This window comes from Leifsonia sp. HAY1-4F, from assembly GCF_056755275.1.
Map to the genome: position 1 here is coordinate 1 of NZ_JBNDHX010000013.1, position 54,570 is coordinate 54,570.

Here is a 54,570-nt window from a genome sequence, read left to right on the forward strand (position 1 = left end):
TCCGTCGTCGGCAGCGTCAGATGTGTATAAGAGACAGTCCCCGCACCCCACGCCCCACCGTCGAGTACGCAAAGACTGCACATTTTCGCGCCGTAAACGTGCAGTCTTCGTGTACTCGACGGTGGGTCAGAGGTTTCGGAGGCGGGCCGCCTTGGCCAGCAGCACGTCGCGCTCGCGGTCGTTGGCGGCGAGTCCGGCCGCGGCGGTGAGCTCCGAGACGGCCTCGTCCGTGCGCCCGAGGCGGGCCAGCAGCTCGCCCCGGACGCTCGGCAGCAGGTGCGAGCCCTGGAGTGCTCCCTGAGCCGCCAGCTCATCGGCGACCCGGAGAGCGTTGGCCGGTCCCGTGGCCATCGACACGGCCGCTGCCCGGTTCAGCTCGACGACCGGATTCGGTGCGATCCTGCCGAGCGCCTCATAGAGGAGGACGATCCGCTCCCAGTCGGTCTCGTCCGTGCTGGTTGCGATCGCGTGGCATTCCGCGATGGCAGCCTGCACGGCATACGGCCCGCGTCCCCGGCCGAGTTCGTCGGCGCGGGCGAGCGCTGCGCGACCGCGCACGATCTGCGCCCGGTCCCACCGCGTCCTGTCCTGGTCGGCGAGCAGTACCGGTGTTCCGTCGGGATGCGTTCGCGCGGCGAACCGGGCCGCCTGCAACTCCATCAGGGCGACGAGTGCATGGGCCTCCGGTTCGCGGGGGAGCAGTGCCGCAACCATCCGGCCGAGGCGAAGCGCTTCGTGTGCGAGCTCCGGCCGCATCCACTCGGGTCCCGTCGTCGCCGCGTATCCCTCGGTGAAGACCAGGTACACGACACCGAGCACACCCGCGAGCCGCTCTTTCCATTCCGGCGGCTCGGGCGTCTCGAATGGAACGCGCGCTGCCGAGATCGTCTTCTTCGCCCGGACGATGCGCTGCTGCACGGTGGCCACGGGCACGAAGTACATGCGGGCGATCTCCGCCGTGCTGAGTCCCGCGACTATGCGCAGGGTCAACGCGACCTGCGCCTCCCGCGACAGGACGGGATGACACGCCGTGAACACCAGCCGCAGCACGTCGTCGTCGATCGGCTCCCAGGCATTGTCCGTCCCCTCTTCCAGCGTGGATGCCAGCGTTCGGTAGCGGTCGTCGAGCCGCTCGCGGCGCCGCCAGTGGTCGATCGCCCGCCGCTTGGCCACGGCCGTCAGCCAGCCGCCCGGGTTGTCCGGGACGCCATCCCGTGGCCACTGCGCGAGCGCTTCGACGAGCGCTTCCTGGGCGAGATCCTCAGCAAGGCCGACGTCTCCAGTCAGCTTCGCGAGCGTCGCGACGACGCGCGCGCCATCGATCCGCCAGACGGCGTCGATCCGCGCCGGGATCCCGTTCATTCTGCCGCGTCCTCGGTGCCAGGGACGCTCAGGAGTTCTTGGCCGCTGCGCGCCACTCCGCTTCCTTCTGGATGTACTCGTTATCGGCGAACGCGGCGAAGTCGCTCTCGTCGGTGACCCGCCGCACCTCGAGCTTCGACCCCGGACCGAGTGGGCACCTGCTCGCCCACTCCGCCGCCTCCTCCTTGGAGCTGACCTCGATCATCCAGAATCCGTTGAACAGCTCATGCGTCTCCCCATATGGTCCGTCCGTGATGGCGGGAGGCGTGGTGGAGAAATCGACGACGAACCCAGTGCTCTCGGTGTCCTCGGCGAGGCCCTCGCCGGCAAGCAGCACGCCGGCCGAGATGAGCTGCTCGTTGTACTGGCCCATGCGCGTGATGACTTCGTTGAAGTCGATGTCCTTGTAGGCCTCCTTGGCTGCGTCCGTGCCGCGCATGATGAGCATGTACTTCATGGGTGTCTCCCTCAACGTTCCGGGTGCGCTGCTCGCACCCTCCTATCATCGTGTCGAACGGCGATGCGGAATGTCGACATGGCACCCGATGTGGGGTGGCGGTGGGTGGAAAAGGGAGCCTAAGGTGGCCCCCATGGGGAAAGCTGAGAAAATATCGACATTGGCGGACGTTCTCGACCTGCGTCTCAATGCCCTGAACGCCCTCCGGCTGGTGCTCGCTGTCAGTGTGATCGTGTGGCACACCTTCGCCGTTACCGGCGCGGTGCATCCGCCTTCTCCGGTGACGCAGTTGCTGGGCGACGGAGGCGTGGACGGATTCTTCGCGATCTCCGGCTTCCTCATCGTGTCGAGCTGGCTACGGCGGCCGCACTGGTGGCCGTATCTCCGGGCGCGCTTCCTGCGCATCCTCCCTGGGTTCTGGGTGTGTCTCATCGTGACCGTGCTGGTGCTCGCGCCGATCGGCGTGCTCCTCACCGGGCACGGCTTCCCCCACAGCTACATGACGGACTCGGTGCTGTACGTGGTGAAGAACGCGGCGCTCCGCATCAACGAGTTCGGGATCGCGGGAACACCCCAGGGTGTGCCGTACCCGGGCGTGTGGAACGGCTCCCTCTGGACGCTGTGGTGGGAGTTCCTGTGCTACCTCGTCGTGCTGGCGCTCGGGCTGACCCGAGTGCTCCGATTCCGCATGACCCTCCCTCTGGCGTTCGTGGCCTGTCTGGTCGTCATGGTCCTGTCCGACCTGGGTGCCGTGCACAACTTCTATCTCGTGAACGGCGCCCGTTTCGGCATCATGTTCGCTGCGGGTGCGCTCATCCAGCAGTTCCAGCGGCTGCTTCCGGCCCGCTGGTGGCTGGTGGGCGCGGCGGCCCTCGTCATCGCAGGGTCGGCCTTCCTGCCGGACTACCGGGTGATCGCCGCTCTGCCGCTCGCCTACGTGCTGATCACGGTCGGCGCCCTCGTGAAGGTGAGGAGGCTACGTCTGGAGAACGACGTCTCCTACGGCACGTACATCTACGCGTTCCCGGTGCAGCAAGTGCTGGCGTGCGCGGGGCTCTCCACGCTGGGCGTCCCGCTGTTCGCCGCGGTGGCTACCGCGGTGACCCTCGGCCTCGCGACCCTGAGCTGGTACGGGGTGGAGAAGCCCGCCATGCGGCTGAAGAACGTGCTGCGCCGACGCGTGGTCGTCGCCGCGCCTGCGGTGCCGCCTGGTGCGACGCGGCCGACTGCCGCGGTCGTCCTTCCGGCCGTCGATGCGAGGCCGTCGGTCCGCCCGTCGGTCGACAGCTGAGCCGATCGATGCCGCACCGTCGCTCGGTACCGTTGGGCCCTGCACCGCAACGTCGACGTCAGTCGTGGCCCTCGATCGCCCTGCCTTCCGTCGGCGGTCGGTGTCGCTGCTCACGGCGATCCAGCTCATCCTGGAGCGCGACGAAGAAGCGGTCGATCTCACCCAGCCGACGGGTGTACAGCAGCGCCTCGGCACCGGCGACCCGTCCGAGCGCGTCGAACTCCACGCGCGTGTGCGTCTCATCCACCCGGACGAACCGGAGTTGAGGCTTGAAGAGCGCGTAGCCGCCGAGGATCTGAGCGAACGGATCCCGGAGGCTCGTCCCCCGCAGCGCGTCGCGGACGAAGTCCTGCACCTCCTCGAACGCCACCGGGACGACCTCGCTCGGGATATGCCGCGGAACGACAGCTTTGCTCCGGGATCTATGCAGCCTCCCGCGCTTCCGCGGCTCGAGCTCGCTCACACCGGAAGCGTACGCCGGTGTTCTCGTGAACGCAGAAGGGCCTACCGGAAGACGATTCCGGTAGGCCCTGCTGCACTCGTGTGGCTTCTCAGACCCCGTAGTACAGCTCGTACTCGAAGGGGTGCGGACGCTGCGCGAGGGGCTTGATCTCCTTCTCGCGCTTGTACTCGATCCAGGTCTCGATGAGCTCCTGGGTGAACACGCCGCCTGCGAGGAGGAAGTCGTGGTCGGCCTCGAGCGCGTCGAGCGCCTCGCCGAGCGACGCCGGCACCTGCGGGATGTTGCGCGCCTCCTCCGGCGGGAGCTCGTAGAGGTCCTTGTCGACGGGCTCGTGCGGCTCGATGCGGTTCTTGATGCCGTCGAGGCCGGCCATGAGTTGGGCGGCGAACGCGAGGTACGGGTTGCCGGAGGCGTCGGGCGCGCGGAACTCGATGCGCTTCGCCTTCGGGTTGGAGCCCGTGATCGGGATGCGGATCGACGCCGAGCGGTTACCGGCCGAGTAGACCAGGTTCACCGGGGCCTCGAAGCCGGGGACCAGGCGGTGGAACGAGTTCACCGTCGGGTTCGTGAAGGCGAGGACCGCGGGAGCGTGCTTCAGCAGGCCTCCGATGTACCAGCGAGCGACGTCCGACAGGCCGCCGTAGCCGGCCTCGTCGTAGAACAGCGGCTTGCCGTCGTTCCACAGCGACTGGTGGGTGTGCATGCCTGAGCCGTTGTCGCCGAAGAGCGGCTTCGGCATGAACGTGGCGGTCTTGCCCCACTCGTTCGCCGTGTTCTTGACGATGTACTTGAACTTGAGGATGTCGTCGGCCGCGTGCACCATCGTGTCGAAGCGGTAGTTGATCTCGGCCTGGCCTCCGGTGCCCACCTCGTGGTGCGCGCGCTCGAGGATGAGTCCGGCGTCGATCAGCTTCAGCGAGATGTCGTCGCGCAGGTCGGCCTGCTTGTCGACGGGGCTCACGGGGAAGTAGCCGCCCTTGTACGGGGTCTTGTTGGCGAGGTTGCCGCCCTCTTCGGTGCGGCCGGAGTTCCAGGCGCCCTCTTCGGAGTCGACGGAGTAGAAGCTGGAGTTCTGCTTCACCTCGTAGCGGACGTCGTCGAAGATGTAGAACTCCGCCTCCGGGGCGAAGTACGCGGTGTCCGCGATGCCCGTCGAGACGAGGTACTTCTCCGCCTTCTTGGCGACCTGGCGCGGGTCCTTCGAGTAGATCTCACCGTTGCGCGGGTTGTAGATGTCGAACACCATGATCAGCGTCCGCTCGGCCCGGAAGGGGTCGACGTAGGCCGTCGAGACGTCCGGGATGAGCTGCATGTCCGACTCGTGGATCGACGCGAAACCGCGGATCGACGAGCCATCGAACAGCTGCCCGACCGAGAAGAACTCCTCGTCCACGGTCGAGGCGGGGATGTTGAAGTGCTGCTGCACACCCGGAAGGTCGGTGAAGCGGATATCAAGGAACTTCACGTCGGTGTCCTTGATGAACTTGAGCACCTCAGACGAATCACGGAACATACGGACAACTCCCAATGGCTTTGCGGGTGACCGGACTGCGCCTGCAGCCCAGAACAACGTTAGGGGGAGGCCGTTTCCCGGCGGTGACGCAAATGTTTCCGGCATGTTACGCGTACCCGGGTCGGGCATGGATGTACGGCTCCCGCTGTGCCCAGGATACGCAGGTCCGCCTCGCTAGACTCAGGCCGTGCCGCAGAACCCGACCGACCGCCCCGGCGACATCGCCCCCAGCCGCTACCCGGGGGAGCGCCTCGGCCTCCCGGAGGCGGGCCCGCGCTCGGTCGGCCGGATCGGACGCCGCATCGGCGCGATCGTCGTCGACTGGGCGATCGCGTCGTTCCTGTCGTTCGCGTTCTTCCGCTACGACGACTCCTGGGCGACGATCCTGATCTTCGCGCTGCTGCAGATCGTCTTCATCCCGACGATCGGCGGCAGCGTGGGGCACCGCATCTTCGGGATGCGCGTGGTGGCGGTCCGCGGCGGCTGGGTCGGCCTCTGGCGCCCCGTCGTCCGCACGCTGCTGCTGTGCCTCGCCGTTCCTGCCCTCGTCTGGGACTCGGACCAGCGCGGATTCCACGACAAGGTCGCCGGAACCGTCCTCATCCGGGCCTGACGCCCGTTGTCGCTTGATGCCCGGAGTCGCCTGACGCCCGGAGTCGCCTGACGCCCGGCGTCAGGGGTCAGCGCGAGCGCTGCGCGCGGACCTTCATGGGGTCGACGCCCTTGGGGATGGGCATCTGGCTCTCGATGGACTGCAGCCGGTTGCTGATCGCCAGCACCTCGGCCTTGGTGAGAGTCGGCTTGATCTTCGAGAGCCGGCGCGGGACCTTGTGCAGCGGCACGGAGTCCGCATCCGGCCCGACGCTGATGATGGTGACTGGGACGTTGGGGAGAATGCGATTGACCTTGCGGCGCTCTTCGTCGATCATCCGCTGAGTCCGCGTCTTCGGGCCTTCGCTGATGAGGACCACACCGCCACGACCCGTTGCGCGGTAGACCGCGTCCTGGGTCTTGCCGTTCACGGCGACCGGCATCTCAGAGCCGCGCCAGCTGCGCTTCAGCGACGATCGCAGGACAGCGCCGACCGCACCGGGCTGTCCCTCGATCTGGGAGTAGGCGGCACGTTCGGCGCGACGGCCGAGGATGATGAGCGCCAACAGGACGCCGGCGAGGACGCCGGCGAGGATCCACAGCACCATGGTGAAGACGTTGCCGCCGGAGAGGAGCACCGCCACCAGCACGCCGAGGACGATCGGCAAGGCAGCCCCGAGGGCGATGTAGAGCACCGCGCGGTCGTCATACCGGCGGGTCATCTGGAACACCTGCCACATCTGCTTCAGACGGCCGGGCTCCTTGGTGGACTTGTCCTTTGCCATAGGTCCAAGGATACCGGCTCCGCAGCGTTCCAGACGACCCACTCGGCGCTCGTCCACGCCTCGCCCACCGCCCGTTCGCGACGGGTGTGCGCTGTGTGCGCGCCGGGTCGGCACGGCGTGCGTCTACAGCCGGACGGCCCTCACGAGACCGCCTGCGCGAACCCGAGCGACGCGTCCGCGAGGTGACGCAGCTCGTCCGGAACAGGCCGTCCCTTCGCCTGCATCGACTGCGCCCACAGACGTCCGGCCCGGTACGACGAACGCACCAGCGGACCGGCGAGGACGCCCAGGAAGCCGATCTCCTCGGCCTCCTCCTTGAGCTCGACGAATTCGTCCGGATGCACCCAGCGCGCCACGGGAAGGTGGCGCGGGCTCGGCCGCAGGTACTGGGTGATCGTGATGATGTCCGTCCCCGCATCGTGCAGGTCGCGCAGCGCGGTGCTGACCTCGTGACGCTCTTCGCCCATCCCGAGGATCAGATTGGACTTGGTGATCAGGCCGGCTGCGCGGCCCTGGGTGAGCACGTCGAGCGACCGCTCGTACCGGAAGGCAGGCCGGATCCGCTTGAAGATCCGGGGGACCGTCTCGACGTTGTGCGCGAAGACCTCGGGCTTGGCCGAGAACACCTCGGCGAGATGCTGCGGGTTGCCCGAGAAGTCGGGCACCAGGATCTCGACGCCGGTGCCGGGCGACTGCCGGTGGATCTCACGGATCGTCTCCGCATAGAGCCAGGAGCCTTCGTCCTCCAGGTCGTCACGGGCGACCCCCGTGACGGTGGCGTACCGAAGGCCCATCCGCTCCACGGACTCGCCGACGCGTCGCGGCTCGTCGCGGTCGAACTCGGCCGGCTTCCCCGTGTCGATCTGGCAGAAGTCGCAGCGCCGGGTGCACTGCGAGCCGCCGATCAGGAACGTCGCCTCGCGGTCCTCCCAGCATTCGTAGATATTGGGACAGCCGGCCTCCTGGCAGACGGTGTGGAGGTCCTCGGACTTCACCAGGCTCTGCAGCTGCCGGTATTCCGGCCCCATCTTCGCCTTGGTCTTGATCCACGCGGGCTTGCGCTCGATCGGCGTCTCGGCGTTGCGGATCTCCAGGCGCAGCATGCGGCGTCCCTCGGGTGCGGCGCTCATGCGACGGCCTCCGCTGCGGTGAACTCCAGGTCGAAGGCCTCCATTACGAGGGGAGCCACGTCCTGAGGGGTCACCGTCCGGCCGAGGACGCGCGAGATCGTCGTGACCCCCGCGTCCCGGATGCCGCACGCCACGATGTGGTCGTAGGCGTCGAGGCTGTTGGAGCAGTTGAGCGCGAACCCGTGCATCGTCACGCCTTCTGCGACGCGGAGGCCGATGGCGGCGATCTTCTCGTCCTGCTCGGCTCCGGGGTTGTGCTCCGGGAGCATCCACACGCCGGACCGGCCTTCGACCTGCACTCCCGTCACGCCCAGCCGGGCGAGCACATCGATCAGGACGCGCTCGAGCGATCGGACGTAGCCGACGACGTCGATGGGTTCGTGGAGGCGGACGATCGGGTACCCCACGAGCTGCCCCGGCCCGTGCCAGGTGATCTTGCCGCCGCGGTCGGAGTCGACGACGGGCGTGCCGTCGGTCGGACGTTCGTCCGGGGAGGTCCGCTTGCCCGCGGTGTACACCGGCGGGTGCTCGAGGAGGATGACGGTATCGGGCGCCTGGCCTGCGACGACAGCGGCGTGCACGGCACGCTGCTGCTGAAGGGCCTCGAGATACGGCACGGAGTTGGCGCTTAGCCCCGTGACGTCATACGTGGTCACCGGGTCAGTCTATGCGCGCGATGCGGTCGCTGCTCACACGTCGGCCGGCGGGCGAGTTCTCCACCGGTTTTCCGGTCCGGTTCGGTGGCGAACGCTGGTCCGATGGAATGGATGGGTGATGCCGTCCCGCCTGTCCTCCCGTCCCTCGACCGCCACCTCAGCCGAACTCCTCCGTGCCGCGCGCGTGCTCGCCGATTCCGAAGGGTGGGAGGCGAGTGCGAGCTCCGGCAGTGCTCCGGAGGACCGGCCGGGCGAAGCGCGGATCGTCGTATCGGGAGGGGTGCTTCCCGGGCGGGGCGTGCTCCGGGTACGGGAGGCGGACCCCGTGGTGTGGCCGCCACGGGATGTGCTCGCCCGGCGAGCGGCAGGGAGCGAGCATGTCATCGGCGTCGTGTTCGAGGTCGGCACCAGGAGGATCCGCGGGCACGAGGTGGATGCCGTGGTCCTCGCTCATGCGGATGGGGGAGACCTCGCTCAGCTCCTCCAGCGGCGCAGAGGTGTCCGCGGAGGGGAGGCCGCGACGGTCCTCCTCGGGGTGGCCGCCGGACTGGCCGCATTGCATGCGGGCGGCTGGGCGAGTCCCGAGCTGTCGCCGGCCGGCATCGTCTTCGCCGGGGACGGCTGTCCGGCCCTCGATCTTCTGGATGGTGTGGTGAGGTCTGAACCGGCCCCTGTGGTCGCCGATGCCGAAGCGTTCTACGCGCTCGCCAGGACGCTCTCGCTGCGTGTGGTGGACGGTACCGGGATGGTGCTGCTGTCGGCCGTCGAGAAGGGCTTGCGCGTGGGGCGCTGGGAGGCGGTCGAAGCGTCCGTGCTTTCGGCCATCGCTCCCGAACCGGTCGGTCTTGCGGGCGACCACGCCGGTCTCGGAGGTGTCATGGCCCCAGGGCGCCAGGCAGCATCGGATCGCCGGAAGCCGAGCCGGAGCGCGAAACCTGTCGCCAGGCTGGTATTGGCAGTCGGGGTGGTCATGGACTTCCTGGACGGTCAGCCGATTCGGGAATCGGCGCGACGCCTCGGCGCCTGGGTCCGGCGCCGGCCGATGGTCGTCGTGGCGGGCGCGGTTCCGATCACGCTGGCGCTCGCCGCAGCGGTCCTGCTGCCCGGGTCGCCCTCCGATGGAGCGCATGCTGCGGGGGTCACGCCCGCGAATTCCCCTGGAGTTCCGGCGCATCAGGGCGAGGGCGGCCCGCAAACGGTGAGACCCACGGCGACGCCCACGGTGACGCCCACCCGGGAGAGCGACCCGGCTGCATCGGCCGAGGCGACCCGAGCTGCTGCTGGTGCTGTCGGGACCGCGCCGGCTTCTGCCGTGGGCGGCGACGATCCTGTGGATGCTGCGCGCGACGCCCTTCGGTCACGCCACGACTGCTTCCTGGCCCGGCCGGCGACACGCTCCTGCCTGGCGGACATCCTGGACGGCGCATCGGCGTTCTCCGAGCAGGAGGTTGCTGCGCTCGGCTCGCCGGGAGCGGACGGCGAACGGGACTACACCGGCGCCCAGCTCTCTCTCGTGGAGCGGTGGGGCGCTGCTGCGCTGGTGAATGTCGTCCCCGATGCGGCGCGGACGCCGAAAAGCGAACCGGCCTCGCTCTTGCTGGTGAAGAGCGAGGCCGGATGGCGCTTGCGGGCGGTGCTCCCGTGACGGGGTCAGAGACCCAGGTTGCCCTCGAAGTTCCCGCCCTCGAGGCGGTTCTTCACCGCGACGAGGAACCGGGCCGCGTCGGCACCGTCCACGATGCGGTGGTCGTAGGACAGGGCCAGGTACACGGTCGAGCGGATGGCGATGGAGTCGGTTCCGTCGGCCGATACCACGACCGGCTTCTTCGACACGATGCCGGTGCCGAGGATGGCGACCTGCGGAAGGAAGACGAGCGGAGTGTCGAACAGGGCGCCACGCGATCCGGTGTTGGTCACCGTGAAGGTGCCGCCCGCGAGCTCGTCCGGCTTGAGCCGGTTGTCGCGGGTGCGCTCGGCCAGGTCGGAGATCTCCTTCGCGAGGCTGGCGAGGTCGAGGTCCGAGGCGTTCCGCACGACCGGGGTGAGCAGGCCGCGCTCGGTGTCCACGGCGATCGAGATGTTCTCGTGGTCGGGGTACACGATGCTGTCGCCGTCCACCGTCGCGTTGACGACCGGGTAGCTCTTCAGCGCCTCGGCAGCGGCCAGGGTGAAGAACGGCAGGAAGGAGAGCTTGACGCCGGTCTTGGCGAGGAAGTCGCCCTTCACCCGGTCGCGCAGCGCAGCGACCTTGGTGACATCGACCTCGACCACGCTGGTGAGCTGCGCGGTCGACTGCATCGACACGACGGCCCGTTCGGCAACGACCTTGCGCAGCCGCGACATCGGCTGCGTGGTACCGCGGAGCGGCGAGACGGGTGCGGCAGGAGCAGCGGCGGGGGCGCCGGCCGCTTCCGGGGCGGGCGCGGCAGCCGAGAGGATGTCCTCCTTGCGGATGCGCCCGCCGACACCGGTGCCGGTCACCGTCGAGAGATCGACGCCCTGCTCGTTCGCCAGCTTGCGGACGATCGGGGTCACATAGCCGGCGTTGCCGGCGTGCGCGCCGCCCGTGGGGGCGGCAGCGGCCGGGGCCGGTGCGGCAGGCGCGGCAGCGGCCGCGGCCGGAGCGGCGGGCGCGGCCGGAGCGGCCGGAGCCGCCGGAGCGGGAGCCTGCTGAGCGGGCGTTGCAGGGGCGGGAGTCGCCTCGACCGGAGCGGCCTGAGCGGGAGCCTGAGACGCGGGAGCCGGAGCCTCCTGAACAGGGGCAGGAGTGGCCTGCGCGGCGGGTGCCTCCTGCTGCGCGGGGGCAGCCTGGGCTGGAGCGGCCTCAGCGGGAGCAGCCTGCTGCGCGGGAGCAGCCTCGGCGGGAGCAGCCTGTGCGGGTGCCGCCTCAGCGGGTGCCGCCTCAGCTGGAGCAGCCGCGGCTGGAGCCGCCTCTGCCGGTGCGGCCTCGGCTGCGGGGGCGGCCGGCGCCTCGGCGCCTGCGCCGGAGCCGTCACCGATCGTCACGAGCGCGGTCCCCACCTCGACGGTCTCGTCCTCCTGCACCAGGATCGCCTCGATGACGCCGGCGACCGGCGACGGGATCTCGGTGTCGACCTTGTCGGTCGAGACTTCGAGCAGGGGCTCGTCCACCTCGACACGGTCGCCAACGTTCTTCAGCCAGCGTGTGACCGTGCCTTCCGTGACGCTCTCGCCGAGCGCCGGGAGGCTGACGGATTCGCTCATGAGCTTCTCTCCTTCAAACCTGATCGTTCAGTAGCTTATTGCAGCCGGGTCCGCATGGCGCGGACCCGGCCGATGGTCCTAGAGGGTGTGCAGCGGCTTCCCCGCGAGGTACAGGAAGGCCTCGCCGAGCGACTCGTTCTGCGTCGGGTGCGCGTGGATGAGCGGCGCGATGTCCTCGGGGTACGCCTCCCAGTTCACGACCAGCTGCGCCTCGCCGATGAGCTCGCCGACGCGGGCGCCGATCATGTGCACGCCGACCACCGGGCCGTCGTTCACCCGCACGACCTTCACCGAGCCGTTGGTGCCGATGATCTCGCTGCGGGCGTTGCCGGCGAGGCTGTAGTCGTAGCTCGTGACGCTGTCCGCTCCGTACTTCTCGGCGGCCTTCGCCTCGGTCAGGCCGATGGAGGCGACCTCCGGGTCGCAGTACGTGACCTTCGGGATGTTGACGTCGGGGATGACGATCGGGTTGAGACCGGCGATCTCCTCAGCGACGAAGATGCCCTGCTGGAACCCGCGGTGCGCGAGCTGGAGGCCGGGGACGATGTCGCCGACGGCGTAGACGCCGGGGATGTTCGTGGCGAGGCGCTCGTCGGTGATCACGAAGCCGCGGTCCATGGTGACCCCGACCTCGTCGAAGCCGAGGCCGGCGGTCAGCGGGCCACGGCCGACGGCGACGAGCAGCAGGTCGGCCTCGACGGTGTCGCCGTTCTCGAGGGTGACGACCACGCCGTTCTCGTTCTGGGTGACACCCTGGAAACGGATGCCCAGGCGGTAGTCGATGCCGCGACGGCGGAACGCGCGCTCCAGCGACTTGCTGATCGACTCGTCCTCGTTCGGGACCAGGTGAGGCAGCGCCTCGATGATGGTGACGTCTGCGCCGAACGACTTCCAGACACTGGCGAACTCCACGCCGATCACACCGCCGCCGAGGACGGCGACCTTGTTGGGCACGAAGTCGAGCTCGAGGGCCTGCTCGCTGGTGATCACGCGGCCGCCGAGCTCGAGACCCGGGAGCGAGCGCGAGTAGGAACCCGTGGCGAGGATGACGTTCTTGCCCACGATGGTGTTCTCACCGACCTGGACGGTGGTGGGGGAGGTGAGACGGCCTTCGCCCTCGATCACCGTGATGCCGCGGGACTTGACCAGTCCCTGCAGGCCCTTGTACTTCTTCGCGACGATCCCCTGGCGGTACTCGGTCACGCCGTTGATGTCGACGCCCTGGAGCTGGGTCACGATGCCGTACTTCGACGACTCCCGCGAATAGTCCGCGACCTCGGCCGCGTGCAGCAGCGCCTTGGTGGGGACGCAGCCTCGGTGCAAGCAGGTGCCACCGACCTTGTCCTTCTCGATCATGCCGACGGTGAAACCGAGCTCGGCCGCACGCAGCGCCGCTGCGTAGCCTCCACTCCCACCGCCGAGCACCACAATGTCAAAGTTCTGCTCAGACACCCAGCTACTCCCTCGCGCATCAGATCATGTGACACGATTGGCCGCCCAGAGGGTGGCTCCGGGAGACGTGTTGATGGGCGGGATTTCCCGCCCATACGACCCTACTACTTCCCGGAAATGGTCTCGGCCAGACGGACGAGCGCGCGTACGCTGACCGCGGACGGGCCCTTCCCGGTGAAGCCGTACGGCGCCGGCGGGCTCTTCGCCGGCCCGGCGATGTCGAGGTGCGCCCAGGGGATGCGCGGCGCGTCGTCCTCCTCGCCGACGCGCCCGACGAACTCCTGCAGGAACACCCCGGCGAGCAGGGCTCCGCCGGCGGTGTTCCCCGGGTTGGCGTTGGCGATGTCGGCGACATCCGAGTTGATGCTGGCGCGCAGCTCGCCCGGGAGCGGCAGGGGCCACAGCAGTTCGCCGGACTCCTTCGCGGCGGCGAGCACGTCGTCCACGAGCTCCTCCGAGCCCATCACGGCGGCGTAACGGGTGCCGAGCGCGACCATCGCGGCGCCGGTCAAAGTGGCCACATCCACGATCGCATCCGGCTGCTCCTCGCTGGCGGCGACCAGGCCGTCGGCGAGCACCAGCCGTCCCTCCGCGTCCGTGTTGAGCACCTCCACCGTGCGGCCGCCGCGGATCCGCAGCACGTCGTTGGGGCGGATCGCCGATCCGGAGGGCATGTTCTCGGCCAGGCAGAGCCATGCGGTTACGCGCACCGGCAGCGCCAGCCGGGCGACGGCCCGCACCACCCCGAGCACCGTGGCGGCCCCGGTCATGTCGTACTTCATCCCGACCATCCCGCCAGCGGGCTTCAGCGAGAGGCCGCCGGAGTCGAAGGTGATGCCCTTGCCGACCAGGGCCAGGTGCCGGGATGCACCGTCCGGCGCGTAGGACACCTTCACCAGACGCGGCGGGCGCGTGGAGCCCTGACCGACGCCGAGGATGCCGCCGAACCCGTCCGCGGCCAGCTGCTCCTCATCCCAGACCGTGACCGTGAGGGGGAGGTCGGCCGCGACCTCGCGGGCGCGTTGCGCGAACGTCTCGGGATACAGGTCCAACGGGGGAGTGTTCACCAGGTCCTTGACCAGCGCAGCGGCTTCGGCCACGGCCCGGGCCCGCGCCACCAGTGCGTCCCCATCGGCCGCCAGGGCAGAGCCGAGCACCTCGATGGATGCGACGGGCTCCTTGATTCCCGCCCGGCTCTTCTCGCGGTACTCGGTGAAGGCGTACGCGCCGAGCGCCGCGCCCTCGAGCACCGCGCCGAGCTCGCCGTCGCCCTCGGCCGGAAGATCGATGGCCACCGCCGGGGTTCCGGCCAGCTGGCGGACAGCGCTGCCCGCGGCATAGCGCAGGGCGTCCGCGCCGCCCTCCGGCAGTCCCACCACAGCGACCGATGGCCCGGCACCCTGCCCGGGCAGCCGCACCAGCTCATCCTTGCCGCCGCCGAACCCGACAGCGCGGAGCTGCTGCGCCAGCTCCTCCCTCCGGGCGCCCGACAGGACCGTGACCGTGTCGCGTGCGACGCGCGCCGCGACCACGATCACGTCGACGGGGGTGGCCGGGGAGGTCCCGGAGGAAGAGGGGTCGGTCAGGGTCAGCGCGGGAACGGTCATGCCACGACCCTAACGCGCAGTGGATGGGCTGCTCCGGCCGGGCGGAGCGCCCCTGCGTGTTCGCTGTGGGCGTTCCGGGCGGGCGGCCTCATCCCTCATCGCGTGCCGGGGTCCGCTCTAGAGTTGAGATATGCGTGATCCCGGCGAACTCTTCGAGCTCAACCCGGCATTGGAGGTGCCGGAAGGGCTGCCGCTGGTCGCCGGCCTCACCGGCTTCGCCGATGCGGGTTCCGGAGTGAGCCAGCTGGGCACCTATCTCCTGGGCACCCTCGACAGCGAGGTGGTCGCCACCTTCGATGCGGACATCCTGCTCGACTACCGTGCGCGCCGCCCGATCATCTACTTCGACCAGGACCACCTGACCGACTACCAGCCCGCGACGCTCAAGCTGTACCTGGCGTACGACGAGCTGCGCCAGCCGTTCCTGCTGCTCTCCGGCTTCGAGCCCGACTTCCGCTGGGAGGCGTTCACGGATGCCGTGCTCGGCCTCATCGAGAAGTTCAAGGTGAAGACGATCACCTGGGTGCACTCCATCCCGATGCCCGTCCCGCACACGCGCCCGATCGGTGTGACCGTGAGCGGCAACCGCACCGAGCTCATCGACTCCATGTCGATCTGGAAGCCGCACACCCAGGTCCCGGCGAACGCCCTCCACCTGCTCGAGTACCGCCTCCAGAAGCTGTCCTATCCCATCGCCGGCTTCATCCTGCTCATCCCGCACTACCTCGCGGACACCGAGTACCCCGCCGCAGCTGTCGCGGCCCTCGACTCGATCAGCGCCGCGACCGGCCTGATCTTCCCGACCGACCGGCTGCGCCAGGAGGACAGGGACTTCGTCGCCAACATCGATGAGCAGGTCGCCGGCAACCCGGAGCTCGGGCGCCTGGTCGGCACCCTGGAGGAGCGGCACGACTCCTATATGGAGGACACGCAGCTGCGTTCCCCTCTGACCGACAGCGACGGCGAGCTTCCGAGCGCGGACGAGATCGCCGCGGAGCTCGAGAACTTCCTGGCGTTCCGTCGCCACGGCGACGAGGAGAACGGGCGCGGCGAGCGCTGAGCGCACGCCATCCCATCCACCGCCGTCCCGGCGTTCCGGAGCGCGTTCGCTCCCGGGCGTAGGATCGTTCGGTGAATTCGCGTCGTTCCTGGGTCGTCTATGGGATCGGCGTCTTCGCCTACCTGATCGCCGTCATGCAGCGCACCACCATCGGTGTCGCGGGCGTCGCCGCGACCGACCGGTTCCACGTCTCCGCCTCCGTCCTGTCGGCGCTCGCCGTGGTGCAGCTGATCGTCTACGCCGGCATGCAGGTGCCGGTCGGCGTGCTGATCGACCGCATCGGCTCGCGGGTCCTCATGCTGGTCGGCACCACGCTGATGATCGTCGGGCAGGTCGCCGTCGCCCTGGCGCCGACCATCGCGGTCGCGATCGTCGGCCGCATCCTCGTCGGCGCGGGGGACGCCACGGTGTTCACCTCTCTCATGAGGCTGACCAATTCCTGGTTCCGCGGGAGGCTTGTGCCCCAGCTCTCCCAGTGGATCGGGAACGTCGGCCAGCTCGGGCAGGTCCTGTCGGCCATCCCCTTCGCCCTGCTGCTCCACCTCTCGGGCTGGAGCGTCGCCTTCCTGTCCGCGGCGTCGCTCTCCGTGATCGCCGCGATCGCGATCGCGGCGGCCGTGACGGATCGTCCCGTGGGCGCGAGCGAAGGGCCGCGGCCCGCGACCTGGCCGGACTCCATCCGGCAGCTGCGGGTCAGCATGTCGCGGCCCGGCACCCAGCTCGGATTCTGGTCGCACTTCGTGACCCAGTCCTCCGGAACGGTCTTCAGCCTGATGTGGGGCATCCCGTTCCTGGTGTTCGCGATCGGCATCCCGCAAGCGGCGGCGTCGGCGCTGCTCACCGTGCTGGTCGGCGCCGGACTGATCTCCGGTCCGATCCTCGGGATCCTGACCGCGCGATTCCCGACCCGCCGCAGCAACCTGGTGCTCGGCGTCGTCGCGCTCATGGCGGCGGCCTGGACGCTCGTGCTGCTCTGGCCGGGGACGCCGCCGCTGTGGACGGTGATCTTCCTCATCGTGGCGATCGGCATCGGCGGGCCGGGGTCCCTGATCGGCTTCGACTTCGCACGCAGCTTCAACCCGCTGCACAGCCTCGGCTCCGCCAACGGGGTCGTGAACGTCGGCGGCTTCCTCGCGAGCTTCGTGATGATGTTCCTCATCGGAGTGTCCCTGGATGCACAGGCCCACGGCGCGGGCGGCGACGGCCAGCTCTACCAGCTCGACCACTTCCGCTGGGCGTTCGCCATCCAGTACGTCATCGTGGGCGTCGGTGTCGTGTTCCTCGTCCGTGCTCGCCGTCGCACACGTCGGCAGGTGCTGGAGGAAGAGGGAATAGAAGTAGCCCCTCTCTGGGTTGCACTCGTCGGAGCGTGGAGGAGACGCGGCGGACGCGAGGCGCTGTAGCGGGTGCCGGCGAACCGGCCGCCCGAACTGGTCGGGGGCGCACGTGGAACGTGCAATAATTGACGTCTGGACCCGTTCATGTCCCGGGGCCGGAGCATTCGACGATGCCCGGTGCCTCTACCCCGGACTTGACATGGGTCTTAGTAGTGTCCGCACGCAAACCCTGAGCCAGGCTCGGCCGTCAGGATCTCGGCCCCTCCGCTTGGTATGAAAGGTGTTCACATGGCAACCCGTGCAGCAACGAAGGCCCCCGACGCGGAGGTCGAGGTCGATGAGACCGTGACCGTCGCGGACGACGAGACGACGAAGCCCGCAGCCAAGAAGGCGGGCGCGAAGGCCGCCCCCAAGAAGGCGGCGGCGAAGACCACGGCGGCTGCGAAGAAGCAGACCGCAGCGGCGAAGGACAAGGCAGGCGCGTCGGGCGACGACGAGGAGCTCGACGACGACGCCGAGGTCGAGATCGACGAGGATGCGGTGGTCGTCGACGACGACGCCGCAGCGACCGACGACACCGAGGCGGAGGCCGCGCCGGTCGACCCGGATGCGGACGACACCGACGACACCGACGCGGAGGACGGCAAGGCCGTCGTCGGCGGCACGCCGATCGCGATCCCCCTGCCCACCGATGCCCTCGTGCTGCGCGCCGTGGACGAGGACGACGACATCCCCGTCTACTCGTCGACGATCACGGGCGCCACGGCGGACCCGGTCAAGGACTACCTGAAGCAGATCGGCAAGGTCCCCCTGCTGAACGCGGCAGAAGAGGTCGAGCTCGCGATGCGCATCGAGGCCGGGCTGTTCGCCGAGGACAAGCTGGCCAACACCCCGAACCTGAGCAAGGAGCTGGAGCGAGAGCTGCGCTGGGTCGCCCGCGACGGCCAGCGCGCCAAGAGCCACCTGCTGGGCGCCAACCTGCGTCTCGTGGTCAGCCTGGCCAAGCGCTACACCGGCCGCGGCATGCAGTTCCTCGACCTCATCCAGGAGGGCAACCTGGGCCTCATCCGTGCCGTCGAGAAGTTCGACTACACGAAGGGCTTCAAGTTCTCCACCTACGCCACCTGGTGGATCCGTCAGGCGATCACCCGCGCGATGGCCGACCAGGCGCGCACGATCCGCATCCCGGTCCACATGGTGGAGGTCATCAACAAGCTGGCGCGCGTGCAGCGCCAGATGCTGCAGGACCTCGGCCGCGAGCCCACTCCGGAAGAGCTCTCCAAGGAGCTCGACATGACCCCGGAGAAGGTCATCGAGGTGCAGAAGTACGGTCGCGAGCCCATCTCGCTCCACACTCCTCTCGGCGAGGACGGGGACAGCGAGTTCGGCGACCTGATCGAGGACACCGAGGCGGTCGTCCCGGCGGATGCGGTCGGCTTCACCATGCTGCAGAAGCAGCTGGAGAGCCTGCTCGACTCCCTGTCCGAGCGTGAGGCGGGCGTCATCCGCATGCGCTTCGGCCTGGGCGACGGGATGCCCAAGACTCTCGACCAGATCGGTGACACTTTCGGCGTGACGCGCGAGCGCATCCGCCAGATCGAGTCGAAGACGATGGCGAAGCTGCGCCACCCGTCCCGCTCGCAGTCGCTGCGCGACTACCTCGAGTAAACCGGTGCGCTACCGACTGGCGGTCATCGCCGGCCGCCTCGCCCGCTGGCTTCTGCGCCTGCGGGGAGGCGGCTCCGCGGTGCCGGGCCGCGTCGCGCTCGCGATCGCTCCGAAGTTCCTCGAGCGTGCCGTCGGCCGGCTGCCGCTGGGAGTCGTGTTCGTGTCCGGTTCGAACGGCAAGTCGACGACGACGAACATGCTCACCGCGATCCTGCGGGAGCACGGGCTGGACGTCTTCACCAACCCGTCCGGCGGCAACCTCCCGCAGGGCATCGCCTCGGCGCTCCTCGCCGACGTCCCCCTGGACGGTTATGTGCGCGGCGATGTCGGCGTGATCGAGGTGGACGAGGCGTACGGCGTCGACCTGGCCCGGGTACTGAAGCCCCGCGGTTCCCTCCTGCTCAACGTGCAGATCGACCAGCTGAACCGATTCTTCGAGCCGACCCGGGTGATCGGGATGCTGCGCTCGATCGCCGAGGGCTCCTCCGAGTTCGTCGTGGTGAACGCCGACGACGACAGCCTTGCGCGCGTCGGTGGCGAGCTGGCCGCCGAGGGCCGGGACGTGACCACGTTCGCGGTGGCGCCATCCATCATCGAGTCCTCGCCGAACGGACTCGCCAACGTCAAGGACCTCACGGGCGCCGCGGCGGCTGCATTGCCCGTCCCGTCCGTCTTCGTCAGCAAGCTCGAGGTGCAGAGCGCCCAGCTCACCATCGGCGGCGAGAACGTGCGCATCGGGCTGCCGGCCCGCGGCCTGCACTACGCCGTGGATGCGGCGGGCGCGACGGCGATGGCGCGGCGCCTCCTCGGCGACCGGTTTCAGCCGAACGCCGTGGTCGCCGCCATGGCCGCGCTCCGCACCGTCTACGGTCGCGGCGAGACGCTGCACGTAGGCGACGAGGAGCTCGAGATCATCATGATGAAGAATCCGCCGAGCCTCCAGCTCAACCTCGACTATCTGAGCGAGTCGCCCGAGCAGGTGTTCGTCTCGGTCGACGAGGGCACACCCGACCCGTCGTGGGTCTACGACATCGACCTGTCCAAGCTCAGCCACGTGGATGTGGTCTCCGGCACGAAGGCCTGGCAGTTCGCGACGCGGTTCGCCTACGCCGGCGTCGAGGTCGACCAGGTCGTGCCCGAGCTGAAGCCCGCTCTGCAGGCCTTCCTCACTCTGCCGAAGCCGTCACGCGGCAGGAAGACCATGATCGTCAACTACGAGCAGATGATGCTGATCCGCAAACAGCTCGGCTTCCTCGATCTGGAGGGCGGGGAGCGATGACCGTCCTGCGCATCCTGCACCTCTATCCGGCGGAGCTCGGCATCAACGGCGACGCGGGCAATGTCCTCGCCCTGGCCGAGCGCGCCCGCTGGCGGGGCGTCGACGTGGACGTGGTGACCCATGCGCCCGGTGGCGAGCTGCCCTCCAGTGTGGACCTGATCCACATCGGCTCCGGGCCGCTGTCGGCGCAGCGCGCCGTCCACGAGGACGTGCTGCGGATCGCGCCGCGGCTGCGCGCCTGGCGCGACGCCGGCGTCCCGATCCTCGCGATCGCCGGCGGCTGGCAGCTTCTCGGCACGGAGCTCGAGACGGCAGAGGGCGAGGTGCTGGCGGGGGCGGCGGTCTTCCCCAGCCGCTCGGCGCTCGGAGCCAAGCGGCATGTCGGCGAGATCGTCGTGCGCCTGGCGGACGGCACCACGGTCGCCGGGTTCGAGAACCATTCCGCCCGCACGGTGCTCGACGGTGCCGAGCCTCTGGGCCGCGTTCTCAGCGGCACGGGCAACGACGGCTCCGTGGAGGGTGTCGTCGTCGGCGCGTCGATCGGAACGCACCTGCACGGACCCCTCCTGCCGATGAACCCCGTGCTCGCGGACCGCCTCCTGGGGACGGCTCTGCGCAGCGAGCTCCCGCCCGTGCCTCAGACCGAGCGGGTCGACCGCTACGCCACCAACGCGCGTCGTGCGATCGCCGAGCGCCTCAGCGTCTCCCTCTGACCTCTGAGGGTCCGCCGTCCGTCTGGCGGCGAGTCAGCCGACGTAGACGCGGGGGACGCGCGGGGCGACGCCGGTGACCATCTCGTCGGCGATCGTCTCGGCCCAGTCGGCGTACTGCTCCGCGGTCGGTTCGCCGGCGGTGCCGGGGCCGAAGAGGATGGCGGTGTCGCCCACCTCGACGCGGTTCCGTCCCGCGTCCACGAGCATGCTGTCGGCCGACACCTCGATCACCGGGCAGCGACGGCCGTTCAGCAGAATCGAGGTCTTCGCGATGCCGAGCGTCGGGATGCCGTCCGCGTAGCCGATGCCCAGGCGCGCGTGAGCGGTCCCGCTGACGTGCACTTCGGTGACCGGCGCCTCGAGCCGCATCACGGGGATCAGACCCAGCTCGGCCCCGGTCGAGTCGTCGAACGGGGAGAATCCGTAGGCGGCGATCCCGAAGCGCACGAACGAGAACCGGGCCTCCGGCATCCGGATGCCGGCCGAGCTCGCCGCGAGATGCAGCGCCTCGAACCGGGCGCCGAGCGCTTCGGCGTCTGCGACCGCCGAACGGAACTCGGTCAGTGCGGCCGCATCAGCGGCGATCGAGGCGTCTGCGAGATGCGACCAGGCGGCGCGAATGCGGAGCACGCCGCGGCGCTGCAGGTCGAGGGCGGATTCCACCAGGCCCGGCCACTCCTCGCGGGTGGCGCCGTTGCGGCTGAGGCCCGTGTCCACCTTCAGGTGCACGACGGCGGGACGGTCGGCGCCCGCGGCTGCGATCGCGTCCAACTGCCACGCTGCGGAAACGCCGAGCTCGATGTCCGCCTCGATGCCGGCGCGCCAATCGGTGTCCTGTCCGTGCAGCCAGGCCAGGAGCGGGACGGTGACCCCCGCGTGACGCAGGAGGAGCCCGGCCGGGATCTCCAGGACGGCCAGCGACGTGGCGCCGGCCTGCATCCCCGCCTCCGCGATGGGGAGGAGCCCGTGCCCGTACGCGTCGGCCTTCACGGCCAGCATGGTCTCGGCGGGAGCGATCAGCCGGGTCAGGTGTGCGACGTTGTGCCGCAGGGCGGCGAGGTCGATCACGGCACGGGGGAGCGGCTCGGCGACCGCATCCACGATGGTCATGCGGGAGTCCTCATGAGCGGTGGATCCTCTCGATGCGCCGGCCCAGCCGGCTCGTGATGACCGGGGCGGCGATGCGCAGGGCATCCGCCCAGTCCAGCACCGAGGGCTCACCGCGGCCCGGGTCGCCGAACAGGACGACGGGGTCGCCCGGCCGGGCGGAGTCGTCGCCGATGTCGACCACGAACTGGTCCATGGCGATGCGCCCGGTGATCCGTCCGATCGTGTCGCCGACCTTCACCGGCGCCTTGTTGGACGCGACGCGCAGGATGCCGTCGGCGTAGCCGAGGGCGACCAGCACCAGGGTGGTCGGTCGCGCCGTTCGGTAGGTGTAGCCGTAGGAGACTCCGCGATCGGCGGGGACGCGCTTCACGGCGATGATCTCGCCCTCCAGGCGCATCGCGGGCGAAGAGGGATGGGCGGGGTCGAGACCGAACAGCGCCGGGCCGAGGATCGCAGAACCAGCGGAAGCACCATCCCTGCCGACGGTGACGCGCCCGACGAGTCCCGCATCCGCGATGGCCGCCGCATCCTCCACCCGGGAGACGAGAAAACCGCCGACCCCCGCATCCGTCAGCGCACCTGCCACGGGGATGAGCCCGTGGCCGTACGCGTCGGCGCGGAGATCGGCGGTGGAGTCGGGGAGCGAGGACGCCAGGGCGGATGCCGTGAAGCGGATGGCGGAGAGGTCGATGTGGGCATGCCTGCGCACGCTCGTGCCTGTCGCCATCCTCCGGTCAGCCTCGCTGTTCGCGATGCGGACGCGTTACGCGCGCTGCTCTTCGAACAGGCGAGCGGTCTCGTCGTGCCAGCTGTGGGCGATCTGAGAGAGCTTCTCCTGGTGCTTCTTGCCGTGGTGAGCGCAGAAGAGGAGTTCGCCATTGTTGACGACGACGCGGATGTACGCCTGAGCGCCGCAGCTGTCGCAACGATCGGCGGCCGTCAGTTGCGGCCCCGAGGCGAGCTCGTCAACGGCCCCGTTCTCCGAGGTGAGTGTCGACATGTGAGGCTCCTTTCCGTCGCAACCGCTGAACTCGATACCTCTATAGAACCACGGATAGTCGGCAACCAGGCGCGCATTGGCTGCTATTTCGCTCAACGCGTAGCCTCGCGAGCGGCCCGGGTGTCGTGGCGTGGCCTCCCGGCCCCGGCGCTTACGCTGGTGGTGTACGTGCTCCCGCATCCCGGGCGGGGAGGCACCAGATCCACAAGGAGCACCCGTGGCGAGTTCGGACTATTCGGCCAGGCACCTCTCGGTGCTCGAGGGGCTGGAGGCCGTCCGCAAGCGCCCGGGCATGTACATCGGCTCCACCGACTCCCGCGGGCTCATGCACTGCCTGTGGGAGATCATCGACAACTCCGTGGATGAGGCCCTCGCCGGTCACGGAACGGCCATCGACGTCATCCTGCACGACGACGAGAGCGTCGAGGTGCGCGACACCGCTCGCGGCATCCCCGTGGACATCGAGCCGAAGACCGGCCTGTCCGGAGTCGAGGTGGTGTTCACCAAGCTGCACGCCGGCGGGAAGTTCGGCAGCGGTTCGTATGCGGCCTCGGGCGGTCTGCACGGGGTCGGCGCCTCGGTCGTCAACGCGCTCTCGGAGCGGCTCGACGTCGAGGTCGACCGCGACGGCAAGACGTGGGCGATGTCGTTCCACCGCGGCGAGCCGGGCATCTTCGAGGACGGGAAGGGCGAGCCGAGCCCCGACAACCCGTTCACCCCGTTCGTCAGCGGCAGCGAGCTGCGCATCGCGGGCAAGGTGGCCAAGGGCGTCACCGGGACGCGGATCCGCTATTGGGCCGACCGGCAGATCTTCACGAAGGGCGCCGAGTTCGCGACCGACGACCTGGTCGGGCGCGCGCGGCAGACGGCGTTCCTCGTGCCCGGGCTCACGATCTCGATCGACGACAAGCGGCCTTCCGGCGACGGCGCAGGACCCGCGGGGCGGACCACCTTCCGCTACGAGGGCGGCATCTCGGAGTTCGTCGACTTCCTCGCCCCCGACAGCCCGATCACCGACACCTGGCGTCTGACGGGAGAGGGCCACTTCACCGAGACGGTGCCGGTCCTCTCCGACTCGGGCGCCATGCTGCCGACCGAGCTGCGGCGGGACTGCCAGGTGGACATCGCCCTGCGCTGGGGGACCGGCTACGACACGGTCATGCGCAGCTTCGTCAACATCATCGCGACGCCGAAGGGCGGCAGCCATCAGGCCGGATTCGACCAGGGGCTGCTCAAGTTCCTCCGCCAGCAGGTGGAGCTGAACGCCCGTCGGCTGAAGGCCGGAACGGACAAGCTCGAGAAGGACGATGCGATGGCCGGCCTCACGGCTGTGCTCACCGTCCGCCTTCCGGAGCCGCAGTTCGAGGGGCAGACGAAGGAGATCCTCGGCACGCCGGCCGTGCGCGCGATCGTGGCGAACGTCGTGCAGAAGGCGATGGCCGAGCGCTTCACCTCCTCCAAGCGGGACGACAAGGCGCAGGCCGCGCTGGTGCTGGACAAGGTCGTGGCCGAGATGAAGTCGCGGATCTCGGCACGCGCCCATAAAGAGACGCAGCGCCGCAAGAACGCGCTCGAGACCTCGTCCCTCCCGGCGAAGCTGGTCGACTGCCGTTCCAACGACGTCGCCAACAGCGAGCTGTTCATCGTCGAGGGCGACTCGGCCCTCGGGACCGCCCGCCGGGCACGGGACAGCGAGTACCAGGCGCTGCTGCCCATCCGCGGCAAGATCCTGAACGTCCAGAAGGCGTCCGTCTCGGACATGCTCTCGAACGCCGAGTGCGCGGCGATCATCCAGGTGATCGGCGCCGGGTCGGGGCGCAGCTTCGACCTGTCCGTGGCGCGCTACGGCAAGGTCATCATCATGTCGGATGCGGACGTCGACGGTGCGCACATCCGCACCCTCCTGCTCACGCTGTTCTTCCGTTACATGCGGCCGATGATCGAGGAGGGGCGCGTCTTCGCCGCCGTGCCTCCACTGCACCGCGTGGTCGTCGTGAACCCCGGGTCGAAACCGAACGAGACGATCTACACCTACTCGGAGGCGGAGCTGCAGGCGGTTCTCGCCGACCTGAAGAAGCGCGGCAAGAAGTACCAGGAGCCCATCCAGCGCTACAAGGGACTGGGCGAGATGGATGCGGACCAGCTCGCGAGCACGACGATGGATCGCGCCCACCGCACCCTCCGCCGGGTGCGCGTGCCCGACGCCGAGGCGGCCAACCGCGTGTTCGAGCTCCTCATGGGCAACGACGTCGCCCCTCGCAAGGAGTTCCTCATCGCCAGCGCCGACGACCTCAGCCGAGCCCGCATCGACGCCTGACCCTCGCCTCCCAGCCGCCTCGAGCCCCGCCGACCCGCGAGGGCGAGGGGCTAGGCGATGCGGCGGCCGAGGGAGCCGACGACGGTGTCGAGGGGTGTTCCGGAGCCGTCGCGGCGGGCACCGCCCTCGGGGAGGGACCGCGCGACGCCGTCGGGGGCGACGGCGAGGGCGGGTCCGCGGCCGGCCCAGGCGAGGACAAGCTCACTCTCGCCCTTGAGGAAGCGCTGGGCGCGGACGCCGCCGGTGGCACGCCCCTTCGCCGGGAACTCGGCGTAGTCGCTTACCTTGGCCGTCCCGGGGTCGGCGCCGGGCAGCGTCGCGTCGCTCGCCGCGATCGTCGCGACGACGGCCTGCTCGGCATCCTCCGCCGATACCGAGCCGAAGAAGATCGCACGCGCGCCGGCGCTGAGGTTCATGCCGGCCATCCCGCCGGCGGCCCGGCCTTGCGGGCGCACGCTCGAGGCGGAGAACCGCAGCAGCTGCGCGTCGCTCGCGACGAACACCAACTCGTCCGTGTCCGTCACCGTCGTGGCGCCGACGACCTCGTCTCCCGGCTTCAATGCGATGACCTCGAAGTCGGGCTTGTTCGCCCAGTCACCCGCGGCGACGCGCTTCACGACGCCCTGCGCGGTTCCGAGCGCGATGGTCCGCTCCGAGCCGAGACCGACCAGGGCGAGGATGCGCTCCTTCTTGTCCGCGAGCGCGAGGTAGTCGCCGATCTTCACGCCGGCGCCGAGCTGGATGGAGTTGGCCGGCACCCCGGGCAGGTCGACGGGGGAGAAGCGGATGAGCCGCCCACGGTTCGTCACCGCGCCAATCTCGCTGCGGCTGGTCGTATCCAGCTGCGAGAGGATCGCGTCGTGCTTGCTGCGCCGGGCCGGCGGCTGGATGCGGTCGAGGCCCTGCTCGTCCGTCGCGCCGGCATCCACGCGCAGGATGCGACCGGTCGTGGAGAGGTACACCCGCGTCGGGACGTCGGCGACCTCCAGCTGCACCGTGGCCGCCTTGCTGCGGGAGGCCGACGCGATCGACGGCTTCGCTTCGGTCAGCAGCGTGCGACGGGGCGTGCCGAACGTCGAGGCCACCCGCTCCAGCTCGTCCGACACCATGTCTTCGATGCGCTGGCGCGAGGCGAGCAGGGTCTCCAGCTCTTCGATCTCCGCGCGCAGCTGGTCGCGTTCGGTCTCCAGCTCGATGCGGCTGAACCGGGTGAGCCGGCGAAGCCGCAGCTCGAGGATGTAGTCCGCCTGCAGCGTGCTCAGGTCGAACACCTGCATCAGCCGGCCTCTGGCCTGCTCCGTGTCGTCCGAGGTGCGGATGACCTGGATGACCTCGTCGATGTCGACGATCGCCACCAGGAGGCCCTCGACCAGGTGCAGGCGCTCCTTGCGGCGCGCGAGGCGGAACTGCGAGCGCCGGGTGACTACGCTGATCCGGTGGTCCAGGTAGACCTGGAGCAGGTCGCGCAGGCCGAGCGTCTGCGGCCCGCCGGCGACGAGGGCGACGTTATTGATCGCGAAGCCCTCCTCCAGCGGCGTGTGCCGGTACAGCTGCTCCAGCACCGCCTCCGGGCTGAACCCGGTCTTGATGCCGATGACGAGCCGGAGGCCGTGCTGACGGTCGGAGAGGTCGGTGACGTCGGAGATGCCGTTCAGCTTCTTGCCGTTGACGCCGTCCTTGATCTTCTCGATGACCTTCTCGGGGCCGACGCCGTAGGGCAGTTCAGTGACGACCAGTCCGCTCTTGCGCGCGGTGATGGATTCGACCGCCACCTTCGCGCGCATCCGGAAGCTTCCGCGGCCGGTCGCATAGGCGTCGCGCACACCGGCGAGGCCGGCGATGGTCCCGCCGCCCGGCAGGTCGGGACCGGGGACGTAGGCCATCAGGTCGTCGAGGGTCGCGTCCGGGTTCTCGAGCAGGTGCCGGGCGGCGCCGACGACCTCGATGAGGTTGTGCGGCGCCATGTTGGTGGCCATGCCGACCGCGATCCCGCTCGCGCCGTTGACCAGGAGGTTCGGGAAGGCGGCGGGCAGCACATCCGGCTGCATCAGCTGGTTGTCGTAGTTGGGGACGAAGTCGACGACGTCCTCGTCGAGGTCCTCCGTCATGGCCAGCGCGGCGGCGGCCAGGCGGGCCTCGGTGTAGCGGGCGGCGGCGGGACCGTCGTCCAGCGAGCCGAAGTTGCCGTGGCCGTCGATCAGGGGGACGCGGAGGGTGAAGTCCTGCGCCATCCGCACGAGCGCGTCGTAGATGGCGCTGTCGCCGTGCGGGTGCAGCTTTCCCATCACCTCACCGGTGACACGCGCCGACTTGACGTGGCCGCGATCGGGCCGCAGTCCCATCTCGGTCATCATGTAGAGGATGCGGCGCTGCACCGGCTTCAGTCCGTCGCGCGCATCGGGGAGGGCGCGCGAGTAGATCACCGAGTAGGCGTACTCGAGGAAGGAGCCCTGCATCTCGGTCGTGACGTCGACGTCTTCGATGCGTTCCGTCGTTCCGGCGGCGGGCTGGTCGTCTGCTGGTGTCATTCGTGCATTCTGTGCAGGAGGGGCGGGGAGGGCCGTGGGGGCGCCTCGGCCGGCCGGGGATGGCTGTGCCAGACTGGGCCGGATGCCCCCCATGCTACCGGCCGCGTTCACGACGAGAGCGAGCCTCGCCACGGTTCTGCCGAGTTCGCTGGCCGCCGTCTCGGGCGCCGGGAACGAGCTGGGGCTGCCGCCGCTGGAGCACGTCGTCGTGATCGTCGTCGACGGACTCGGTGCGGCGTCGTTGCGCGCCAGAGCCGGGCATGCGCGCACGCTTGCGCCGCTGCTCGGCAAGGCGACCACGATCGACGCGGGATTCCCGACGACGACAGCGGCCGCGCTCGCGACGCTGACGACCGGGACGACTCCCGGAGAGCACGGGCTGGTCGGCTACCGCGTCCGCGATGCGGCCGGGCGGCTGACCAACCAGCTGAGCGGCTGGGATGCGGCCATGCATCCGGACACCTGGCAGCGCTCGCGGACGGTGTTCGAGCGCGCAGCGGACCAGGGCGTCCGAGCCCGGGCGATCGGGCTCCCCAAATTCGAGAACACCGGTTTCACCGCGGCCGTGCTGCGCGGAGCGGAGTTCACCGGCGTGTCCAGGCTGGCCGACCGGTTCGCGGCCGCTGCCGACATCGTCGCGTCGCCGGGTCCCGGGCTGACGTACCTCTACGTCGCCGAGCTCGACCAACTGGCGCACGCACGCGGCTGGGAGTCCCCGGAGTGGACGGCCGCCCTGGAGACGGTGGATGCGCTGGTCGCCGGCTTCGCCCGCCGCCTCGGTCCCGGCCGGGGGGCCCTGCTCACGGCCGACCACGGTGTCGTGGATGTCCCGCACGGCGGCCACATCCTCTACGACACCGCTCCGGAGCTGCTGGAGGGCGTCGCCGAGATCGCGGGCGAGCCGCGGCTCCTCCACCTCTATGTGGACGACGGCGTCGCGCCTGCTGTCGTCGCTGAGCGCTGGCGCGACTCCGAAGGTGAGCGCTCGTGGGTGGCCACGCGATCAGAGGCGATCGACGCCGGCTGGTTCGGGCCGAGCGTCCATCCCGAGGTGGCGCCGCGAATCGGGGATGTGCTGATCGCCGCCCGCAAGCGGGTCGCCTACTACGACGGACGGGACCCGCAGCGCACGGGCCGCAACATGGTGGGCCAGCACGGCTCGCTCACGCCGGAGGAGACGCGGGTTCCCCTGCTGCGCTTCGGAGCGGCAGGCTGAGCTCGCCCGCGACCGGATGCGGGGCGTGGTGCGGCACGTGCTGTGCTGCCGCGGCCGGCGTCGTCTCGGGCGTCGGCGCCTCACCCGCGGTCGTACGGGACCCGATCCCGAACCGCTCGATCCAGTAGGCGAATCCGCGGCCGGGTCCCCAGCCTTTGAGCGACATCGCCTTGCTCTCGAGGAACCGCCAGCTGAGCCAGGAGAGGGACAGCACGATCACCGCCGCGCCGAGGATCATCGGGATGACGCCGAGCTTGTAGAGACCGAAGTAGGCGAGCGTCTGCTGCACCGGGAACGCGTACAGGTAGACGCCGTAGGAGATGTCGTTCTTCTGCCCGATCGTCCGCAGCCGGCCGGGGATGGCGGATCCGACCCACAGGATGAAGTAGACGCCAGCGGGAACGCCGATCACGGCGTATCCGCCGTTCAGCAGCGTCCAGGCGAGCACGACACCGGCGGCGATCCCGAAGCGCGGGGTGAGCGGGATGGAGCGCGAGTACACCGCGAACACCGAGCCGATGGCGAACGGGTAGGCCAGGAGCAGGAACTGCGGGTCGCCGAGCGGCGGGAAGACCGCCCCCATCGTTCCCGGGCTGACCAGTTGCACGATCTGACCGGCGAAGATGACGGCCGCGACCGCGACGACCACAGGCCGTGCTTTCGCCAGGACTCCCGCGGCGAGGAGGACCGCGACCATCAGGTAGCAGGCCCATTCGTACGAGAGGGTCCAGGTGGATCCGTTGAAGACGCTGGCGTGCGCGCCGAGACCGTAGGGGGTGGAGTAGCGGAAGACGTCGAGGATGCCCCAGGCGCCGACGTGCAGAGTCCAGTTGGAGGCGATGTAGTGCCAGGGGCTCGCTGCGGATCGCGCGAAGTAGTCGGCGATCGCGTGGCCGTCGAGCGCCCAGATCACCGGCCCGAGGACGAATGCGGACAGCAACAGGACGAGGAAGAACGCGGGGAAGATGCGGAGGACGCGGCGCCAGAGGAACTGCATCACATCCGCCGACATCCCGCTCTTCGTGATCAGGTAGCCGCTGATGGCGAAGAAGCCGGCCACCGCCAGCGAGCCGAGGTTCGACTGACCGTGCGTGATCCCGGTTCCCGGATCGTGGCCGAACCCGCCGAGTGGGAACGTGTGCGAGACCAGGACCGCCAGCGCGAGAACGAGACGGATCAGGCCGAGCGCGTTGTCATGCCCGCGGAGGGCAGAACTGATCGTCCGTGCAGGGTCCGTTGAGAGCATTCCCACAGGATACGGGACGATCGGTCTCGATCCGCGCTAGGACCCGCGATTGGGGAGAGGGCAACTCGCTCCCACGACGCAACGGCCGGCATCACGATGATGCTCAGGGGACATCCTCGCACCGCAACAGGTTTGCGGCGTTGTAGTCCAGAACGCTGGTCCCTCCGAGGATCGTCACCTTGTCAGTGTGGCCGAGGAGCAGCGCCCTCTCCGTAGCGTCACTCAAACACGCCGAGCGAGAGGTCAGCAGCGGTGCCTTGAGGGAGGCCGCCCAGACCGCGCCGGTGAGTGCATCGGGAAAGGTGGTGCCGTTGGCGAGGAAGGCGTTTGGGGCCTGGGGGAAAACAGCGCGAGCGACGGCAGCAGCAGTGCTGAAGCGGTCGGCGCCTGCGAGGCGCGTCGCGGGTGCTATGCCATTGAGGTCGGCCAGGATGCCGTCGCTCACGACGTCTGCGCCCCCGACCACCGTCACCGACGACGGATGCAGTCCGGAGACGAGCGCCCTGGTAGCGGCATCGAGCGAGCTCGACCAGCCGTTGACGAGGACGACCGGATCGCCGGCGGCGCCCGCCGCCGCTGACGCGCTCAAAGCGTCTGGAAAGGTGTTGCCCGTTGCTAGATAGACGGTGGAAGCAGACGAGAAGGTCGAAGCCACGATGGCCTGGGCTGTTGCATAGCGGTTTCCGCCGGCAAGCCGTTGCAGCAGCGCCTTCGGCACAGTGGCCCGGATCTGACTTTCCACCTCAGTACTGATGGCTGCTGTCCCGCCGACGATGACGACGCGCGCCGGTGCCATTCGGCTCAGGGCGTTCGCCGTCGCGGCAGGAAGCGCCCACGGCGCGGTCAGCAGGAGCGGACCGCCTTCCTTCGCGGCAGCCGGTCCGGCAGCGAGTGCATCTGGGAAGTCGAGGCCTGAGGACACGTAGACGACGGGGGCGCCCGAGGGGTACTCCTTCGAAGCGATCTGAGCTGCCGTATCGAACCGGTCGGATCCGGCGATTCGATCCGTATTGACGAAGGCGAGGTGACCGATGGCGCTAGTACCAGGGGGTGTGGAAGGATCGAAGGCCCGTAACCAGACCGAATCATCGTTCGTCGCAACCGCCTGTATACCCGCGCTCGAGTCGCCGGCGGTCACGTCACTGCCATCAGGACTGACGTGGAGATACGTGGAGTAGCCGAAACCCCAGAGAGCCCCGTCAGGTGATTCCTGGCAGCTTTCGTAGGAGAAATAATCATTCTCCAACCGAGGAACGACTCGGCCGGCCGTGATCTGGAAGACCGACTCGTACCCATCGGTGGGCTTGGCGGCGACCCAGAGTGACGATGTCGAGTTCTGCCAGCAGACGCCTTCCACGAGGGTGAGGCCGGCCGGGAGCTGTGCACTCCAGGAAGGATCGCTCAATCGGTGAAAGAGAAGTTCTCCAGTCGGAGTGCTTGTCGCCCAGAAGACTTCGCCGTGGTACGTCGCAATGTCCAGCCCGCCGGTCACTAGCGGCGTGAGTGCTCCGGTCGCCTCCACACGTGAAAGTACGTTGACCCCGCCGGTGGTGTACGTGGCGAAGAGTTGGCCATCCGACTGCGGGTCGAAGGACACCTGTTTCGTGTCGGACGGGACAGCCAGCGTCACTCGGCTCCCGTCGGGGAAGATTCCGAAGTAACCCGTCTCGTCCGAGGAGATGCCCCACATGCTGCCGCCCGGCCCCGGGAACACGCTGTCGAGGTGGTTGTTCCAGTCGGGATGCAACTGCGTATCGACCGTCCCGTCCGGAGAGATCCAGGATGTCGTCGTTGTGTGAGCCTGGTAGTCGTATGCCACCAGGACGGCGCGGTCGTCGGTGGTCAGACCCCAGGTGATGATCGAGATCAACCCGAACGTGCTGAGTTGTGTCACCGTCCCGTCCGGCGCTACCCGCACCATTCCGGCGGGGCCGATCAACCAGAGAGAGCTGTCCGAGGCTCGCTGAATCGTCGACCGTGAGGAGTTGTAGGTGCCGCCGGCTCCAGGCAATGGATGCGCAACGAGGGTCTCATCTTCTGCGATCGAGTAGAGGCCCTCGCTGTTCTCGAACCAGGGTCGTCCGTCCGGGCCGATGACCAGATTCGAGGTGTTATCGAGGTACGACGCCGCACCGGCGACGATATCCGACGCAACTCCACCGGGGCTGGAGGCGGTCGAGAGTGCGGTCGTCGGAGCCGGGGTAGCTGCAGCCGGCTCGCTGAAAACCGGGATGACGCCGGCTCCGATGACCAGCGTCAGCGCGGCAACTCGTGCGATCGTTCGGTGACGGTCGATATGACCCATGGATCCCCCTCGTGGTGCGTCGGACCCACGGATCCACCCCGAGGCTAGCTGCTGACGTGGCATTTCCCCCTCCCCCCGAACGGGGGTCAAGGGAAGAGCTTCAGGCCAGGTCGTCGTCCGTCCGGGCGCCGAAGACGATCTCGTCCCAGCTCGGCATGGCGGCGCGGCCCTTCTTGCGTGCCGACGGCTGCGGGCCCGAGTCGTTCGACGGGGCACTCGGGGGAGCCGGGACATCGAGAGGCAGGGGCGGCTGCTCGGCGACGGGAGGACGCTCGGGGGCCGGCGGACGCTCCTCGACGATGCGGAACGGCGTCGGGATCTCGATCGGCGTGGTCGCAGCGGGCGGCTGCGACTGGCCGGCGGCGGGACCGTCCTCGTAGGCCGCTGCCTCGCGCTCGCCCCGGCGGCGGCGCAGGGCCTCCAGCAGGTCGGCGGTCTGGTGGAGGTCGCGAGGGGCGTCATCCGACCGCTTGATCGCCGATACGGCGATGGAGTTGTTGGTCCCCGGCGTGCGGGGCGGCAGCGGCTCGATCGGAGAGGTGACCTCGGGGCCGAGCAGGTCGGCGGATGGCGCCGGGAAGGTGAACGCGCCGCTGTCGAACCGGGACGTGTCCGGCTCGCCCTCGTGCGGCAGCACGGCGCGCAGCCGGGGGATGAGCGTCCCGCCGCGCAGCTCTCCCGCCTGGGAGAGCGTGGTCGCCTCGGAGTTCAGGGGCGCGAGGGCGTGCTTGCGCGCGTCGTACGACCAGCGGGCATCGTGGTCGATGGTGTCCGCTGTGAACTCGAGCTTGACGATCCAGCCGGTCTCGCTGTCCTTCCAGCTCGCCCAGCGCTCGCCGGCGACGCCAAGCGATGCCAGACGCTCGCGGATGACGCTTCCGAACGTCTCCGGTTCGCCCAGCGGGTCGACCGCGTCGGAGGTGTGGACGGGGACGCTGAGGGCGCTCGCCACGATGTGCTCGCGCTCGGCGATGATCGGTCCCTCGAAACGCTGCACGTAGTCCAGCGGCGCTCCGGTGACAGCCGCCACATCCTCGGCGGACATGCCGGAGCGGATGTGCGCCTGGACCTCGCGCGGTGAGAGCTTGGGCGCGTCGGCGGGCGTCTCCTGACGCACCTGGCGCACCTTCGACTGCAACGCCTCGTCGACGGCGATGCGGAACCGCTCACCGTCGTCGCCGACGGCGACGAGTGCACCGTTCTCGACCCCGATGACCTTCAAATCCTGCATGTGGATTGCCTTCCGAGCTCGTTCGTACGGGCCCAGGATGACACGGAGAACCGGGCAATCCGGGGAATATCCCGGGCGTGCCGGAAGTTGCACTGGCAGCGATCGCTGAAAGGGTCCTGGATGGTTTTGCTATTCGGGGGCGATTGATGCAAACTATGGCCGCCGATTGCGAGAATCGGCCGCTACATACGAGAAGTGGATGGGCATGGCAACGGATTACGACGCACCACGGAAGACCGAGGACGACTCCGAGTCGATCGAGGCCCTCAAGGAGCGTGTCCCGGACAAGATGTCGGGTGTCGTGGACGTCGAGGACGCCGACAATCCTGGTGGCTACGAGCTGCCCGGTGCCGACCTCTCCGACCTCGACCTCGATGTCGTGGTGCTCCCTCCCCAGGCGGACGAGTTCACCTGCGTGAACTGCTTCCTGGTGAAGCACCGTTCGCAGATCGACCACGAGACGAAGCTCGGGCCGATCTGCGTGGAGTGCGCTGCGTAAGCACCGGACTGCAGGCAGTACGGCGCCTAGGCGGCACCCGAAGAACTGAGGCGAGCCTCTTCGAGAACCCGGACCAACTGGTCCGGGTTTCTTGTCGAGAGGAGCCAGTACGGTGTCGGGTCGTCGAGATCGGCCAGCGGCACCTTCACCACCGGCTTGATCCAGCCGCGGATGAGCAGCCAGGCCCGCGCATCCAGCAGGCGGCCGCGCTGCTGCGTCGCCTCCTCGCCCCGGTAGGCGGTCGGCTCCCCGGTGAGGCCGAGGGGGATGCGCGCATTTCCCGCGACGAGCTCCTCCTTCGTGACCCGGATGACCGGCGTGGTCGCGACCAGGAAGACCGCCCAGGCGACGTAGATGACGATGGCGAGCACAACCCCGACCGCGAAGTTGATCGGCGCGAAGACGAGCATGACGGCGGGGATGACGAGCAGGGTCGAGATGAACAGCCAGGGCGTCGCCCACAGTCGTTCTCGGTAGAGGTCCATGGCCTCTATTCGATCAGACTTCTGCACTAGCCTCGACACGTGACAGATACCGTCGACGTGCCGATCATCGCCGAGTTCCCTCCCGCCTACGCGCACCCCGGCGACGCCGGCGCCGATCTGTGCGCTGCGGAGGCGGTCACGCTGGGCCCCGGGGAGCGCTTCACGATGCCGACCGGAGTCTCCATCGCCCTGCCCGAGGGCTACGCCGGGTTCGTCGTGCCACGCAGCGGCCTTGCCATGCGCCACGGCCTGACCATCGTCAACGCGCCCGGCACCGTGGATGCGGGCTATCGGGGCGAGATCCGGGTCACCCTCCTGAATACGGACAGGTCGATGGCCTACGATATCGGCGTCGGCGACCGGATCGCCCAGCTGATCGTGATGCCGGTCACCCGGGCGAGGTTCATCCCCGTCGACACCCTCCCGGACAGCCACCGTGGCACCGCGGGCTTCGGCTCCTCCGGGTACACCGTGACCACGTCAGGAGAACACGCGTGACCGACAGCAGTACCCCCCGAGGCTCCGACGACGGCGCCGGGCTCGATCAGCAGGGAGCAGAGGCTCCGGGTGCCGGCGCGCTCGAGGCCGACGCCCTCGAATTCGAGAAGTCGGCGCCGGACGACCGCGAGACCGAAGGGCCGCTCGACGAGAGCGAGGCCAATCCCGTCCGCCCGTATGTCGATCTCGGCGGCGTGAAGATCCTGCCGCGCGAGGGACTTCACCTGCGACTGGAGGTCGAGGAGGAGTCGCAGCGCGTCGTCGCCGTCGGCCTCGACTACGCGGGCTCGACTCTGCAGGTGCAGCCGTTCGCCGCTCCGCGGTCCTCGGGTCTCTGGCACGAGATCCGCGCTCAGATCTCGGAGCAGGTGCAGCGCCAGGGCGGCCGGGTGACGGAGCGCGACGGTGCGTTCGGGCCGGAGCTCGTGGCTGAGATCCCCGTCGCCGCCCCGCAGGGCGGCCCCGTCGAGACACGCGTGGCCCGGTTCGTCGGCGTGGACGGCCCGCGCTGGTTCCTCCGCGGAGTGATCGCCGGCGACGCGGCCGTGCAGCCCGAGGCCGCCGCGCTCGTCGAGGACCTCTTCCGCAGCATCGTGGTGGTGCGCGGCACGGTCCCGATGCCGCCGCGCGACCTCATCCCGCTCCGGATGCCCGCCGCGCCCACCGCGGGCACCGAGAACGACTACTCCTCTCTCTAAGGCATGAGCATGACCGATCACGACCGGCCGGACCCGGCCCAGGAGGGCGCAGGGTCTACACCGGCGCCTGGGCTCGGCGACAGCATCGCCGCCGCAGCGCGCCGCTCCGGACTCGGACAGCTGGCCGAGAGCGACGCCTCCACAGGGGCGGCGCTGCTGGGCGCCCTCGGAGGCTTCCGCGGCCTGTGCGAGACCGTCCTGCCCGGCCTGGTGTTCCTCGTCCTCTTCACGTTCACCCAGAACGTCCCGGTCTCGATCATCTCGTCGGTGGCAGTCGCGGTCGTCTTCACGGTGCTGCGCATCGTCGGCAAGACCCCGGTCACGCAGGCCATGGCCGGGCTGATCGGCGTCGGGATCTCGGCGATCCTCGCGCTCATCACGGGCCGTGGAGAAGACAACTTCGTGTTCGGGATCTGGGTCAACATCGCGTTCGGAGCGGCGATCCTGGTCTCCATGCTCGTGCGCTGGCCGCTCATCGGCCTGGTCGCCGGCTACCTCATGGGCGGCGGCGTGGCCTGGCGCCGCGACAAGCGGAAGTTCCGCGTCCTGCAGGCGGTGACGTTCCTCTGGCTCCTGCTCTTCGTCGTCCGGCTGCTCGTGGAGGTTCCCCTCTACCTGGCCCACACGGATGCGGCCACCAGCGCGCTCGCGTTCGCCAGGCTCCTCACCGGCGTTCCGCCCTACGCGCTGCTGCTGCTGGTGACATGGTTCATCGTGAAGGGGCAGTTCCCGCAGGTGCCGGACGAGCGCGCGCGGGGCGCCTCAGCCGGGTAGAGCGCACCACGAAGGACGAGGGGGACGGATGCTGGACGCCGAGACGACCGAGGGGCTGAACGCCGCCCAGGTCGCCGAACGGGTGGCGGACGGCCGCGTCAACACGCAGACGCAGCCGAGCTCCCGTTCCGTGAGCGACATCCTCCGCGAGAACATCTTCACGCTGTTCAACGGCATCCTCACCGCCTGCTTCGTCGCCGTGCTGCTGCTCGGCGACCTGCGGGACGGCTTCTTCTTCGGGATCGTCGTCGTCAACGCCCTGATCGGCATCGTGCAGGAGTACCGCGCCAAGCGGGTCCTCGACCGCGCGGCGCTCCTCGCGGCGCCGCACAGCCGGGTGCGACGCGACGGTGAGGTAACGACCGTGGCGCTGGAGGACGTGGTCCTCGACGACCTGCTCGTGCTGCGTCCGGGCGACCAGGTCCCGGCGGACGCGGTCGTCGTCGAGAGCACGGGTCTCTCGGTCGACGAGTCGATGCTGACGGGGGAGTCGGACCCGGTGTTCAAGGACGCCGAGGCTCCACTCCTCTCCGGCTCCCACGTCGTCACCGGTACGGGGCTCGCCGCAGTGACGGCCGTCGGCGCCGACTCCTACGCGAGCCGGCTGACCAGCGAGATCCGCAAGCACTCGCTGGTGCGTTCCGAGCTGCGGGAGGCGACCAACCGCATCCTGGTGTACCTCTCCTGGATCCTCGGGCCGCTCATCCTGGTGACCCTGATCGGGCGGGTCCTCACCTACGGCGGCTTCGCACACCTGTTCAGCGACGACCACTGGCGGCGCGCGCTTCTGGATGCGGTGGCGGCGGTCGTGGGCATGATCCCGGAAGGTCTCGTGCTCCTGACGAGCCTCGCATTCGGTGTGGCCGCCATCCAGCTGGCCGCCCGCAAGGTGCTGGTCCAGGAGCTCGCCGCGGTCGAGGTGCTCGCGCGCGTCGACGTGCTCTGCCTCGACAAGACCGGGACGCTGACGACGGGGGAGCTGTCCTTGCACGGCACCGAGCCCATCGGCGACACGGTGGATGCGCAACTGGCCGAGACGGCGCTGGCCGCGTTCGGCTCGGACGAGGCGGGCAACGCGACCTCCGGGGTCCTGGGGTCGCGGTTCCTCAGCGACCGGTTCCGGGTTTCGCGGCGCATCCCGTTCAGCTCGGCGACGAAGTACAGCGCGGTGGTGATCACGGTGGACGGCAGGGAGTCGTCGTGGGCGCTGGGCGCGCCCGAGTTCGTGCTGGAGCAGCATCCCGCTGCGCTGGAGCGGGCGACCGCGCTCGCGGCGACCGGCTTGCGGACGCTGGCCCTGGCGCGGGCGATCGACCCGCTGCCTGAGGCGGTGCACGTGCCGCTCGCCGGGACGCGGGTGGAGCCGGCCCTCCTGGTTCTGCTCGCGGAGACCCTGCGGCCGGAGGCCCGCGACACCCTCGTCTACTTCCGCGATCAGTCGGTTCGGGTGGTCGTCATGTCCGGCGACAACCCGGTCACGGTGGCGGCGATCGCCCGGGAACTGCAGCTCGAGGGCGAGGCCGTGGACGCGTCCACCCTCACGACGGACGAAGCGCTCTCGGACGCGCTGGAGACCGCGAGCGTGCTCGGCCGCGTCAGCCCGGACCAGAAGCGCGCGGCGGTCCGGCTGCTCCAGGAGCGCGGCCGCACCGTGGCGATGACCGGCGACGGCGTCAACGACGCGATGGCGGTGAAGGACGCGGACCTCGGCATCGCCATGGGGACCGGGACGGCCGCCACCAAGGCCGTCTCGCGGGTGGTGCTGCTCGACGACCGGTTCGACCGGCTGCCCGACGTGCTGGCGTTCGGCCGCCGGGTGATCGCCAACGTCGAGCGCGTCTCGAACATCTTCCTCGCGAAGACGACCTACGGCATCCTGCTGGCGCTGGTGAGCGCGTTCCTGCTGTGGCCCTTCCCGTTCCTCCCGCGGCAGCTGACGCTCGTCTCGTCGCTGGCCATCGGCATCCCGTCCTTCGTCCTCGCCCTGACGCCGAACAAGCGCATCTACACACCGGGGGTGCTCGGCCGGGTGCTGCGGTACTCCGTGCCGACCGGCCTGATCGCCGGCGTGACCGCGATCGTGACCTATGCGCCCCTGCACCGGAGCATCCCGCTCCACGAAGCGCGCAGCGTCACCACCGTCGCCCTGTTCTGCGTCTCGCTGTGGATCCTGTGCGTGCTGACGCGGCCGCTCACAGGAGTGCGCTGGCTGCTGCTCGCGGCGGTCGCGACGGCGTTCGTCCTGGTGTGCCTCATCCCGTTCACGTCGTCCTTCTTCGAGATGCACCTGCAGCTGGACGGGTCGCTCGCCTGGGGTGTCGTCGTCGGCGCTGTCGGAGCCGCCGGAGTGGAGCTCTTCTACCGCTTCGCGAAGCGGCGCTCGCTGGTCTTCGACCGCGTCTGAACGTGGTAGTTTTATCTCGACGTCAAGATAGTTTCGTTCAGCGCGGGATTAGGGTTACCTTGCTGGAAAGGCACTTGGACGGACGACGAAGATGAACGAGGCGTGCGCGAACATCGCCTGCCGATGAAGGAGAGGGCACTGTGTCAGCAACGGAAATCTCAGAGCACGGCAGCTTCGGCGCCAAGAGGAAGCTGAGCGTCGGGTCGCGGGACTACACGATCTTCGCGATCGACACCGTCGAGGGCTACCAGCGGCTGCCGTTCAGCCTCAAGGTGCTGCTCGAGAACCTGCTCCGCACCGAAGACGGAGCCAACATCACGGCCGACCACGTCCGCGCCCTCGGCGGGTGGGACCCGCAGGCCGAGCCGGACACCGAGATCCAGTTCACGCCGGCACGCGTCATCATGCAGGACTTCACCGGCGTCCCCTGCATCGTCGACCTCGCCACCATGCGCGAGGCGGTCTCCGCCCTCGGCGGCGACCCCGAGAAGATCAATCCGCTCGCGCCGGCCGAGATGGTCATCGACCACTCCGTCATCGCCGACCTGTTCGGCCAGGCGGATGCGCTCGAGCGCAACACCGACATCGAGTACGAGCGCAACGGCGAGCGCTACCAGTTCCTCCGCTGGGGACAGACCGCCTTCGACGACTTCAAGGTCGTCCCGCCGGGCACCGGCATCGTCCACCAGGTCAACATCGAGTACCTGGCCCGCGTCACGATGACACGCGAAGTCGACGGCGAGCTGCTCGCGTACCCGGACACCTGCGTCGGCACCGACTCGCACACCACGATGGTCAACGGCCTCGGCGTTCTGGGATGGGGCGTCGGCGGCATCGAGGCCGAGGCGGCCATGCTCGGCCAGCCGGTCTCCATGCTCATCCCCAAGGTCGTGGGCTTCAAGCTGACCGGCACCATCCCGACCGGCGTGACCGCGACCGATGTCGTGCTCACCATCACGCAGATCCTGCGCAAGCACGGCGTGGTCGGCAAGTTTGTCGAGTTCTACGGAGCCGGCGTCGCCGAGGTCCCGCTCGCGAACCGCGCCACCATCGGCAACATGAGCCCGGAGTTCGGCTCCACCGCCGCCATGTTCCCGATCGACGACGTCACGCTCGACTACCTGCGCCTCACCGGCCGCAGCGAGGAGCAGGTCCAGCTGGTCGAGGAGTACTCGAAGGCGCAGAGCCTCTGGCACGACCCGTCCACCGAGCCGGTCTTCAGCGAGTATCTGGAGCTCGACCTCTCGACCGTGGTCCCCTCCATCGCGGGGCCGAAGCGCCCGCAGGACCGCATCGAGCTCGACCACGCCAAGCAGCAGTTCGAGAAGGACCTCGTCGACTACGCCGAGATCTCGCACGACCTCGTCGACCTGACGATCTCCGAGTCGTTCCCGGCATCCGACCCGGGAGAGCTGCAGCCGGAGGATGCCCGCAGCATCCACCAGCACAGTCACCACAGTCACGCGCCGAAGACGGCATCCAGCCCGACCCCGGTGACGCTGAAGGACAAGGGCGAGTCCTTCGTCCTCGACCACGGAGCGGTCGCCATCGCGGCGATCACCTCGTGCACGAACACGTCGAACCCCTCCGTGATGCTCGCCGCGGGACTGCTCGCGCGCAACGCGGCGAAGAAGGGCCTGAAGGCCAAGCCGTGGGTCAAGACCACGCTGGCCCCCGGATCCAAGGTGGTCACCGACTACTACGAGAAGGCCGGTCTCACGCAGGACCTCGAGGCACTCGGGTTCTACACGGTCGGCTACGGCTGCACGACCTGCATCGGCAACTCGGGCCCGCTGCTCGACGAGATTTCGCAGGCGGTCAACGAGAACGATCTCGCGGTCACCGCGGTGCTCTCGGGCAACCGCAACTTCGAGGGCCGCATCAACCCCGACGTGAAGATGAACTACCTGGCCAGCCCGCCGCTGGTCATCGCCTACGCCCTGGCCGGCTCGATGAACTTCGACTTCGAGGTCGACCCGCTCGGGCAGGACTCCGAGGGCAACGACGTCTTCCTCAAGGACATCTGGCCCGACGCCGCCGAGGTGCAGGAGACGATCGACTCCTCCATCAACGAGGGGATGTTCGTCCACCAGTACGCGTCGGTCTTCGAGGGCGACGAGCGCTGGACCTCGTTGCCCACCCCGACGGGCTCCGTGTTCGAGTGGGATGAGAAGTCCACGTATGTGCGGAAGCCTCCGTACTTCGAGGGCATGACGCTCGAGACGAAGCCGGTCACCGACATCGCCGGCGCCCGCGTGCTGGCCAAGCTCGGCGACTCGGTCACCACCGACCACATCTCGCCCGCCGGCTCCATCAAGGCGGACAGCCCGGCCGGCACGTACCTCACCGAGCACGGCATCGACCGCAAGGACTTCAACTCCTACGGCTCGCGCCGGGGCAACCACGAGGTGATGATCCGCGGCACGTTCGCGAACATCCGGCTGAAGAACCAGCTGCTGGATGGCGTCGAGGGCGGCTACACCCGCGACTTCACGCAGCCCGACGCGCCGCAGTCCTTCATCTACGACGCCTCGCAGAACTACCAGGCGCAGGGCATCCCGCTCGTCGTCCTCGGCGGCAAGGAGTACGGCTCCGGCTCGTCGCGCGACTGGGCGGCCAAGGGCACCAGCCTCCTCGGTGTCCGTGCGGTCATCACCGAGAGCTTCGAGCGCATCCACCGCTCCAACCTCATCGGCATGGGAGTGGTCCCCCTGCAGTTCCCGGCGGGGGAGTCGGTCGACTCGCTCGGTCTCGACGGCACGGAAGTCTTCACGATCACAGGCCTGGAAGAGCTGAACGAGGGGACGACACCGAAGACCGTGCACGTCGTCGCGGAGCCGAGCGAGCACTCGCCCGCGGGCAAGCAGACCGTCGAGTTCGACGCGGTCGTCCGGATCGACACCCCGGGTGAGGCCGACTACTACCGCAACGGCGGCATCTTGCAGTACGTGCTCCGGAGCCTCGTCTGAGTACGGTTCCGAGCTAGGACGGAAACCCCCGGTCATCCATAAAGGATGCCGGGGGTTTCAGTTCTTGCGCTCGAATTCCGGCCACTCCCGATAGAAGTCGTCGGCCGCCCCGGAGAACGGCTCGTGCTCGACGAACCACTTGCGTGCTGATCCGCTCACGCTGTGGAGCACGTCCCGCATGGCTCTGCGCTTGCCCCGGAGATCGAGGCCGAACACCGGCTCGTGGTGGGCGATCCGGTTTCGGAAGTCGTAGACGATGGCGAGAGACTGAGCGATCTGATCAGGACGGACCCCATGACGGTTGGCGAACGAACGCTCTAGCGCATCGTCCCACAGCTTCTGCTTCCCCTGGTGTCGTTGAGAGGGAAGCAGATAGCGCCAGGTACCCAGGGACAGCTGCGCCACCACATCATCGTGACCGACTGCCCTACGGCCTCCGACGGCCCGTGTGGCGTCCCGTCTGGCGGTCCTCAATCGATCCGGAGTGATCACGGACAGCAGGAGCGGAGCGGCATCCAAAGCCCAGTGCGGTGTCCCGTGCGTCGTGTGATTCCACACGCGCAGCTCGCGATCGAGTGCGTTCCTCAGAATCACTTCGACATAGTGGAGTGACGTGTAGGCGATCCCGCTTACGCGCGCGTTCGCCCGGTACAGCTCCAGTGCTCGGGATTCGTCATGCGCGCACGCGGCGAGGTAGGTCGACATCCGGGGCCGGCTCAGGTACGGCAAGATGTCGACAGTCATCCGATGATCGTATTAGGCTGTTCTGGAAGACGTCGAATAGTACCACCGACGTTTACGCTCTAAGCGGCCCGGGAAACCGGGCCGCTTTGCTTTGTCCTGTAGTCATCGGGTGAGGATTCCCGTCACGCTTGGCTCTGAATGAACGGTTCCGAGTCTCCTCCGATTTCAGCGAGCCTAGACTCGAATCCATGGGCATCCTCGAGACCATCCACGGTCCCCGCGACCTCGACCGTCTGACGGACCGGGAGCTCGGCCAGCTCGCCGCCGAAGTGCGCGCCTTCCTGGTCGCCAACGTCGCGAAGACCGGTGGGCACCTGGGCCCGAACCTGGGCGTGGTGGAGACGACCATCGCCATCCACCGGGTGTTCGACTCGCCGCGGGACGCCGTCGTCTTCGACACCGGCCACCAGTCGTACGTGCACAAGCTGCTGACCGGTCGCCAGGACTTCTCGCAGTTGCGGCAGAAGGACGGCCTCGCCGGCTATCCGCAGCGCTCGGAGTCCGAGCATGACATCGTCGAGAGCTCCCACGCCTCCTCCTCCCTCTCGTGGGCGGACGGCATCTCGCGCGCGTTCGAGCTGACCGGCCAGCGCGACCGCCACGTCGTCGCCGTCGTCGGCGACGGCGCTCTGACCGGCGGGATGACGTGGGAGGCGCTCAACAACATCTCCGACGACAACAATCGCCGGCTGATCATCGTGGTCAACGACAACGGCCGGTCGTATGCGCCGACGATCGGCGGGATGGCGCGGTTCCTGAACACGGTCCGTACCCGCAAGAGCTACCGCAGCCTCTACCTCACCTCGCAGCGGGCATTCGACAAGCTCGGCACGCCCGGGCGTGCCTTCTACCGCGGCGTGCGCGGCGGCCTCCACGGCTTCCTCAGCCGGTTCACCAACAACGAAGCGCTGTACTCCAACCTCGACATCAAGTACATCGGCCCGATCCACGGGCACGACATCGGAGCGATGGAGGAGGCGCTGCGCCAGGCGAAGAACTACGGCGCACCGGTCATCGTCCATGCGATCACTCAGAAGGGACGCGGCTACGCGCCGGCTCTGCGCGACGCGGCCGACCAGTTCCATTCGGTCGGGCAGATCGACCCCGAGTCCGGCGAGTCGCTCGGCAGCTCCGGCAAGGCGACGTGGACGGACGTCTTCGCCGACGAGATCGTCCTGCTCGCCGAACAGGACCCCAAGATCGTCGGCATCACGGCCGCGATGCTCCGGCCGACCGGTCTGCACAAGCTCGCCGAGCGCTTCCCGGCGCGCGTCCACGACGTGGGTATCGCCGAGCAGCACGCCACCACGAGCGCCGCCGGCCTCGCGTACGGAGGACTGCATCCCGTCGTCGCCATCTACGCCACCTTCATGAACCGCGCGTTCGACCAGGTGCTGATGGATGTGGCGCTCCACAAAGCGGGCGTGACGTTCGTGCTCGACCGGGCCGGCGTCACCGGCCCGGACGGACCCAGCCACCACGGGATGTGGGACCTCGCGATCCTGCAGGTCGTGCCCAACATCCGGCTGGCCGCACCGCGCGACGGCACGCGGTTGCGCGAGGAGCTGGCCGAGGCTGTCGCCGTCGACGACGCGCCGACGGTGCTGCGCTTCCCGAAGGGCGGTGTGCTGCCCGACGTCGACGCGCTGCGGCGGCTGGACGACGGGGTGGACGTGCTCCGCGAGGGCGATCGCAAGGATGTGCTGCTCGTCACGGTGGGCCCGATGGCGGAGCTGGGCCTCCAGGTCGCCGAGCGGCTGGCCGCGCAGGGTATCGGCGCCACCGTCGTCGACCCGCGCTGGGTCGTCCCCGTGCCGCGCAGCATCCTCTCCCTGGCCGCCGAGCACCGCATCGTGGTGACCATCGAGGACGGCATCCGGGTCGGCGGCATCGGGACCCGCGTCCGCCAGGACCTCCGCGAGGCGGGCATCGACACCGCCGTGGACGAGCTGGGGTTGCCGGACGCCTTCATCGACCACGCCTCCCGGGAGCAGATCCTGGAGGAGGCGGGGCTCACCCCGCAGAAGATCGCGCGCGACCTCGTCGCCCAGGTGCTCGGCAGCCGCGTCCCGATCGCGCGGCCCCTCCCCGACGACGCGCCCGGCGCCGAAGCCGCCCCCGCCAAGAAGCGCGGCGCCTGACGCCCCCTGCCCCTACCCGCGAACATTCGCCACGAATGTGCACTTACAGCCAGCAGGAGTGGACATTCGTCACGAATGCGCACTTACAGCGGGAGTGGACATTCGTGACGAATGTGCACTTACAGCCAGCGGGAGTGGACATTCGTCACGAACGTGCGCAAGGCGAGGGACGTTTGACTTAGAGTGCGCTCTAAGTTCTAGGGTGACGGTATGACCGACACACACACGGCGATGTCCATCTCGGATGTCGCCGAGCGGACCGGACTCACCACCCACACCCTGCGCTACTACGAGCGGGAAGGACTCATGCTCGCTCCGGTCGAGCGCGCATCCTCGTCCCACCGGCGCTACACGGAGGCGGACGTCACCTGGGTGACGTTTCTCACCAAGCTGCGCTCGACGGCGATGCCGATCGGGACTATGCGCCAGTATGTGGTGCTCGCACGGCAGGGCGCGGGGACGGAGGCGGAGCGGCTGGAACTGCTGCTCCTGCACCGGATGGCGGTCGTACGCCAGCTGGAGGAGATGACGGCGAGCCTCGCCGCCATCGACTACAAGATCGACCTGTACCGGCACAGTGCTGGTGGACAGCGCGCGGCACAGGTCACGGAAGGGAACGACGTATGAAGAAGATCGCACTGGGAACAGAGAAGCTGGAGGTCTCGCAGCTGGGACTCGGCTGCATGGGGATGTCGGCGTTCTACACGGGCGCCGGGGACGACGAGCTCGGCTCGATCCGCACCATCCACCGGGCGATGGACCTCGGGGTGACGTTCTTCGACACCGCCGAGATCTACGGCCCCTACAAGAACGAGGAGCTGCTGGCGAAGGCGTTCGCCGACGGCCGCCGGGAGCGCGTGGTGATCGCCACGAAGTTCGGGACGATCAACCACCGGCAGAACGACGAGCGCGGGTTGGACGGCTCGCCCGAGAACGTGCGCCTGTCGGTCGAGGGGTCGCTGCAGCGCTTGCAGACCGACCACATCGACCTGTACTACCAGCACCGGATGGATCCCGGCACACCGGTCGAGGAGACCGTCGGTGCGCTGAAGGAGCTCATCGAGCAGGGCAAGATCCTCCACTACGGATTGTCCGAGGCGGCGCCCGAGACCATCCGCCGCGCCAACGCGGTGCACCCGGTCACGGCCATCCAGACCGAGTACTCGCTGTGGACGCGCGACCCGGAGGCCGAGGTGCTTCCGACCGTCCGTGAGCTCGGCGTCGGCTTCGTCCCCTATTCGCCGCTCGGCCGCGGCTTCCTCACCGGGACGATCCGCTCGCTCGACCAGCTCTCCGACGACGACTTCCGCCGGTTCAACCCGCGCTTCGAGGGCGACAACCTGGAGGCGAACATCCGCATCGTCGAGCAGGTGGATGAGGTGGCGCGCGAGCTCGGGGCGAAGCCCGGCCAGGTCGCGCTCGCGTGGCTGCTGGCGAAGGGCGACGACATCGCCCCGATCCCCGGCACCACCAAGGTCGAGAACCTGGAGCAGAACGTCGCGGCCGCCGAGCTCGAACTGAGCCCGGAGCAGCTCTCTCGCCTGGATGCCGTGGCCGCGCCCGCGGGCGACCGCTACGCGGACATGAGCCCGCTCAACCGCTGACGAAACGACTGGTCCCGACATGCCGTATGGAGCGTATCCATGACGGCATGTCGGGACCAGTAGGTGTCCCCGGAGGTTCGGCTTACGCGACGCCCGCGATCCGCGGGTGGTGGAAGGTGTCCCCGAAGACGCGCTCGGAGGCGCCCACCCGGTCGAGGTAGGGCGTGATGCCGCCCATCTGGAACGGGAAGCCGGCGCCGAGGATCATGCAGAGGTCGATGTCCTCCGGCGCTTCCACGACATGGTCGTCGATCAGCATCCGGTGGATCTCGTCGGCCAGGCCGTCCTCGAGCCGACGCAGGATCTCCTCCTTCGTCCACGGGTTCTTCCCGCCCGAGACGATCTTCGCCGCGCCCTTGTCGATGCCCTTCACCGTGCCCTTGGCGTCCTTCTCCAGCAGCGTGCCGTACTCGGCCAGCTTGTGGAGGTTCTCCGACCGGTAGAACCGGTCCGGGAACGCGGCGTGGTGCGTGTCGAGCACGTGCGCGCCGACCTTCAGCCCCACGAGATCGAGGAGCCGGGAGGGCGGCATCGGGAGGCCGAGCGGCGCGATGGCCTCGTCGACCACGTCGAACGGCGTCCCGTCGTCCACGGCGTGCATGGCATCGCCCAGGATCTTCGCGAGGATGCGGTTGACCACGAAGCCGGGAGTGTCGGCCGTGATGACCGCATTCTTCTTCAGGGCCGCGGCCGTGACCATCGCAGTGGAGAGGGTGGCCTCGTCCGTGTGCGGCGTCTTCACGACCTCGATCAGCGGCATGACCGCGACCGGGGTGAAGAAGTGGAAGCCCACGAGGCGTTCGGGATGCGCGAGCTTCGCGCCGATCTGCTCCACCGACAGCGAGGACGTGTTCGTCGCCAGGACGGCGTCCTCGGAGAGGAACGGCTCCACCTCGGCGAAGACGTCCTGCTTGACGGAGAGCTCCTCGAACACGGCCTCGATGACCCAGTCGCAGTCGGCGAAGTCGGCCTTGTCGGTCGTGCCGGTGACCAGGGCGCGCAGGCGGTTGGCCTCATCGGGGGAGATGCGGCCCTTCTCCTGCAGTTTCCCGATCTCGTCGTGGATGTAGCCGACGCCCTTGTCCACGTGGGCCTGGTCGAGGTCCGTGATGACGACCGGGACGCGCAGGCGGCGGACGAACAGCAGCGCGAACTGGCTGGCCATGTAACCGGCGCCGATGACGCCCACCTTGGTGACCTTCTTCGCGACCTTCCTGTCCGGCGCTCCGGCCGGGCGTTTCGCGCGCTTCTGCACGAGGTTGAAGGCGTAGATGCTCGCTTGGAACTGGTCGCCCGCGATGAGCTCCGCGAGCGCCTCGTCCTCGAGGGCGAAGCCGACCTCGCGGTCGTTCGCCTTCGCGGCCTTCAGCAGGTCGAGCGCCTTGTAGGGGGACTTCGGCACGCTCCCGATGCGCGACTGGAGCATTTTGCGGGCGATGCCGATGGCGGCATCCCACTTCACCATCCGCTCCAGCTTGCCGGGCTCGTTCGGGCGCTTCACGACGACCTCGCCGGTGAGGACCCTGTCCGCCCAGCGCAGCGAGTCCTCGAGGAAGTTCGCCGAGTCGAAGATCGCGTCGGCGATCCCGAGGTCGAAGACCTCCTGCGGCTTCAGCATCCGGTTCTGCTTCAGCGGGTTCTCGACGACGACCTTGAGGGCGTTCTCGATGCCGATCAGGTTCGGCAGGATGGTCGCACCGCCCCAGCCCGGGATGAGGCCGAGGAAGACCTCGGGGAGCGCGAACGCGGCCGCATTGCGGTCGATCGTCCGGTAGTCGGCGTTGAGGCCGATCTCGACGCCGCCGCCGAGCGCGAGGCCGTTGGTGAAGACGAACGACGGGACGCCGAAGGTCGCCTGCTTTCCGAGCACGTAGTGGCCGAGTTGGGGGAGCAGCTTGGCCACCTCCACGCTCGGGATGTCGCCGACGCGGCTGAGGTCGGCTCCGGCGGCGAGGATGAACGGCTTGCCGGTGACGGCGACCGCATCGATCTCGCCGCGCTTCGCGCGCTCGGTGAGCTCGTCGAACGTCTTCCCCAGCTCCACCAGGGTGGCGGGGCCCATCGTGTTCGGCCGGGTGTGGTCCCGTCCGTTGTCCAGGGTCACGAGCGCGAGGGTCTTGCCGCTGGGGAGCCGCACATCCTTGACGAAGGAGTGGGTGACGACTTCGTCGTCGGTGAGCTCCGCGAGCGGGCCGAAATCGATCGTGCTGTAATCCGTCACTGTGGCTCAGCCCTTCCGCGCAGCGCGCTTGTCGTAGGTGGGGTTCTCCCAGATCACGGTGCCGCCCTGGCCGAGGCCCACGCACATCGCGGTGATGCCGTAGCGCACCTCGGGGTGCTCGGCGAACTGGGCGGCGAGCTGGATCATGAGCCGCACGCCGCTCGCGGCGAGCGGATGGCCGATCGCGATGGCACCGCCCCAGTTGTTGACGCGCGGGTCCTCGTCATCGATCCCGAAGTGGTCGAGGAACGACAGCACCTGGATGGCGAAGGCTTCGTTCAGCTCGAACAGCCCGATGTCGTCGATGCTGAGCCCCGCCTTGCGCAGTGCCTTCTCGGTCGAGGGGACAGGTCCCAGACCCATGATCTCCGGCTCCACGCCCGCGAAGGCGAAGCTCACCATCCGCATCTTCGGCGTCAGCCCGAACTCCTTCACGGCGTCGGACGAGGCGAGGAGGGAGGCGGTGGCGCCGTCGGTCAGCGGCGACGAGTTGCCGGCGGTCACCCGCCCGTGCGGGCGGAACGGGGTCTTCAAACTGGCGAGGCCCTCGAGCGTGGTCTCCGGTCGCATCCCCTCGTCCTGCGTCGCCAGGCCCCAGCCCGACTCGGAGCGGATGGCCACCGGCACCAGGTCCGGCTGGATCCTGCCCGCCTCGTAGGCTGCGGCGAGCTTGTGCTGGCTGCGCATCGCGAAGCGGTCGGAGCGCTCCTTGGTGAGCGCCGGGAACCGGTCGTGGATGCGCTCGGCGGTCATGCCCATGTTGAGCGCGTCCTCCGCGACCATCTTCTCCGACAGGAAGCGGGGGTTCGGGTCAGCGCCGAAGCCCATCGGGTGGCGTCCCATGTGTTCGACGCCGCCCGCGATCGCCAGGTCGTAGGCGCCGAAGGCGATGCCGGAGCCGAGCGTGGTCACGCTCGTCATGGCGCCGGCGCACATCCGGTCGATCGCGAATCCGGGAACCGACTTCGGCAGTCCGGCGAGGATCGCGGCGGTGCGGCCGAGCGTCAGTCCCTGGTCGCCCTGCTGGGTGGTGGCGGCGATCGCCACATCGTCGATCCGCTCCTTGGGCACCTGGGGGTTGCGCTCCAGCAGTCCGATCATCGCCTTCACGACGAGGTCGTCCGCGCGGGTGTTCCAGTACTGCCCTTTTTCGCCGGCCCGCCCGAACGGAGTCCGGACTCCGTCCACGAACACGACATCGTTCTTCTCGGCCACAGTGCCTCCCAAATCAGGTAGGGAACGATCCTAGGTACACCGTTGTGCACGAAAAGAATCGTTTGATCCTTCCTACGAAACGGGCTCGGACCCCTCGTCCGCGGTTTGGGTGCTTTCCACAAACGACAGGGCGATAACCTGTGCAGTTGCCTCAACCTGCCACGGGCGCGCGCCGTGCGCGGCGAGCGCCTCGCCGATGGATTCCGGCGTGATCTCGGCGGGCGGCGTCCACGCGACGCGTCGCAGCGTGTCGGGTGTGAGCAGGTTCTCGAGCGGGATGGCGCGCTCCTCCGAGACGAGCGTCAGTGCCGCCCGCGCGGCCTTGAGGCGCCCATCCGCCTCGGGATTGCGGTCGGACCAGGCGCGCGGCGGCGGAAGGGTCTCGCCGTTCCCACGCAGCACCGGCAGGTCGTTCGTGGTGCGTCCGGCCTCGATGGCTGCCCACCAGCGGTCGAGCTCCGTGCGGCTCGCGCGCCCCGTGAACTCCCGCAGCGCCGCCAGTGCACGCTTGCTCTCCGGCATCGCCTTCGCCGCAGCGGTGAGCGACGCATCCGGGACCAGGCGGCCGGGCGCGGTGTCGAGCTCGCGCGCCAGGGCATCCCGGCTCAGCCACAGCTCCCGGGCCACGGCGAGGTTGCGCAGGCCCCGGATGGAGTGGATGCCGGACAGACGCCGCCACGGTTCGTGCCGCACCGGCGTGAGGTCGCGCACCAGCTCGTCCGTGAACTCCTGGCGCGCGATGTCGAGCTTCCCCGCCTCCTCCAGCAGGGCGGCGATGGCGTCGCGCAGGTCGGGCAGCAGTTCCACATCCAGTGCGGCGTAGTTCAGCCACGGCTCCGGGAGGGGACGGGTCGACCAGTCGGCCGCGCTGTGCTCCTTCGCCAGGTGGATGCCGAGGAGCTCCTCGACGACCGTTCCGAGCCCGACGCGCGGCATCCCCAGCAGGCGGGCGGCGAGCTCGGTGTCGAAGATGATGGACGGGTCGAGCCCGACCTCCCGCAGGCAGGTCAGATCCTGCGTCGCAGCATGCAGCACCCACTCGTCGTCGTGCATCGCTTCGTTCAGCTCGTCGAAGCGCCCGATCGCCGGCGGGTCCAGCAGGAAGGTGCCCGACCCGCGCCGGAAGACCTGGATGAGGTATGCACGCTGCGAATACCGGAAACCGCTGGCCCGCTCCGCGTCCACCGCGATCGGGCCCTCTCCCGCAGCGATGCGCTCGACAGCGGCGAAGTACCCTGCGCGCGTGTCGATGACGGTGTGCTCAGCCACGCGGCGCCTTCCTCGGGGAGGCCGCCCGTGAGCTGAGCAGGCTCACCCCCTCGCCGGTCGGCGGAAGCCCGGCGAGCATGCACAGCAGCTCGCCCCATCCCTCCACGTGCGCGGAGACGTCGGACTCCAGCGGGCTCCAGGAGGCGCGCAGCTCGATCTGCGCGCCGTCTCCCTGGGCGGCGAGCTCGCCGAAGCCGGTGGAGATGATCTTGGTCGCGGTGCCGCTGGCCGCTGTGTAGTGGGCGTGGCGCGCGTCCAGAGCGTCCACCAGCCAGGACCAGGCGACGTCCGCGAGGAACGGGTCGAGCCCGATGTCGGTCTCGAGGGGCGCCTGCGCGAAGCACACGATGCGGAACGGTCCGCCCCACGCCTCCGGCTCGTCCGGGTCGTAGAGGAGGATGAAGCGTCCGGTGCCGAGGTCCGAGTCGCTGCCGTGGCGGGCCGGCCGCACGTCCGCCGCGAGCGCGATGGAGTACGGCGCCAGCTGGGCAGGAGCGGGGATCTCCTCGATCACGAGCTCGGGTCGCGACACTGCGGCACGGATCGACTGCAGCGCCGTGGCGAACTCCGCGGGATGCTGCGGTGGGGATGTCGGTGTCGGCACGCTTCGAACACTAGAAGCCTTTGCCGCATCCCGTCTGTAAGGCACGCCGCCTGGGGAAGTCCTGAGGGCTGGGGGGCGTACCCGCCGGTACGCTGCTCACTATGGCAGCAGGCGGCGTGGGATCGGCGGCGAAGGCGGTGGCGAAGTCGGCGGCGGGTACGGCGCGGAGCCGGAAGTCGCCGCAGGCTCGGGGCATCGGTGCCGGCGTTCTTGGCGTCGTCGGCATCGTCGCCGGGGGACTGCTGGTCGGAACCGTCGCGCTCGCCGCCGTGGCGACCACACGTGTCGCCCGCACCGTCATCACGCCCGTGCGACGTCGACCGCAGAACCAGATCATCCGCTCCTTCGACGAGCGACTCGGCACGGTGACGCTGCGTGCGACTCCGGATGCGTCCATGCCCGGGCGCTTCGGCCTCTGGTGGGGTTCGGACACGTGCTTCGCGAAGGTCGGCGGGCTGATCGAGCGCGGTGACGGGACCGTGACGCGCGAGCTCGAGCGCGTCGAGTTCGGCGCGCTGCGTGTGGGTCGCGCGCGCATCAGCGGCTACTACTACCTGCAGCCGGAGGAACTCGGCCTCCCCGTGACGAGCGTCGAGATCCCGACCGACCTGGGTCAGGCGCCGGCCTGGATCTTTCCCGCGCCGGACGATGCGGATGAGGGACGCTGGGTCATCCAGGTGCACGGCTGGGGCGCGACGCGCCAGGAAGGCCTGCGTGCCGTCCGCACGTACCACGAAGCGGGCTTCACCTGCCTCCTCGCCTCGTACCGTAACGACGGGGATGCGCCGGAGAGCCTCGACCGCCGCTACGGACTGGGTGGGACCGAGTGGCGCGACATCGAGGCCGCCATCGCGTATGCGGTGGAGCACGGCGCACGCTCGATCGTCCTGATGGGATGGTCGATGGGCGGAGCCGTCGTGCTGCACGCGATCACCCGGTCCGCCGCCGTCGAGCACGTGACCGGCATCGTCCTGGAGTCGCCCGTGGTCGACTGGATCGACACACTCTCGTACCAAGGCAACCTGCTGCGACTGCCGGACCTCGTCACTCGCGGGGCGATGCGCCTCATCGAATCGGAGTGGAGCGGACCCATCACCGGTCAGGGGGCGCCGATCGACCTCCGCAGCATGGACTTCGTCGCCCGCGCCTCCGAGCTGAGCCTCCCCATGCTCATCCTGCACAGCGACGACGACGGCTTCGTTCCCTCCACCGGTTCGCGTGCCCTGGCGGAGGCGCGCAGCGACATCGTCACGCTCGTCTCGTTCGACGTCGCCCTCCACACGAAACTGTGGAACTACGACGAGGCGAAGTGGTCCGCCGCGATCACCGCCTGGCTCGCGGGGAACGTGCCGGGCGACGCTACTCGTCGTGGGGAGGGAGCTCGCCCGCGGTGAGCGCGATCATGCGCGAGGTGGAGCGCAGGTACTTCTTGCGGTAGCCGCCGCCGAGCATCTCGTCGTCGAACACCTCGCTGAGCGGAACGCCCGTCTGCACGACCGGGATCTCGGCGTCGTAGACGCGGTCGATGAAGGCGACGAGCCGGAGGGCCGCCATCTGGTCGTGCAGCACCTCCACGTCGGTGAGGCCGATCACATCCACGCCCTCGATCATCTTGATGTAGCGGGAGGGGTGGACCGTCGCCAGGTGCGCGATGAGATCCTCGAACCTGTCGCTCGTCACGGTCTCACCGCGCTCGGCCATCGCCGCGACGACCCGCTGGTAGTCCGCAGGCTCGACGGAGAGGGCGTGCCCGGTCGTGTCGCGTCGGCGATAGTCGAGGCCGTCGATGCGGATGGTCTGGAAGTTGGCGGACAGCGACTGGATCTCGCGCAGGAAGTCGCTCGCGGCGAAGCGACCCTCGCCGAGAGCGTTCGGCGGCGTGTTGCTGGTCGCGGCGATCCGGGTGCCGGAGGCGACCAGCTCGCCGAGCATCCGGGTCATCATCATGGTGTCGCCGGGATCGTCGAGCTCGAACTCGTCGATGCAGATCAGCGTGGAGCCGCGGAGCAGGTTGACGGCGCCCGCGTAGCCGAGGGCTCCGACGAGGGCCGTGTACTCGATGAAGGTGCCGAAGTACTTGGGCCCGGGCGCCTCGTGCCAGAGCGCCGCCAGGAGGTGCGTCTTGCCGACGCCGAAGCCGCCGTCCAGGTAGACGCCGGGCTTCATCGCCTCCACCTTCTTGCGGCTGCGGCTGAACAGCCCGGCCGGACGCTGCGGCTCCCACGTCTTCGCGAACAGCTTCAGCGTGGACACGGCCTCGGCCTGCGACGGGTAGTCGTGGTCCGGCCGGTAGGACTCGAAGGTCGCGTGCTCGAACTGCGACGGCGGGACCAGGCTCTCCGCGATCTCGGCGCCCGTGATCGCGGGCGAACGGTCGGCGAGTCGGGGGAGGGCGCCGGTCTGTTCGAGGGTCATGACGGGTTGTGCACCTTTGTGTCGAAGTCTTACCGCGGCCGTTACCAGCCGCCTACGCTGGACATAGATTCGCAGCTGTCGCAGGCCTCCCAGCCTAGCCCCGCGATTCCGGACCGACCCTGGAGGGCACAACGCATGACCATCGAGACCGACCCGTCGCCCGAGTTCACCGGCTACGCGCACCCCGAGCGTCTGGTGAGCACCGACTGGCTCGCCGCGCACCTGGGCGAACCGGGTCTGGCGGTGGTGGAGTCCGATGAGGACGTGCTGCTCTACGACACCGGTCACATCCCGGGCTCGGTCAAGGTCGACTGGCACACGGACCTCAACGACCCCGTGGTCCGTGACTACGTCAGCCCGGAGCGCTTCGCCGAGCTGCTCGGCTCGAAGGGGATCGCGCGCGACACCACAGTCGTCATCTACGGCGACAAGAACAACTGGTGGGCCGCCTACGCCCTCTGGGTGTTCACCCTGTTCGGCCACGAAGA

The 54,570-nt window shown here is 69.1% G+C and carries 45 protein-coding genes; 21 read left to right on the plus strand and 24 right to left on the minus strand.

The window, feature by feature from the left end:
- Positions 1-126 precede the first annotated feature (126 nt).
- Entirely contained in the window at positions 127-1,362 is a 1,236-nt protein-coding gene (locus ACPYOG_RS04440) for an RNA polymerase sigma factor (protein ID WP_481293045.1), read from the minus strand.
- A 28-nt stretch (positions 1,363-1,390) separates the two neighbouring features.
- Complete coding sequence (locus ACPYOG_RS04445; protein WP_481293046.1) at positions 1,391-1,819, minus strand: YciI family protein; 429 nt, start codon at positions 1,817-1,819, stop codon at positions 1,391-1,393.
- A 160-nt stretch (positions 1,820-1,979) separates the two neighbouring features.
- Here ACPYOG_RS04445 and ACPYOG_RS04450 point away from each other — a divergent pair, with 160 nt between their 5' ends.
- The gene (locus ACPYOG_RS04450; protein ID WP_481293047.1) at positions 1,980-3,110 is read left to right on the plus strand and encodes an acyltransferase family protein; all 1,131 of its coding nucleotides are present in this window, start codon (positions 1,980-1,982) and stop codon (positions 3,108-3,110) included.
- A 58-nt stretch (positions 3,111-3,168) separates the two neighbouring features.
- Here the strand turns inward: ACPYOG_RS04450 and ACPYOG_RS04455 are convergent, their stop codons facing one another.
- Together ACPYOG_RS04455 and glnA are read right to left on the minus strand one after the other, a co-directional pair.
- A complete protein-coding gene (locus ACPYOG_RS04455; protein ID WP_481293048.1) occupies positions 3,169-3,573 on the minus strand; it encodes a hypothetical protein in 405 nt (134 codons plus the stop codon).
- Between the two features lie 88 nt (positions 3,574-3,661).
- A complete protein-coding gene (gene glnA / locus ACPYOG_RS04460) occupies positions 3,662-5,086 on the minus strand; it encodes a type I glutamate--ammonia ligase (protein ID WP_481293049.1) in 1,425 nt (474 codons plus the stop codon).
- Between the two features lie 187 nt (positions 5,087-5,273).
- Here glnA and ACPYOG_RS04465 point away from each other — a divergent pair, with 187 nt between their 5' ends.
- Positions 5,274-5,699 carry an RDD family protein gene (locus ACPYOG_RS04465; protein ID WP_481293050.1) on the plus strand — a complete coding sequence of 142 codons (426 nt, stop codon included), beginning with the start codon at positions 5,274-5,276 and terminating at the stop codon, positions 5,697-5,699.
- Positions 5,700-5,766: 67 nt separating this feature from the next.
- Here ACPYOG_RS04465 and ACPYOG_RS04470 read toward each other — a convergent pair whose 3' ends face one another.
- The 3 genes from ACPYOG_RS04470 to lipB form a co-directional block, all read right to left on the minus strand.
- Positions 5,767-6,462: a DUF4191 domain-containing protein gene (locus tag ACPYOG_RS04470; RefSeq protein ID WP_481293051.1), complete on the minus strand. Its 696-nt coding sequence runs from the start codon at positions 6,460-6,462 to the stop codon at positions 5,767-5,769.
- 140 nt (positions 6,463-6,602) lie between these two features.
- Positions 6,603-7,592, minus strand: coding sequence for a lipoyl synthase (gene lipA, locus ACPYOG_RS04475; RefSeq protein ID WP_481293052.1), 990 nt, complete (start codon positions 7,590-7,592; stop codon positions 6,603-6,605).
- Positions 7,589-8,248: a lipoyl(octanoyl) transferase LipB gene (gene lipB / locus ACPYOG_RS04480; protein ID WP_481293053.1), complete on the minus strand. Its 660-nt coding sequence runs from the start codon at positions 8,246-8,248 to the stop codon at positions 7,589-7,591. Before lipB ends, lipA begins: the two co-directional genes overlap by 4 nt.
- A 118-nt stretch (positions 8,249-8,366) precedes the next feature.
- On the opposite strand from lipB, the gene ACPYOG_RS04485 reads away from it, so the two are divergent.
- Positions 8,367-9,893, plus strand: a complete 1,527-nt coding sequence (locus ACPYOG_RS04485; protein ID WP_481293054.1) for a hypothetical protein — start codon at positions 8,367-8,369, stop codon at positions 9,891-9,893.
- Positions 9,894-9,898: 5 nt separating this feature from the next.
- Here ACPYOG_RS04485 and sucB read toward each other — a convergent pair whose 3' ends face one another.
- The 3 genes from sucB to ACPYOG_RS04500 all read right to left on the minus strand — a co-directional run bounded on the left by sucB (position 9,899) and on the right by ACPYOG_RS04500 (position 14,532).
- A complete protein-coding gene (gene sucB, locus ACPYOG_RS04490) occupies positions 9,899-11,473 on the minus strand; it encodes a 2-oxoglutarate dehydrogenase, E2 component, dihydrolipoamide succinyltransferase (RefSeq protein WP_481293055.1) in 1,575 nt (524 codons plus the stop codon).
- Positions 11,474-11,551: 78 nt separating this feature from the next.
- Positions 11,552-12,925 carry a dihydrolipoyl dehydrogenase gene (lpdA, locus tag ACPYOG_RS04495; protein WP_481293056.1) on the minus strand — a complete coding sequence of 458 codons (1,374 nt, stop codon included), beginning with the start codon at positions 12,923-12,925 and terminating at the stop codon, positions 11,552-11,554.
- A 104-nt stretch (positions 12,926-13,029) separates the two neighbouring features.
- Complete coding sequence (locus ACPYOG_RS04500; protein WP_481293057.1) at positions 13,030-14,532, minus strand: leucyl aminopeptidase; 1,503 nt, start codon at positions 14,530-14,532, stop codon at positions 13,030-13,032.
- A gap of 130 nt (positions 14,533-14,662) precedes the next feature.
- Between ACPYOG_RS04500 and ACPYOG_RS04505 the strand changes: the two genes are divergently transcribed.
- From ACPYOG_RS04505 to ACPYOG_RS04525, 5 genes are all read left to right on the plus strand, one after another.
- Entirely contained in the window at positions 14,663-15,592 is a 930-nt protein-coding gene (locus tag ACPYOG_RS04505) for a proteasome assembly chaperone family protein (RefSeq protein WP_481293058.1), read from the plus strand.
- A 71-nt stretch (positions 15,593-15,663) separates the two neighbouring features.
- Positions 15,664-16,995, plus strand: coding sequence for an MFS transporter (locus tag ACPYOG_RS04510; RefSeq protein WP_481293059.1), 1,332 nt, complete (start codon positions 15,664-15,666; stop codon positions 16,993-16,995).
- 222 nt (positions 16,996-17,217) lie between these two features.
- Positions 17,218-18,597 (plus strand): RNA polymerase sigma factor, encoded by a 1,380-nt coding sequence (locus ACPYOG_RS04515; protein WP_481293060.1) that lies wholly within the window; start codon positions 17,218-17,220, stop codon positions 18,595-18,597.
- A gap of 4 nt (positions 18,598-18,601) precedes the next feature.
- A complete protein-coding gene (locus ACPYOG_RS04520) occupies positions 18,602-19,876 on the plus strand; it encodes a MurT ligase domain-containing protein (RefSeq protein ID WP_481293061.1) in 1,275 nt (424 codons plus the stop codon).
- Positions 19,873-20,589 carry a type 1 glutamine amidotransferase gene (locus tag ACPYOG_RS04525; protein ID WP_481293062.1) on the plus strand — a complete coding sequence of 239 codons (717 nt, stop codon included), beginning with the start codon at positions 19,873-19,875 and terminating at the stop codon, positions 20,587-20,589. The genes ACPYOG_RS04520 and ACPYOG_RS04525 overlap by 4 nt, the downstream gene beginning before the upstream one ends.
- 33 nt (positions 20,590-20,622) lie before the next feature.
- On the opposite strand, the gene alr is transcribed toward ACPYOG_RS04525, so the two are convergent.
- The 3 genes from alr to ACPYOG_RS04540 are packed head-to-tail and all read right to left on the minus strand — an operon-like array spanning position 20,623 to position 22,699.
- Positions 20,623-21,699 carry an alanine racemase gene (gene alr / locus ACPYOG_RS04530; RefSeq protein WP_481293063.1) on the minus strand — a complete coding sequence of 359 codons (1,077 nt, stop codon included), beginning with the start codon at positions 21,697-21,699 and terminating at the stop codon, positions 20,623-20,625.
- Positions 21,700-21,709: 10 nt separating this feature from the next.
- Positions 21,710-22,426, minus strand: a complete 717-nt coding sequence (locus ACPYOG_RS04535; RefSeq protein ID WP_481293064.1) for an alanine racemase — start codon at positions 22,424-22,426, stop codon at positions 21,710-21,712.
- Positions 22,427-22,462: 36 nt separating this feature from the next.
- On the minus strand, positions 22,463-22,699 hold the full coding sequence (locus ACPYOG_RS04540; RefSeq protein WP_018191296.1) for a DUF7455 domain-containing protein: 237 nt from the start codon (positions 22,697-22,699) through the stop codon (positions 22,463-22,465).
- Between the two features lie 217 nt (positions 22,700-22,916).
- Between ACPYOG_RS04540 and ACPYOG_RS04545 the strand changes: the two genes are divergently transcribed.
- Positions 22,917-25,016 (plus strand): DNA gyrase/topoisomerase IV subunit B, encoded by a 2,100-nt coding sequence (locus ACPYOG_RS04545; protein ID WP_481293065.1) that lies wholly within the window; start codon positions 22,917-22,919, stop codon positions 25,014-25,016.
- 50 nt (positions 25,017-25,066) lie between these two features.
- Here ACPYOG_RS04545 and ACPYOG_RS04550 read toward each other — a convergent pair whose 3' ends face one another.
- Entirely contained in the window at positions 25,067-27,544 is a 2,478-nt protein-coding gene (locus tag ACPYOG_RS04550) for a DNA gyrase/topoisomerase IV subunit A (RefSeq protein ID WP_481293066.1), read from the minus strand.
- 82 nt (positions 27,545-27,626) lie between these two features.
- Here ACPYOG_RS04550 and ACPYOG_RS04555 point away from each other — a divergent pair, with 82 nt between their 5' ends.
- Positions 27,627-28,760: an alkaline phosphatase family protein gene (locus tag ACPYOG_RS04555; RefSeq protein WP_481293067.1), complete on the plus strand. Its 1,134-nt coding sequence runs from the start codon at positions 27,627-27,629 to the stop codon at positions 28,758-28,760.
- Here ACPYOG_RS04555 and ACPYOG_RS04560 read toward each other — a convergent pair.
- The 3 genes from ACPYOG_RS04560 to sepH all read right to left on the minus strand — a co-directional run bounded on the left by ACPYOG_RS04560 (position 28,708) and on the right by sepH (position 33,542).
- Positions 28,708-30,006, minus strand: coding sequence for an acyltransferase family protein (locus ACPYOG_RS04560; RefSeq protein ID WP_481293068.1), 1,299 nt, complete (start codon positions 30,004-30,006; stop codon positions 28,708-28,710). The genes ACPYOG_RS04555 and ACPYOG_RS04560 overlap by 53 nt on opposite strands.
- A 103-nt stretch (positions 30,007-30,109) precedes the next feature.
- On the minus strand, positions 30,110-32,311 hold the full coding sequence (locus ACPYOG_RS04565; protein ID WP_481293069.1) for a cell wall-binding repeat-containing protein: 2,202 nt from the start codon (positions 32,309-32,311) through the stop codon (positions 30,110-30,112).
- Positions 32,312-32,411: 100 nt separating this feature from the next.
- A complete protein-coding gene (gene sepH, locus ACPYOG_RS04570; RefSeq protein ID WP_481293070.1) occupies positions 32,412-33,542 on the minus strand; it encodes a septation protein SepH in 1,131 nt (376 codons plus the stop codon).
- 205 nt (positions 33,543-33,747) lie between these two features.
- Between sepH and ACPYOG_RS04575 the strand changes: the two genes are divergently transcribed.
- Positions 33,748-34,041, plus strand: coding sequence for a DUF4193 domain-containing protein (locus ACPYOG_RS04575; protein ID WP_026307201.1), 294 nt, complete (start codon positions 33,748-33,750; stop codon positions 34,039-34,041).
- A gap of 26 nt (positions 34,042-34,067) precedes the next feature.
- Here ACPYOG_RS04575 and ACPYOG_RS04580 read toward each other — a convergent pair whose 3' ends face one another.
- The gene (locus ACPYOG_RS04580) at positions 34,068-34,526 is read right to left on the minus strand and encodes a DUF3093 domain-containing protein (protein ID WP_481293071.1); all 459 of its coding nucleotides are present in this window, start codon (positions 34,524-34,526) and stop codon (positions 34,068-34,070) included.
- A 39-nt stretch (positions 34,527-34,565) separates the two neighbouring features.
- Between ACPYOG_RS04580 and dut the strand changes: the two genes are divergently transcribed.
- The 5 genes from dut to acnA all read left to right on the plus strand — a co-directional run bounded on the left by dut (position 34,566) and on the right by acnA (position 41,869).
- Positions 34,566-35,024, plus strand: a complete 459-nt coding sequence (gene dut / locus ACPYOG_RS04585; RefSeq protein ID WP_090038444.1) for a dUTP diphosphatase — start codon at positions 34,566-34,568, stop codon at positions 35,022-35,024.
- Positions 35,021-35,722, plus strand: coding sequence for a DUF3710 domain-containing protein (locus tag ACPYOG_RS04590; RefSeq protein WP_481293072.1), 702 nt, complete (start codon positions 35,021-35,023; stop codon positions 35,720-35,722). Before dut ends, ACPYOG_RS04590 begins: the two co-directional genes overlap by 4 nt.
- A gap of 9 nt (positions 35,723-35,731) precedes the next feature.
- Positions 35,732-36,496, plus strand: a complete 765-nt coding sequence (locus ACPYOG_RS04595; protein ID WP_481293073.1) for a DUF3159 domain-containing protein — start codon at positions 35,732-35,734, stop codon at positions 36,494-36,496.
- A gap of 28 nt (positions 36,497-36,524) precedes the next feature.
- Positions 36,525-38,900 (plus strand): HAD-IC family P-type ATPase, encoded by a 2,376-nt coding sequence (locus tag ACPYOG_RS04600; RefSeq protein WP_481293074.1) that lies wholly within the window; start codon positions 36,525-36,527, stop codon positions 38,898-38,900.
- A 155-nt stretch (positions 38,901-39,055) separates the two neighbouring features.
- The gene (acnA, locus tag ACPYOG_RS04605) at positions 39,056-41,869 is read left to right on the plus strand and encodes an aconitate hydratase AcnA (RefSeq protein ID WP_481293086.1); all 2,814 of its coding nucleotides are present in this window, start codon (positions 39,056-39,058) and stop codon (positions 41,867-41,869) included.
- Between the two features lie 57 nt (positions 41,870-41,926).
- On the opposite strand, the gene ACPYOG_RS04610 is transcribed toward acnA, so the two are convergent.
- Positions 41,927-42,613: a hypothetical protein gene (locus tag ACPYOG_RS04610; RefSeq protein WP_481293075.1), complete on the minus strand. Its 687-nt coding sequence runs from the start codon at positions 42,611-42,613 to the stop codon at positions 41,927-41,929.
- A gap of 188 nt (positions 42,614-42,801) precedes the next feature.
- Between ACPYOG_RS04610 and dxs the strand changes: the two genes are divergently transcribed.
- The 3 genes from dxs to ACPYOG_RS04625 all read left to right on the plus strand — a co-directional run bounded on the left by dxs (position 42,802) and on the right by ACPYOG_RS04625 (position 46,358).
- Positions 42,802-44,754 (plus strand): 1-deoxy-D-xylulose-5-phosphate synthase, encoded by a 1,953-nt coding sequence (dxs, locus tag ACPYOG_RS04615; RefSeq protein ID WP_481293076.1) that lies wholly within the window; start codon positions 42,802-42,804, stop codon positions 44,752-44,754.
- Positions 44,755-44,964: 210 nt separating this feature from the next.
- Positions 44,965-45,381, plus strand: coding sequence for a MerR family transcriptional regulator (locus ACPYOG_RS04620; protein ID WP_481293077.1), 417 nt, complete (start codon positions 44,965-44,967; stop codon positions 45,379-45,381).
- A complete protein-coding gene (locus tag ACPYOG_RS04625; RefSeq protein ID WP_481293078.1) occupies positions 45,378-46,358 on the plus strand; it encodes an aldo/keto reductase in 981 nt (326 codons plus the stop codon). Before ACPYOG_RS04620 ends, ACPYOG_RS04625 begins: the two co-directional genes overlap by 4 nt.
- An 82-nt stretch (positions 46,359-46,440) precedes the next feature.
- Here the strand turns inward: ACPYOG_RS04625 and ACPYOG_RS04630 are convergent, their stop codons facing one another.
- From ACPYOG_RS04630 to ACPYOG_RS04645, 4 genes are all read right to left on the minus strand, one after another.
- Positions 46,441-48,579 carry a 3-hydroxyacyl-CoA dehydrogenase NAD-binding domain-containing protein gene (locus tag ACPYOG_RS04630; RefSeq protein ID WP_481293079.1) on the minus strand — a complete coding sequence of 713 codons (2,139 nt, stop codon included), beginning with the start codon at positions 48,577-48,579 and terminating at the stop codon, positions 46,441-46,443.
- Positions 48,580-48,585: 6 nt separating this feature from the next.
- Positions 48,586-49,794, minus strand: coding sequence for a thiolase family protein (locus tag ACPYOG_RS04635; RefSeq protein WP_481293080.1), 1,209 nt, complete (start codon positions 49,792-49,794; stop codon positions 48,586-48,588).
- A 72-nt stretch (positions 49,795-49,866) separates the two neighbouring features.
- Positions 49,867-51,063: an HRDC domain-containing protein gene (locus ACPYOG_RS04640; protein WP_481293081.1), complete on the minus strand. Its 1,197-nt coding sequence runs from the start codon at positions 51,061-51,063 to the stop codon at positions 49,867-49,869.
- A complete protein-coding gene (locus tag ACPYOG_RS04645) occupies positions 51,056-51,667 on the minus strand; it encodes a DUF3000 domain-containing protein (RefSeq protein ID WP_481293082.1) in 612 nt (203 codons plus the stop codon). The genes ACPYOG_RS04640 and ACPYOG_RS04645 overlap by 8 nt, the downstream gene beginning before the upstream one ends.
- Before the next feature lie 101 nt (positions 51,668-51,768).
- Between ACPYOG_RS04645 and ACPYOG_RS04650 the strand changes: the two genes are divergently transcribed.
- The gene (locus tag ACPYOG_RS04650) at positions 51,769-53,061 is read left to right on the plus strand and encodes an alpha/beta hydrolase family protein (RefSeq protein WP_481293083.1); all 1,293 of its coding nucleotides are present in this window, start codon (positions 51,769-51,771) and stop codon (positions 53,059-53,061) included.
- Here the strand turns inward: ACPYOG_RS04650 and zapE are convergent.
- Complete coding sequence (gene zapE / locus ACPYOG_RS04655) at positions 53,027-54,082, minus strand: cell division protein ZapE (protein WP_481293084.1); 1,056 nt, start codon at positions 54,080-54,082, stop codon at positions 53,027-53,029. The two genes, ACPYOG_RS04650 and zapE, sit on opposite strands and share 35 nt — an antisense overlap.
- A 135-nt stretch (positions 54,083-54,217) precedes the next feature.
- Between zapE and ACPYOG_RS04660 the strand changes: the two genes are divergently transcribed.
- A partial coding sequence (locus ACPYOG_RS04660; RefSeq protein ID WP_481293085.1) for a rhodanese-like domain-containing protein occupies positions 54,218-54,570 on the plus strand: 353 nt, incomplete at its 3' end.

Coding starts and splice junctions, on each gene's coding strand:
- ACPYOG_RS04440 (WP_481293045.1), bottom strand. CDS start 1,362: ATGAACGGGATCCCGGCGCGGATCGACGCCGTCTGGCGGATCGATGGC.
- ACPYOG_RS04445 (WP_481293046.1), bottom strand. CDS start 1,819: ATGAAGTACATGCTCATCATGCGCGGCACGGACGCAGCCAAGGAGGCC.
- glnA (WP_481293049.1), bottom strand. CDS start 5,086: ATGTTCCGTGATTCGTCTGAGGTGCTCAAGTTCATCAAGGACACCGAC.
- ACPYOG_RS04470 (WP_481293051.1), bottom strand. CDS start 6,462: ATGGCAAAGGACAAGTCCACCAAGGAGCCCGGCCGTCTGAAGCAGATG.
- lipA (WP_481293052.1), bottom strand. CDS start 7,592: ATGAGCGCCGCACCCGAGGGACGCCGCATGCTGCGCCTGGAGATCCGC.
- ACPYOG_RS04485 (WP_481293054.1), top strand. CDS start 8,367: ATGCCGTCCCGCCTGTCCTCCCGTCCCTCGACCGCCACCTCAGCCGAA.
- sucB (WP_481293055.1), bottom strand. CDS start 11,473: ATGAGCGAATCCGTCAGCCTCCCGGCGCTCGGCGAGAGCGTCACGGAA.
- ACPYOG_RS04500 (WP_481293057.1), bottom strand. CDS start 14,532: ATGACCGTTCCCGCGCTGACCCTGACCGACCCCTCTTCCTCCGGGACC.
- ACPYOG_RS04505 (WP_481293058.1), top strand. CDS start 14,663: ATGCGTGATCCCGGCGAACTCTTCGAGCTCAACCCGGCATTGGAGGTG.
- ACPYOG_RS04515 (WP_481293060.1), top strand. CDS start 17,218: ATGGCAACCCGTGCAGCAACGAAGGCCCCCGACGCGGAGGTCGAGGTC.
- ACPYOG_RS04525 (WP_481293062.1), top strand. CDS start 19,873: ATGACCGTCCTGCGCATCCTGCACCTCTATCCGGCGGAGCTCGGCATC.
- alr (WP_481293063.1), bottom strand. CDS start 21,699: ATGACCATCGTGGATGCGGTCGCCGAGCCGCTCCCCCGTGCCGTGATC.
- ACPYOG_RS04535 (WP_481293064.1), bottom strand. CDS start 22,426: ATGGCGACAGGCACGAGCGTGCGCAGGCATGCCCACATCGACCTCTCC.
- ACPYOG_RS04540 (WP_018191296.1), bottom strand. CDS start 22,699: ATGTCGACACTCACCTCGGAGAACGGGGCCGTTGACGAGCTCGCCTCG.
- ACPYOG_RS04550 (WP_481293066.1), bottom strand. CDS start 27,544: ATGACACCAGCAGACGACCAGCCCGCCGCCGGAACGACGGAACGCATC.
- ACPYOG_RS04555 (WP_481293067.1), top strand. CDS start 27,627: ATGCCCCCCATGCTACCGGCCGCGTTCACGACGAGAGCGAGCCTCGCC.
- ACPYOG_RS04560 (WP_481293068.1), bottom strand. CDS start 30,006: ATGCTCTCAACGGACCCTGCACGGACGATCAGTTCTGCCCTCCGCGGG.
- ACPYOG_RS04565 (WP_481293069.1), bottom strand. CDS start 32,311: ATGGGTCATATCGACCGTCACCGAACGATCGCACGAGTTGCCGCGCTG.
- sepH (WP_481293070.1), bottom strand. CDS start 33,542: ATGCAGGATTTGAAGGTCATCGGGGTCGAGAACGGTGCACTCGTCGCC.
- ACPYOG_RS04575 (WP_026307201.1), top strand. CDS start 33,748: ATGGCAACGGATTACGACGCACCACGGAAGACCGAGGACGACTCCGAG.
- ACPYOG_RS04580 (WP_481293071.1), bottom strand. CDS start 34,526: ATGGACCTCTACCGAGAACGACTGTGGGCGACGCCCTGGCTGTTCATC.
- ACPYOG_RS04595 (WP_481293073.1), top strand. CDS start 35,732: ATGACCGATCACGACCGGCCGGACCCGGCCCAGGAGGGCGCAGGGTCT.
- ACPYOG_RS04600 (WP_481293074.1), top strand. CDS start 36,525: ATGCTGGACGCCGAGACGACCGAGGGGCTGAACGCCGCCCAGGTCGCC.
- ACPYOG_RS04610 (WP_481293075.1), bottom strand. CDS start 42,613: ATGACTGTCGACATCTTGCCGTACCTGAGCCGGCCCCGGATGTCGACC.
- dxs (WP_481293076.1), top strand. CDS start 42,802: ATGGGCATCCTCGAGACCATCCACGGTCCCCGCGACCTCGACCGTCTG.
- ACPYOG_RS04620 (WP_481293077.1), top strand. CDS start 44,965: ATGACCGACACACACACGGCGATGTCCATCTCGGATGTCGCCGAGCGG.
- ACPYOG_RS04625 (WP_481293078.1), top strand. CDS start 45,378: ATGAAGAAGATCGCACTGGGAACAGAGAAGCTGGAGGTCTCGCAGCTG.
- ACPYOG_RS04650 (WP_481293083.1), top strand. CDS start 51,769: ATGGCAGCAGGCGGCGTGGGATCGGCGGCGAAGGCGGTGGCGAAGTCG.
- zapE (WP_481293084.1), bottom strand. CDS start 54,082: ATGACCCTCGAACAGACCGGCGCCCTCCCCCGACTCGCCGACCGTTCG.